General features: G+C 47.7%; 47 protein-coding genes and 1 tRNA gene (2 of these 48 cut by a window edge). 43 read left to right on the top strand and 5 right to left on the bottom strand.

The genetic code is table 11. The features are described 5' to 3' along the window. The 5 genes from JDF658_RS01260 to JDF658_RS01240 all read left to right on the top strand — a co-directional run. A protein-coding gene (locus tag JDF658_RS01260; RefSeq protein WP_078664916.1) for a hydrogenase iron-sulfur subunit crosses the window boundary here: on the top strand, positions 1-90 show its final stretch. The gene continues 348 nt to the left of window position 1, outside the view; only the last 90 of its 438 coding nucleotides appear in the window; its start codon lies beyond the left edge, outside the window; it ends in the stop codon at positions 88-90. Further along, complete coding sequence (locus tag JDF658_RS01255) at positions 77-742, top strand: methylenetetrahydrofolate reductase C-terminal domain-containing protein (protein ID WP_078664915.1); 666 nt, start codon at positions 77-79, stop codon at positions 740-742. Before JDF658_RS01260 ends, JDF658_RS01255 begins: the two co-directional genes overlap by 14 nt. Then, positions 739-1,632 (top strand): methylenetetrahydrofolate reductase, encoded by an 894-nt coding sequence (locus JDF658_RS01250; RefSeq protein WP_079906222.1) that lies wholly within the window; start codon positions 739-741, stop codon positions 1,630-1,632. The genes JDF658_RS01255 and JDF658_RS01250 overlap by 4 nt, the downstream gene beginning before the upstream one ends. Positions 1,633-1,762: 130 nt before the next feature. Then, positions 1,763-2,821, top strand: a complete 1,059-nt coding sequence (locus JDF658_RS01245; protein ID WP_079906221.1) for a hypothetical protein — start codon at positions 1,763-1,765, stop codon at positions 2,819-2,821. A 134-nt stretch (positions 2,822-2,955) separates the two neighbouring features. Next, entirely contained in the window at positions 2,956-4,611 is a 1,656-nt protein-coding gene (locus JDF658_RS01240) for an AMP-binding protein (RefSeq protein WP_079906220.1), read from the top strand. Between the two features lie 48 nt (positions 4,612-4,659). Here the strand turns inward: JDF658_RS01240 and JDF658_RS01235 are convergent, their stop codons facing one another. Together JDF658_RS01235 and JDF658_RS01230 are read right to left on the bottom strand one after the other, a co-directional pair. Beyond that, the gene (locus JDF658_RS01235) at positions 4,660-5,184 is read right to left on the bottom strand and encodes a hypothetical protein (protein WP_079906219.1); all 525 of its coding nucleotides are present in this window, start codon (positions 5,182-5,184) and stop codon (positions 4,660-4,662) included. Positions 5,185-5,203: 19 nt separating this feature from the next. Then, entirely contained in the window at positions 5,204-5,743 is a 540-nt protein-coding gene (locus JDF658_RS01230; protein ID WP_079906218.1) for a matrixin family metalloprotease, read from the bottom strand. A gap of 216 nt (positions 5,744-5,959) precedes the next feature. Here JDF658_RS01230 and JDF658_RS01225 point away from each other — a divergent pair, with 216 nt between their 5' ends. The 4 genes from JDF658_RS01225 to JDF658_RS01210 are packed head-to-tail and all read left to right on the top strand — an operon-like array spanning position 5,960 to position 10,473. Continuing rightward, positions 5,960-7,825 (top strand): methyl-accepting chemotaxis protein, encoded by a 1,866-nt coding sequence (locus JDF658_RS01225; protein ID WP_079906217.1) that lies wholly within the window; start codon positions 5,960-5,962, stop codon positions 7,823-7,825. A 56-nt stretch (positions 7,826-7,881) separates the two neighbouring features. Further along, positions 7,882-8,895, top strand: coding sequence for an ATP-binding cassette domain-containing protein (locus tag JDF658_RS01220; protein ID WP_078664910.1), 1,014 nt, complete (start codon positions 7,882-7,884; stop codon positions 8,893-8,895). After that, entirely contained in the window at positions 8,892-9,683 is a 792-nt protein-coding gene (locus tag JDF658_RS01215; protein WP_078664909.1) for an ABC-2 family transporter protein, read from the top strand. Before JDF658_RS01220 ends, JDF658_RS01215 begins: the two co-directional genes overlap by 4 nt. A gap of 1 nt (position 9,684) precedes the next feature. Then, a complete protein-coding gene (locus JDF658_RS01210; protein WP_079906216.1) occupies positions 9,685-10,473 on the top strand; it encodes an ABC transporter permease in 789 nt (262 codons plus the stop codon). Here JDF658_RS01210 and JDF658_RS01205 read toward each other — a convergent pair whose 3' ends face one another. Beyond that, positions 10,474-11,475 (bottom strand): 4Fe-4S binding protein, encoded by a 1,002-nt coding sequence (locus JDF658_RS01205; RefSeq protein ID WP_159071898.1) that lies wholly within the window; start codon positions 11,473-11,475, stop codon positions 10,474-10,476. A 166-nt stretch (positions 11,476-11,641) separates the two neighbouring features. Between JDF658_RS01205 and JDF658_RS01200 the strand changes: the two genes are divergently transcribed. The 18 genes from JDF658_RS01200 (at position 11,642) to JDF658_RS01115 (ending at position 33,210) form a co-directional block, all read left to right on the top strand. Beyond that, on the top strand, positions 11,642-13,261 hold the full coding sequence (locus JDF658_RS01200) for a sensor histidine kinase (protein ID WP_079906214.1): 1,620 nt from the start codon (positions 11,642-11,644) through the stop codon (positions 13,259-13,261). Then, complete coding sequence (locus JDF658_RS01195; protein ID WP_078664905.1) at positions 13,230-13,916, top strand: response regulator; 687 nt, start codon at positions 13,230-13,232, stop codon at positions 13,914-13,916. Before JDF658_RS01200 ends, JDF658_RS01195 begins: the two co-directional genes overlap by 32 nt. 126 nt (positions 13,917-14,042) lie before the next feature. Continuing rightward, positions 14,043-15,077 (top strand): TRAP transporter substrate-binding protein, encoded by a 1,035-nt coding sequence (locus JDF658_RS01190; RefSeq protein WP_078664904.1) that lies wholly within the window; start codon positions 14,043-14,045, stop codon positions 15,075-15,077. Between the two features lie 63 nt (positions 15,078-15,140). After that, positions 15,141-15,695, top strand: a complete 555-nt coding sequence (locus JDF658_RS01185) for a TRAP transporter small permease (protein ID WP_242946579.1) — start codon at positions 15,141-15,143, stop codon at positions 15,693-15,695. After that, complete coding sequence (locus JDF658_RS01180; protein WP_079906213.1) at positions 15,661-16,956, top strand: TRAP transporter large permease; 1,296 nt, start codon at positions 15,661-15,663, stop codon at positions 16,954-16,956. The genes JDF658_RS01185 and JDF658_RS01180 overlap by 35 nt, the downstream gene beginning before the upstream one ends. Positions 16,957-17,010: 54 nt before the next feature. Continuing rightward, positions 17,011-17,997, top strand: coding sequence for a DctP family TRAP transporter solute-binding subunit (locus JDF658_RS01175; protein ID WP_079906212.1), 987 nt, complete (start codon positions 17,011-17,013; stop codon positions 17,995-17,997). An 83-nt stretch (positions 17,998-18,080) separates the two neighbouring features. Then, positions 18,081-18,650, top strand: coding sequence for a hypothetical protein (locus JDF658_RS01170; protein ID WP_079906211.1), 570 nt, complete (start codon positions 18,081-18,083; stop codon positions 18,648-18,650). A 19-nt stretch (positions 18,651-18,669) separates the two neighbouring features. Beyond that, on the top strand, positions 18,670-21,756 hold the full coding sequence (locus JDF658_RS01165) for an efflux RND transporter permease subunit (protein ID WP_079906210.1): 3,087 nt from the start codon (positions 18,670-18,672) through the stop codon (positions 21,754-21,756). Continuing rightward, a complete protein-coding gene (locus tag JDF658_RS01160) occupies positions 21,725-23,668 on the top strand; it encodes a sigma 54-interacting transcriptional regulator (RefSeq protein WP_079906209.1) in 1,944 nt (647 codons plus the stop codon). Before JDF658_RS01165 ends, JDF658_RS01160 begins: the two co-directional genes overlap by 32 nt. 146 nt (positions 23,669-23,814) lie before the next feature. Next, positions 23,815-24,681 (top strand): CoA ester lyase, encoded by an 867-nt coding sequence (locus JDF658_RS01155; protein ID WP_079906208.1) that lies wholly within the window; start codon positions 23,815-23,817, stop codon positions 24,679-24,681. Between the two features lie 30 nt (positions 24,682-24,711). Further along, the gene (locus tag JDF658_RS01150) at positions 24,712-25,926 is read left to right on the top strand and encodes a succinate--CoA ligase subunit beta (RefSeq protein WP_078664897.1); all 1,215 of its coding nucleotides are present in this window, start codon (positions 24,712-24,714) and stop codon (positions 25,924-25,926) included. A 50-nt stretch (positions 25,927-25,976) separates the two neighbouring features. Then, positions 25,977-26,873, top strand: coding sequence for a CoA-binding protein (locus JDF658_RS01145; RefSeq protein ID WP_079906207.1), 897 nt, complete (start codon positions 25,977-25,979; stop codon positions 26,871-26,873). Positions 26,874-26,888: 15 nt separating this feature from the next. Then, on the top strand, positions 26,889-28,229 hold the full coding sequence (locus tag JDF658_RS01140) for an MmgE/PrpD family protein (RefSeq protein WP_078664895.1): 1,341 nt from the start codon (positions 26,889-26,891) through the stop codon (positions 28,227-28,229). 20 nt (positions 28,230-28,249) lie between these two features. Then, complete coding sequence (locus JDF658_RS01135; protein WP_079906206.1) at positions 28,250-28,861, top strand: succinate dehydrogenase cytochrome b558 subunit; 612 nt, start codon at positions 28,250-28,252, stop codon at positions 28,859-28,861. A gap of 18 nt (positions 28,862-28,879) precedes the next feature. Beyond that, entirely contained in the window at positions 28,880-30,664 is a 1,785-nt protein-coding gene (gene sdhA, locus JDF658_RS01130) for a succinate dehydrogenase flavoprotein subunit (protein ID WP_079906205.1), read from the top strand. Further along, positions 30,636-31,382 (top strand): succinate dehydrogenase iron-sulfur subunit, encoded by a 747-nt coding sequence (gene sdhB / locus JDF658_RS01125; RefSeq protein ID WP_078664892.1) that lies wholly within the window; start codon positions 30,636-30,638, stop codon positions 31,380-31,382. The genes sdhA and sdhB overlap by 29 nt, the downstream gene beginning before the upstream one ends. A 24-nt stretch (positions 31,383-31,406) precedes the next feature. Beyond that, a complete protein-coding gene (locus JDF658_RS01120; RefSeq protein WP_079906204.1) occupies positions 31,407-31,988 on the top strand; it encodes a DUF1847 domain-containing protein in 582 nt (193 codons plus the stop codon). 16 nt (positions 31,989-32,004) lie between these two features. After that, positions 32,005-33,210 (top strand): Coenzyme F420 hydrogenase/dehydrogenase, beta subunit C-terminal domain, encoded by a 1,206-nt coding sequence (locus JDF658_RS01115; protein ID WP_079906203.1) that lies wholly within the window; start codon positions 32,005-32,007, stop codon positions 33,208-33,210. Positions 33,211-33,299: 89 nt separating this feature from the next. Here the strand turns inward: JDF658_RS01115 and JDF658_RS01110 are convergent, their stop codons facing one another. Next, positions 33,300-33,677, bottom strand: a complete 378-nt coding sequence (locus JDF658_RS01110) for an ATP-binding protein (protein ID WP_078664889.1) — start codon at positions 33,675-33,677, stop codon at positions 33,300-33,302. A gap of 159 nt (positions 33,678-33,836) precedes the next feature. Beyond that, positions 33,837-33,934: transfer RNA gene (locus JDF658_RS14335), tRNA-Sec, on the bottom strand. A gap of 111 nt (positions 33,935-34,045) precedes the next feature. Here JDF658_RS14335 and JDF658_RS01105 point away from each other — a divergent pair. From JDF658_RS01105 to JDF658_RS01030, 16 genes are all read left to right on the top strand, one after another. Continuing rightward, positions 34,046-35,137, top strand: a complete 1,092-nt coding sequence (locus JDF658_RS01105) for a cache domain-containing protein (protein WP_078664888.1) — start codon at positions 34,046-34,048, stop codon at positions 35,135-35,137. A 152-nt stretch (positions 35,138-35,289) separates the two neighbouring features. Continuing rightward, a complete protein-coding gene (gene fdnG / locus JDF658_RS01100) occupies positions 35,290-38,298 on the top strand; it encodes a formate dehydrogenase-N subunit alpha (protein ID WP_078664887.1) in 3,009 nt (1,002 codons plus the stop codon). A gap of 1 nt (position 38,299) precedes the next feature. After that, the gene (locus JDF658_RS01095; RefSeq protein ID WP_079906202.1) at positions 38,300-39,109 is read left to right on the top strand and encodes a 4Fe-4S dicluster domain-containing protein; all 810 of its coding nucleotides are present in this window, start codon (positions 38,300-38,302) and stop codon (positions 39,107-39,109) included. Next, positions 39,099-39,761 carry a formate dehydrogenase subunit gamma gene (locus JDF658_RS01090; RefSeq protein WP_078664885.1) on the top strand — a complete coding sequence of 221 codons (663 nt, stop codon included), beginning with the start codon at positions 39,099-39,101 and terminating at the stop codon, positions 39,759-39,761. Before JDF658_RS01095 ends, JDF658_RS01090 begins: the two co-directional genes overlap by 11 nt. Positions 39,762-39,842: 81 nt before the next feature. Continuing rightward, on the top strand, positions 39,843-40,541 hold the full coding sequence (locus JDF658_RS01085; protein WP_079906201.1) for a formate dehydrogenase accessory protein FdhE: 699 nt from the start codon (positions 39,843-39,845) through the stop codon (positions 40,539-40,541). A gap of 5 nt (positions 40,542-40,546) precedes the next feature. Continuing rightward, the gene (tatA, locus tag JDF658_RS01080) at positions 40,547-40,768 is read left to right on the top strand and encodes a twin-arginine translocase TatA/TatE family subunit (RefSeq protein WP_078664883.1); all 222 of its coding nucleotides are present in this window, start codon (positions 40,547-40,549) and stop codon (positions 40,766-40,768) included. A gap of 101 nt (positions 40,769-40,869) precedes the next feature. Beyond that, positions 40,870-41,838 carry a polyprenyl synthetase family protein gene (locus JDF658_RS01075; RefSeq protein ID WP_079906200.1) on the top strand — a complete coding sequence of 323 codons (969 nt, stop codon included), beginning with the start codon at positions 40,870-40,872 and terminating at the stop codon, positions 41,836-41,838. Positions 41,839-41,940: 102 nt separating this feature from the next. Further along, positions 41,941-42,960, top strand: a complete 1,020-nt coding sequence (locus tag JDF658_RS01070; protein ID WP_079906199.1) for a NapC/NirT family cytochrome c — start codon at positions 41,941-41,943, stop codon at positions 42,958-42,960. A 20-nt stretch (positions 42,961-42,980) separates the two neighbouring features. Further along, positions 42,981-44,168, top strand: coding sequence for a NapC/NirT family cytochrome c (locus tag JDF658_RS01065; RefSeq protein WP_079906198.1), 1,188 nt, complete (start codon positions 42,981-42,983; stop codon positions 44,166-44,168). Positions 44,169-44,372: 204 nt separating this feature from the next. Beyond that, a complete protein-coding gene (locus tag JDF658_RS01060; RefSeq protein ID WP_159446519.1) occupies positions 44,373-45,830 on the top strand; it encodes a cytochrome c3 family protein in 1,458 nt (485 codons plus the stop codon). Positions 45,831-45,841: 11 nt separating this feature from the next. Beyond that, entirely contained in the window at positions 45,842-46,477 is a 636-nt protein-coding gene (locus JDF658_RS01055) for a tetratricopeptide repeat protein (RefSeq protein WP_159446518.1), read from the top strand. A 30-nt stretch (positions 46,478-46,507) separates the two neighbouring features. Beyond that, positions 46,508-47,494: a 6-bladed beta-propeller gene (locus tag JDF658_RS01050; protein ID WP_079906195.1), complete on the top strand. Its 987-nt coding sequence runs from the start codon at positions 46,508-46,510 to the stop codon at positions 47,492-47,494. An 84-nt stretch (positions 47,495-47,578) separates the two neighbouring features. Then, positions 47,579-48,592 (top strand): cytochrome c3 family protein, encoded by a 1,014-nt coding sequence (locus JDF658_RS01045; protein ID WP_079906194.1) that lies wholly within the window; start codon positions 47,579-47,581, stop codon positions 48,590-48,592. A 142-nt stretch (positions 48,593-48,734) separates the two neighbouring features. Continuing rightward, positions 48,735-51,224 carry a hypothetical protein gene (locus tag JDF658_RS01040; protein WP_079906193.1) on the top strand — a complete coding sequence of 830 codons (2,490 nt, stop codon included), beginning with the start codon at positions 48,735-48,737 and terminating at the stop codon, positions 51,222-51,224. Between the two features lie 138 nt (positions 51,225-51,362). Further along, positions 51,363-56,663: a cytochrome c3 family protein gene (locus tag JDF658_RS01035; protein ID WP_079906192.1), complete on the top strand. Its 5,301-nt coding sequence runs from the start codon at positions 51,363-51,365 to the stop codon at positions 56,661-56,663. A gap of 299 nt (positions 56,664-56,962) precedes the next feature. Continuing rightward, positions 56,963-57,671, top strand: the 5' portion of a protein-coding gene (locus tag JDF658_RS01030) for a cytochrome c biogenesis protein ResB (protein ID WP_079906191.1). The gene runs 26 nt beyond the window's last position; 709 of the gene's 735 nt are visible here — the first part of the coding sequence; its start codon is at positions 56,963-56,965; its stop codon lies off the right edge, out of view.

The raw sequence follows: 57,671 nt of genomic DNA, 5'->3' as shown, positions 1-57,671 counted from the left end.
GAGATTGTGGAGGAAATGACAGAGCGGATTCTCGCTTTAGGACCCAATCCGCTCAATAGAAGGGAGGTAGCTGGGGATGATTGTCGCTGAACCCAAACCCTATCGCCAGCTTTATCAGCTACTGGCAGGAGTGGAAAAGGTATTGATAGTGGGCTGTGCCGAGTGTGTTACTGTCTGTCTGGCCGGAGGGGCCCGGGAAGCAGGGATTCTGGCCACCTCCCTGCAAATTCTGGCAGCGGGGGAGGGACGTTCGCTGAAGATAAAAGAACATACCTGCATTCGCCAGTGTGAGTGGGAGTACCTGGAGGAACTGGAAAACCTGGCTCAGGATGTGGAGGTAATCATCTCCCTGGCCTGTGGGGTAGGAGTACAGTTTCTGGCAGAAAAATTTCCCCACCACTGGGTTATACCCGGGGTGGATACTAAATTTGCCGGGGGTGCGGTGGCCCATGGCCACTGGGAGGAACGCTGCGGCCTTTGCGGGCAATGTCTGCTCCACCGCACCGGTGGCATATGTCCCATCGCCCGCTGTGCCAAACGCATTCTCAATGGTCCCTGTGGTGGCAGTCAGAATGGCCGCTGTGAAGTTAAAGACAATCCCTGTGCCTGGCAGCTCATTATCGACCGTATGACGGCCCTGGGCCGGCTGGAGCAGTTACTGGAAATAGAGGAGGAAAAGGACTGGCGCCTGGCCCGGGATGGAGGTCCACGGCGGCTGATCCGGGAGGAGGTGAGCCTATGAGCCGTCTCCAACAGTTGCTGGAAGCTGGCAGGTTCGTGGTTACCGCAGAAGTCGGGCCCCCGAAAGGAGCGGATGCCAGCACTATCCGCCATCATGCTGAACTGCTGGCTCCTTATGTGGATGCCCTCAATGTTACTGACAACCAGACTGCCATTTGCCGTCTCTCATCCATTGCCGGGGCTTTTCACGTTCAGGCTGCCGGAGTAGAAGGAGTTGTACAGATGACTGTGAGGGACCGGAACCGCATTGCCCTGCAGTCCGATTTGCTGGGGGCCTGGTCCCTGGGGCTGAAAAACGTTCTTTGCCTGTCCGGTGACCATCAGACTTTTGGCAATCATCCCACTGCGGCCAATGTCTATGATATTGATTCCATCCAGTTCATTCGCGGTTTGCAACGCCTGCGGGAGGGCAAATTCTTCAATGGTGAACCGTTACATGGCGAACCGCCGCAGTTTTTTGTCGGTGCTGTTGCCAATCCCTTTGCCGATCCCTTTGAGTACCGGGTACTGAGACTGGAAAAGAAAATCCGGGCCGGTGCCCGTTTTATCCAGACCCAGAGTATTTTTGACCTGGAGCGCTTTGACCGCTTTATGCAGCTGGTACGGCAACGGGGTTTACATGAACAGGCTTTTATCCTGGCGGGAGTAACGCCGGTTAAATCGGTGCGCATGGCGGAATACATGCAAAAAAATGTTTCCGGCATGATTGTGCCGGATGCGCTCATCCAGCGCTTGAAACAGGCCGAAAATCCCAAACAGGAAGCGGTGCAGGTTGTGGTGGAACAAATTCAGGCACTGCGCCAGATTCCGGGAGTAAGAGGAGTGCATATTATGGCGGTGGCCTGGGAAGAAGTGGTGCCTGAAATCATCATACAGTCGGGATTACGCTAATTTTACTTATAGTAGTAGAAGTTTGTTCGCTAAATATGAACAAACTTCTATTTTTTTAATGTGATTTGCAGGAATCTGTAATTTTGTGGCGAAAAGGAATAGTAACATATTGCACAAAGGGGGACAGAGAATGAAAAAAATGGTTAAAGCCGCTGCCGGCTTGACCTTGTTAGCACTTGCACTATCCTTGCTATTCTTGCTAATGCCAGGGGATGCCGCCGTCAATCTCAATAGTTCAGCTTTGCTTTCACCGATCCCCATGCAGGCTGTGCCGGAGGCCATGACCCTGCAGGTAGATGGGACTTATGCCTATTTTATTGACGGTGGTGGCGACCTGGCCCGGATTAAACTCAGTGACTCTTCGGTGGAAAAACTGGTTACCAAAACCAATGTGGGAGAAATCGTTGAGCTGGCGCTAGATGGCAACTATCTGGTTTTCACAACCATTTACAATGGACTGAGTAAAATCTTCTGCCTGGATTTAACCACTAAAACCATTACAGATTTAGTCCCCTCCCGGCTCACTACGAAAAAAGCCTTTCCTGATGTAGCTGGTGGCAAGGCGGTTTGGTCAGAATGGACAGAGACGGTGGGGACTGATGGCCGAATCAGTTACTCCCGGGCGATTATTTACATGAAAACCTTGCCCAATGGGGCAGAAACAACCATAGATTCCAGTGCGGCCTATTTGGCCCGTGCCCGTATAACTACTACGCATGTGGCTTATGAGACTTTAAATGGTGGTACCAATTTCATCAAATTGCATAATATCAGTAATTCTACCAAGACGGATGTATCCGGAGCCAAGCGCTTGCATGATATCAGTCCCAATTATGTTTTATACAGTAGCAGTGGCTATGATTTGCAGCTCTATGCCATCAGCGGCGGCGCCAAATATCCAGTCATTAAAAACAGCTATCCTGGTGGTGCTGCTCCTACCGCTTTTGCTATCGGCAAGGCGGAACTGGTGACCAACCAGCTGGTAGTCTGGTCTGCTAGTAGCGGTAAAATCTATGGTTCGGATATCAGAACAGTTACCGCTCCTACCGGTCCCACCCAGCTGGTGGATTGCGGTCATCCCTGGCCAGCTTTTGCCTTGAGCAAAGTAGGGACAAACCCGCATAATATTGTCTACTGCCAGAATAGCGGTACTGCCGGAGTCTACAAATCCAGTGTAAATGTACAATAACTTCCTGAATGGCTGTTCACAGACAACAAATCACCATTCAGGGTAGAAAATCTACTTTTTACCAGCCGATGTTGTCGGCTGGTCTATTTTTGTTTATGCTGAAAATACAAAGAAGACAAGGGGGTAGAGAAGGGATGGAAGATTTGCGCAAACCCAATATGGAGGACTATGATAAGGTCTATGCTGAGTTCAAGCATCAGGTGCCGGAGTATTTCAACTTCGCCCGGGATGTAGTGGACAAGTGGGCCCAGGATCCGGATAAACTGGCCATGTGGTGGGTGGATGACTACGGCAATGAAGCCAAGTATACCTTCAAGTACTTTTCCGAACGGTCCCAGCAGCTGGCCAATGCTCTCAGCAAGCTGGGCATCAAGCAAGGGGACATGGTGTTCCTGCTCTTACCTCGGCTGCCGGAATGGTGGGAAAGCATTCTGGCAATTATGCGCATTGGGGCTGTTTATATTCCCGGGACGAGCCAGTTGACTCCCAAAGACCTGAAATACCGTTTTGAAGCTTCCGAAGGGGTAGCCATCATAACTGATGCTGAAAATGCCCCCAAAGTGGATGCTATCCGCAATGAATGCCCGACCTTGAAGCATTGCATTATGGTGGGCGGCAAAGCCGAGGGCTGGCTGGATTATGGTGAATTGATTGCCAATGAGCCCACTGTATTTGAAACTGCCAACACTCGTTCGGATGATCCGGCTATTATCTTCTTTACCTCCGGTACTACCGGGTATCCCAAAATGACTGTGCATACCCATGCCAGCTATCCCATTGGCCATATTGTCACCGGGAAATACTGGCTGGATCTGAAGCCTGGAGATTTGCACTGGAACCTCTCCGATACCGGCTGGGCTAAAGCTGCCTGGAGCTCTATCTTCGGGCCCTGGAACTGCGGTGCTGCCATTTTCATCCATCATTCCACCGGGAAATTCGATCCCAAGAAAACTTTGGAACTTCTGGCCACTTACCCCATTACCACTCTCTGTGGACCGCCGACCGCCTACCGGGTCATGGTGCTGGAAGACCTGAAGTCTTATAAATTCCCCCACCTGCGCCATTGTGTCGGCGCCGGTGAACCCCTTAACCCGGAAGTCATCGAGGTCTGGAAAGAAGCAACCGGTTGCATAATTCGCGATGGCTATGGCCAGACGGAATCGGTGATCATGGTAGCCACCTGGCCCTGCATTGAACCCCGGTTCGGTTCCATGGGCAAACCGGCTCCCGGTTTCTATATTTCCGTTATCGATGAAGATGGCAATGAACTGCCCCCCGGTCAGGAAGGGGATATTGCTGTCAGGATTAAACCGGAACGGCCGGTGGGATTGTTTAAGGAATACTGGAAAGACCCGGAACGCACCAGAGCCACCGAGCGGGGCGACTGGTATATTACCGGTGACCGTGCCTATAAAGATGAGGATGGCTATTTCTGGTTTGTGGGCCGGGCGGATGATGTCATTCTCTCCGCTGGTTACCGGATTGGACCCTTTGAGGTGGAGTCCGCTCTGGTTGAACATCCGGCAGTGGCCGAAGCAGCGGTAGTGGCCAGCCCCGATGAACTGCGGGGAGAAATCGTCAAGGCCTTTGTCATTCTGGCTCCTGGTTATCAGCCGTCAGATGCCCTGGTCAAGGAGCTGCAGGAACATGTCAAAAATGTAACTGCACCATATAAATATCCGCGGGAAATCGAGTTCGTCGCTTCACTGCCCAAGACCATCAGCGGCAAAATTCGCCGGGTAGAGCTGCGGGAACTGGAAAGAAGGAGAAAGCTAGGGGAAGGTAAGTAAAAGGGATAAATATAGAAGAGAGCAGGGGATGGCTGATGCCATCCCCTTTTATTTATGCTGAGCAATAATCTTTTCCAGTCCGTCCAGGGTCAGACTGCGTTGCAGGAACATATTTAAGGCTTTATCTCCTTCCAGCTTATAAACTGTAGGTCCACTGCCAACGGAATAATATTTTGCTGGCTCATCCGAGTATTTTTTTAGGAAGAGCAAATATCTTTCTCCGGGGGTGAAAATTTTATAGTTATCAAATTGAATAGTTTTGCCTATATCTTTATCATAGCCCCCTTCCTGGGCAAAAACAAAATTGCCGTTGATAACTCCCTTAAGATTTTTTTCTACCTGGATCTCAAAGTCGGTATAAGGAAACATATTTTCCTGGTAAGTTCCTAGATTTTTTACTACCCGGCCGATGACGATATTATCAGCCTGTGCAGCTGCTTTTTCTGGAGACATGATTTCCGCATAACTGGCATGGACAACTACCGGTTGTGAGGTGATATATTTGTAAAAACCAAAGAGACCAAAGACAGTCACAATTATGCCATATGAAAAAAATTTTAGTATTTTTTTCAAATAAATCGCCCCCTTTAATTTATGGATAAATAGCATTAATTCCTGCTATATCATCACTTCTTGGCAGATAAGTTCCTCTGTAGTTCCTTTCCTCATCAGAGGGATACATCAATGCCCAGAGATCGCCAGAGTCACCCAAACCCCAGACATGCCCGAATTCATGTCCAAGTACACTTTGTTTTTGCGTTGAATTATATTTGTTTGTTACATAAGTATTTATTATTACTCTGGCTCCAATTATTGTATTGCCTAACCCTCCAAAATCAGTTTGAAGAGTTGTATAACCTGATAGATTCGATTTCGAATTATACGTAGAAGTTAAAGCGACTGTTCCGGAATTATTATAAGTGAGACTTAATTTACTGGAAGCGTTCATCCAACTTTTAGCAGCATTATTAGCAGCAGTTTGCAAATCGCTTGGGAAACCAGAGACCCAGTAATATTTTGGCGTTTTGGGATCGGCCCATTTTTTTCCTGTTAAATTATATGCCAATGCATTTTCTAACATTGTAAAGATATATATACTTAAAAATAATACAATCCAAACCTTCTTTTTCATTTTTTCACTCCTTTAAAAAATATTTCCGGGCGCCCAAATAAATTATAATACAAAAAAAAAGAAATCAACCAAATATTTCCGACAATGTGTTTATCTTGTGATCATCGCTCATTGACTACTCGATTGTATAAAACATGTCAAAAAAACAAAAATTGTGCAGGATTTAATCATAAAATGTAGAAATAATTCTAAAAACAAAAAGAAAGGGGAAGCGGAGTGAGTTATGCCAGAAAACTTTATGCAGCACTAGTTGGATTAACTTTTTTTGCAGTGCTATTGTTAGCTTTTTATACTGCATCAGCTGCCAAAGACCAGTTGCTGGCAGCTGCCAGACAAAAACTTCGAAGCGACCTGGAAATGAGTAAAATTATCCTGAATTACAAATATCCCGGGCCCTGGCAGGTTCGCGATGGTCAGCTTTACAAAGGCGAGTACCGGATCAATGATGATTATTCTGCTGTGGATTTAATCGGCCAGAAAACAGGCGATACCGTTACCATCTTTCAGGGCGATGTTCGGGTAGCTACTAATGTTCGCAAGCCTGATGGCAGCCGGGCGGTGGGTACAAAAGTTTCTGAAAAAGTTCGCCAGGAAGTGCTGGTAGAACAGAAAACCTTTCTTGGTGAGGCAGAAGTAGTCGGCCGCATGTACCAGACTATCTACGAGCCGATCAAAAACCCGGAAGGGAAAGTTATCGGCATACTTTATGTGGGTGTGCCCAATGCCTATTATGACCAGCTGGCTGCAGCTTTCCGCTGGCGGACCATCGGTTTAGGAGCTCTATCTCTAGTAGGTGCGCTGGTATTAGGTTTTGTCTTACAGCGCCATCTGTTAAAGCCCATTAAAGAACTGCAATCAGGAATGCAGCTGGTAGCCAGTGGACAGCTTTATACCAGATTGAATTTGGGCGGCCGAAAGGATGAATTTGGTCAGCTGGAGCGCAGCTTTAATCAAATGGTAGAACATTTGTATACTCTGGTAGAAGGCATGAAAATGAAAGCCGTTGATCTGACCCACTTTGCCCGGCAAATGGCAGCAGGGGCTGAGAACGGGGCGGAAGCCAATGGTCAGCTGGCAGCTGCCATAACGGTTGTTGACCAGAAAGCCCATGTCCAGGTAGGAGAAAGCCAGCAGGCCCTGAGTGCAGTGGAGAATCTGGTTGAAAGCGTGAACCAGATTGCGGCTTTGCTGGAAGAACAAAGTGAACAGGCAGAAGAAGTAAGAAAAATGGTAGCTGTTACCGCTGCCGGGATTCGTAAAATCAGTGAAGAAAACCAGGAGCTGGCTAAACAGGCCACCCAGACGCAGCAGGTGGCCAGTGACAGCAGACAAGTAGTGGCTGAAACTGTTGCCGGGATGGCCAAAGTGCGCCAGTCCGTCAGTTATGCTGCGGAACAGGTTAAACGCCTGGGGGCTGCTTCCAATCAGATTGATGGGATAATCCAGGTGATTGTGGACATTGCCGAACAGACTAATTTGCTAGCCTTAAATGCTGCTATTGAGGCAGCCCGGGCCGGCGAACATGGCAAAGGTTTTGCCGTGGTGGCTGATGAGGTGAGAAAGCTGGCCGAAAAGTCGGCAGGAGCGGCCCGGGAAATCAGCCAGCTGGTCCACGATATTCAGGCGGGCATCCAGCGTGCGGTTGACGGTATGGTACAAGGGGAGTCAGAAGTGGAAACTGGCATCAGCCTGGCTGAGCGCACCGGACAGGCGCTGGAAACCATAGTTCAGCAAATGAACAGTACGTTTAATCAGGTGGAACGGATTGCTGGCGAATCGGAAAACATTAATCAGGCTGGTAAAGGTGCTGTTGCTGCTGTCAAAGAGCTGACCAGGGCCATTAAGGAATCGGCTGCTCAGGCAGAAGAAATTAGTGCTGCGGCCAGGACTATTGAAACAGTAATGGTTAAAATTACGGAAATGGCTGGTGAAAACAGCGCCAGTGCCCAGGAGATGTCAGCCCTTAGTGAACAACTGCAGGGTTTGACTGCGGAAATTTCTACCGCCAGTGAGCAGCTGGTGGAAATGACCAGGGAAATGGAGGAAGCAGTAAGTCAATTTCATTTAGAGCCGCAGGCTTAACGCCTGGGGCTCTAATTTTATGTTATAATGAGGGAGGCGAAGGAGGAGAAAAGGAGATGGACTATATCATCGAAACTGTGAACTTAACCAAAGAATTTCGTTTGTTTAAACGCCGGGAGGGTTTATGGGGAGCAGTACTGGATTTGTTCCAGCGGGACTACCGTATCCTCAGGGCTGTGGATAACCTGAACCTGCAAGTGAAGCGGGGGGAGATTATCGGTTTTATCGGCGCTAATGGAGCCGGTAAATCTACCACCATCAAAATGCTGACCGGGGTCCTGGTACCCAGCTCGGGGCGGCTTCTGGTCAATGGGTTTACGCCCTACCAGGAGAGGGAAAGGTATGTACGGCAGATCGGGGTGGTGTTTGGCCAGCGCAGCCAGCTCTGGTGGGATCTGGCGGTGATTGAGTCGCTGCGCTTGCTGGGTCAGCTCTACCGGGTTCCTGATTCTTTGCTGGAGAAGCGGATTGCCGATTTTGCTGATCGCCTGTCTCTATCATCTTTTCTGCATACTCCGGTACGCAAATTGAGCCTGGGTCAGCGCATGCGCAGTGAGCTGGCAGCCGCCCTTATTCACCGTCCGCCCTTGATATTCCTGGATGAACCTACTATCGGTCTGGATGTGGTAGCCAAAAATGAAATCCGGCGCTTTCTCCAGGAAGTAAACCGGGAAGACGGTACGACCATTTTTCTTACTACCCATGACCTGGGGGATATCGAAGCTCTCTGTCAGCGGGTAGTGATTATTGACCAGGGCAGAAAAATTTATGATGGTAATCTGGACAACCTGCGCCAGCAATTTGGCCGGGAGCGCCAGTTGCGGATTGAACTGGAACAACCGGTGGCGCCAATTGTCTGGCAGGAGATCTGCGGCCACCTGCCGGTGAGATGGCAGGCTCAGGATGAGGGGCGGATCTGGAATGGCTCTTTTGTGGAACAAGAGGTGACAACAGCTGCTATCCTGCAGCCTATCCTGAACCGGTTACCGGTACTGGATATCAAAATTGAGGAGACACCTATTGAGGAAATTGTCGCCGATATTTATCGCCAGGGAGGCCTGGCCTTATGAGAATATATCTGACTCTGATCCGCATGGAATTCATGAAACAGCTGGCTTACCGGGTTTCCAACCTAACCGGTGTGCTCAACTACCTGGTGCAGATTGGTGGCTATTTTTTCCTCTGGGATGCTATCTATGCTGCCAGGCGGCCCCTGGCTGGTTTTACTCATTCGGAAATGCTAAGTTACGTAATCGTAGCCTGGGTAGTGCGCTCTTTTTATTTCAATAATCTGGAAAGGGAAATCGCCCTGGAAGTGCGAGAAGGGCGGATTGTGCTGGAATTGTTGCGGCCTTATGATTACGGGGCGGTCAAGCTGGCCCGGGCTCTGGGAGAAGCCCTTTTTCGTCTTCTGGTCTTTACTCTTCCTAGCGGCTTAGTGATGTATCTCTTTTATCCCTTTAAATTACCGTCCAGTCTGACAGCCTGGGGGATGTTTTTGTTAGCGGCTTTAGGCAGTTTTCTGGTCAATGCCCAGCTCAATTTGCTTACCGGTTACCTGACTTTTTATACCTATAATAATACGGGCATTCAGCGGATGAAGCGAGTGCTGGTGGATTTGCTCTCCGGACTGTTAGTTCCGATCAGCTTTTATCCTGCCTGGGCCCAGCAAATCATCGATTTTTTGCCCTTTCGTTCTATCAGTTATTTGCCCACCTTGATCTGGCTGGGGAAAATCAGTCCGGCTGCAGGCTGGCAGGTCCTGGCGGAACAGGTCCTCTGGTTTCTGGTGCTGGCTTTCATTTCCCGGCTGCTCTGGCAGCGGGCTCTGAAAGGGCTAATGATACAGGGGGGATAACATGCATTACTGGCGGCTTTTTAGCGGATACAGCAAACAGTACCTGAAGAAACTGCTGGCATACCGGGGAGATTTTTTTGCCCAGTTTTTCGCTGATCTTATGAGTCAGATTATGAGTCTGGTGCTGATTCTGGTCATTTTTCGCCAGATTCCCAGGCTCAATGGTTGGAATGAAGGGGAAATGCTGTTTCTCTATGGTTTTTTTCTCTTACCCTATGCTCTGTTCAATGTTTTTTTCAGCAATTTCTTTGAAGTTCCCCGTCGCTATATTCTTCAGGGGGAACTGGACCGGGTCCTGGTTCGTCCAGCCCCTTCCCTGTTTCAGGTAATGCTGGAACAGATTGAACTGGAATCAGCCCTCAGCCTGGTCAGCGGCTTTCTCGTTTTGCTTTATGGTGCCAAAACCGCTGGGCTGGACTGGAGCTGGTGGCATTTTCCCGTGCTGATTTTGACGGTTACCGGAGGAACGTTGATCTATGGTGGCATCTTCATAGCACTGGCCAGTCTGGCCTTCTGGTTTGAAGGCAATATCGCCCTGATGCCCACTATGTATAATATCTCGGTTTATGGCCGTTATCCTGTCACTGTATATCGGGGAATTGTCCGTTTCATCCTCACCTTTATATTGCCCTTTGCCTTTACCGGCTATTTTCCGGCAGCCTTGCTGCTGGGCAAAAAAGAAGGCCTGACCGGCGGTATTTTAACTCCGCTGGTCGGCCTGGTAGTTTTCCTAATCGGGGTGCTGATCTGGAATCGGGGCATCAGGCGCTATACCGGTGCTGGAAACTGATCAGGGGTGGCCGGTATAAAAGGCCCGCATTTGCCGGTAAAAATCGATGGAGAGGCCATTATCCCAGTGGCCGGTCAACCGGGCTACAACGTAAACCAGCAGGAACAGTCCTAGAACCAGTACTGCGACAGTCATTGCCTCCTTGCCGGTAAAGCGGGACCAGAAACCGGGCTTTAAGGTGCCTGGAACCGGGCAGGCGCTGACACACTGCAGACAGAGATGGCAATCGGGGCTGTGTACCCGCCGGGATTCAGCCACTGGCAGCCAGTTGGGGCAGGCCCGGTTACAGGCCTGACAGTTAATGCAGCTATTGCTATCCCGCTGGATCCGGCTCAGGCCCAGGCTGCCCATAAGTCCCATGAGGGCGCCATAGGGGCAGAGGTAGCGACACCAGAGATTGGTGCCGAACAGGCTGCCCAGCAGAAAGATACCTACCACCGTCAAAAAAACGGTACCCGGGCTGAGGAAAAACTGCAACATGGCTACATCAGCCAGAGCCATATAGGGTGTTTGCAGATAGGCGGCCAGTTCTTCACCACTCATGCCCAGGAGAATGTAATACAGGAAAAAGATCATCAAGATATACTTGATACTGCGCAACAACCAGTCCAGGATTTTCAATACCAGGTGACGGCGGGGCCAGGGCTGTTTATGGCCGGGCAGGCCCAGTTTCCGACCCAGCCAGCTCACGCTTTCGAATAAGCTGCCGATCGGGCAAATCCAGCTGCAAAAGGCTTTATGTAACAGCCAGGAAATAGCCAGGAAAAAGAGGAGCAAAGTCAGGCCGGCAGGGTGAACCGGGTCCCAGTTACCAGTAGTTAGCCAGTATTTTAGCCCCACCAGGGCGGCGATGGGCAGATAGCCTTCTACTCCGGGGGGACGGCTGGCAGCAGGCCCAGTCCCTTCCAGGTAGAGATAAAACTGATAGAATTGATAGCCGATCCAGAGGCTGGCAAGAACAAAAAAGGCCTGACTCAGGCGACGCCAGAATTGCTGTGACAATTTCTTCCTCTCCCTTCTGCGGATTGTACTTTTTATAACAAATACCATTTTAACTAATCTGTTTGGAAATAGCAATGACTTTTATCACATTTTCGCTTGTTCGGGCAGGGAAGCTGTTAAAAATGTCGAAGTATAGCAGCAGCGGGGATGAGGGAGGTTTTCCGGAATGACTATACGCTTGCGGACCAAAATGACCCTGCTGGCTTTTCTGATCGTCATGTTTTCGGTAACCATTGTGGCGGTGGTAGTGAGCTGGCAATCAGTTCAGGATTTTCGTTCTGAACTGGGGCGGCGGGCCCTGGCCATTGGCCGCACCGTGGCCCAATCTCCTTTGATTCAGCAAAATGTCGGGCGTCCGGGGGCAGAAAAAATTATTCAGCCTTATGTGGAACGGATTCGGCTGGCTACCAATGTAGATTATATTGTGGTACTGGATATGAACAAAAAGCGCTTATCCCATCCGGTGGCCAATCGGATCGGCACGATTTTTGCCGGTGGAGATGAGGGACCGGCCTTTGCCGATAATGAATATACTTCTCTGGCAGTGGGAGTCAACGGGGAAGCTGTGCGTGCCTTTGTCCCGATTAAGGATGAACGGGGCATTGCCCAGGTGGGAGTAGTAGTGGTGGGGATTTTGACCCCTTCCCTGGGGGAAGTGCTGCTGGAGTGGAAAAGCAGTATATATCTGACGATGATCCTCGCCCTGTTCGCTGGTGCTATTGGTGCTTTTTATCTGGCTGCTCATGTCAAGCAGGCCATTTTTGGCCTGGAACCGGAGGAAATCGCCGCTTTGATGGAAGAAAGGGAGGCGATCCTGGCGGCTATTAATGAAGGAATTATCGCTATCGACCGGGAAAATCGCATTACCTTGATTAATCCTGCGGCCCGACAAATTCTGGGCATAGCAGAGGAAGAATTGCTGGGACGTCCAATAAATGAGGTTATCCCCAATACCGCACTGCCGGAAGTGATCAGCACCGGCAGCAGTCAATTCAATCAGGAACTGGTATTTAACCGCAAGATCATTGTTTCCAATCGCTTGCCCATCCGCTGGCGGGAGAAAATCATCGGGGCGGTAGCGGTGTTTCGGGATAAGTCGGAAGTAAGGCGGCTGGCGGAAGAATTAACCGGGGTGAAAAAGTTTGTCGAGGCCCTGCGGGTGCAGAACCACGAAAACCTGAATAAGCTCCATACCATCGCCGGGTTAATCCAGCTTCATCGTTATCAGGAGGCGCTGGATTATATCTTCCGCATTACGGAACAGCAACAGGAAATCACAGCTTTTCTTACGCGACAGGTCAAAGATCCGGCTATTGCCGGGCTGTTGCTGGGCAAAATGGGTCGGGCCAAGGAACTCAATATCCGGTTTGAACTGGACCGAAAATCAGAGTTAAAGACCCTGCCAGCCAATTTGACTGCCAGTGACATCGTGCTGATTATGGGGAACCTGCTGGAAAACGCTATGGAAGCAGTATTACCCTGCCAGCAGGAAAAGCGCTGGGTGAAATGCGGGATCAAACAGGATCAAAAGGAATTGATACTCTGGGTGGCCGATGGGGGCCCGGGTCTGGTTGATGTGGATTTTGACCGCTATTTTCAGCTGGGGTATTCTACCAAACGGCCAGAGGGGAGAGGGCTGGGCCTGTATTTAATCAAACAGCAGGCGGAAAACGCCGGAGGTAAAATTATTTTGCGCTCACGGCCCCAGCAGGGAACCCTTTTTCTGGTTAAATTCAGTTATGAGGGGGTAATGGATGGTGCAACCTCTGCGCGTATTGCTGATTGAAGATGACCCCATGGTGGTAGAGGTGAACCAGAGCTTTATCAATATGATTCCCGGCTTTCAGGTGATAGGGGCATTGCGGCAGGGGAGCAGGGCAGTGGAGGAAATCCGGTACCTGCACCCCGACCTGGTGATTCTGGATATCTATCTGCCGGATACGAATGGTATCCAGGTAATTCAGCAAATCCGCAGTACAGCCTTACCGGTGGACGTCATAGCCATTACCGCGGCCCAGGATAGTGAGACAGTTCAGCAGATGTTGCGCTTCGGGGTAGTGGATTATTTAATTAAGCCTTTTAAATTTGAGCGGCTGAAACAGGCTCTGGAAACCTATCTGGAGCGACGCAAACAGCTGATCAGCAAGGAGCAGGTGGACCAGAAGGATATCGATCAGCTGGCAGTGCCGGTGATTGTTCAGGAAAAGCTCAAGCATACTGAGCTGCCGAAAGGCTTGAACTTATTTACCCTGGAACAAGTGCTTACCTGTCTCAGACAAAAAGCCATCCCTCTGACGGCTGAAGAGGTAGCGGAACTGGTTGGGGTGGCCCGGGTGACTGCAAGACGCTACCTGGAATATTTGGAGAAAGAGGAATTGATCCAAAAAGAGATTCAATATGGTTCAGTGGGCAGACCGGTTCACCGCTATTTTTTGCGGTGAACTCCTTTTTTTGACCAAAATGAACAAAATAATCAATATGAACAAAAGGTTCTCATTTAAAGACATATTAGATAGAATACAAGTAAAATTAAAAATTATCAAAAAATTTACAAGGAGGTAACAGGGATGAAAAATTTCTGGCGTAAGGCTGCTGCGCTTGCCCTCTCAGGTCTACTGGCTTTCGGTCTGGCCGGCTGTGGCTCCGGGGGTGAAAAGAGCAGCCAGGGGGAACAGAAAAAGGATGAGCCCATTGTTATCAAATTTTCCCATGTGGTAAAGGAAACCACTCCCAAAGGGCAGGCTGCTCTCAAATTCAAGGAGCTGGTGGAACAGAAAACAGGCGGCAAAGTCAAGGTAGAAGTATATCCTTCTTCCCAGCTCTATGGTGACAAGGAAGAGCTGGAAGCCCTGGTGGCCAACAATGTGCAAATGATCGCTCCTTCTGCAACCAAACTGGTGGGTTTAAATCCGGCATACCAGATTGTTGATATGCCTTTTATCTTCAAGAACGATCAGGCTGCCTTAAACTTCTACAATGGACCGGTAGGACAAAAATTGCTGACCAGTCTGGAAGACAAAGGCATTCTCGGTTTGGCCTGGTGGCCCAATGGTGCCAAGCATTTTACCAACTCCAAGCGGCCTCTGAAGCGGCCGGAAGACTTCAAGGGGCTGAAGTTCCGGACCCAATCCGGCGGGGTGCTGGATGCCCAGTTTAAAGCCCTGGGGGCTGGTTCCCAGACCATTCCCTTCGGTGAAGTTTATCCGGCTCTGCAGAATGGTACTGTGGATGGTCAGGAAAATACCTTCAATAATATTGATACCCAGAAATACATTGAAGTTCAGAAGTATCTGACTGTCTCTGGCCATGGTCGCATAGATTATGTGGTGCTGGTTAATAAGTCCTTCTGGGACAGCATTCCCGAAGATCTGCGTTCTAAGGTTAAAGAAGCCATGGATGAAGCAACAAAACTGGCTACTGAGCTCTCCGATAAACAGAATAAGGAAAGTTTCGAAAAAATCAAACAGAGCGGTAAAGTGGAAATTTATGAACTGACTGAAGCCGACCGGGCAGAATTTGTGAAAGCAATGGAACCCGTCTACAGGGAGTATGAAAGCAAAATCGGCAAGGAAATCATGGATGCCGCCCGGAATGCTCAATAATTTGTCTTGCAGGGGCACATCCGCAGGGTGTGCCCTTTTTTCCGGAGAAGGGAGGCTAGGCTGATGGAGAAGTTTATGAAGAGATTCATTGCCATGTATGAAGCAATAGAGGATTATCTGTCCGGTGGATTAATCTTCCTGGGTCTGACCCTGGTTATGGTCAATGTCGTTTTGCGTTATGTAACCGGTAAACCGGAATCCATTTTAGATGAATATTCGGTTTATCTGATTGTCTGGGGGGCAATGATCGGTTTTGCTGTGGCCCTGCGGGATGATCATCATATTAAGGTGGATATGCTGTACCGTCTCTTGCCATTAGGGGTGAAGCGAATTGTCACCATTTTCGCTCATCTGGTGGGTCTGGCTTTTGCCGGAGCTATCACCGTGTTCGGCACCCAACTGGTAATGACTTATAAACTGCTGGGCCAGGGCTCTGCGGATAGTCAGACTCCTCTCTGGATTGTTTCCCTGGTCCTGCCGCTCAGCGGTATCATGCTGGCTATCCGTTATCTGGACAAAATTCACGATGTTTTCAAAAATGGCGGCCGGGATTGGGCAGCGGCTGAGGAAGGAGGCAGGGGCCATGACAGTAATGACAACTACCACTCTGCTATTTAGTCTGTTTATTATCCTCTTTCTTTTGAATGTGCCCATTGCCGTCAGTCTTGGTACAGCGGCCAGTATTATCCTTTATCTGGGTGGCAAGTTTTCGTTGTATATGATTGTACAGCGGATGTTCTCCGCTTTGCTGGCACCGCCCCTGATTGCCATTCCCGCTTTCGTGATGGCAGGGGTGCTAATGTCCCGCGGCGGTATTGCCAAATATTTAATTGCTGCATTGAGGGCCTGGATCGGCCATCTGCCTGGCGGTCTCTCGGTGGTAACAATTCTGGCCTGTGCTATATTCGCCGCTATTTCCGGCTCTTCCCCGGCGACGGCAGCGGCGATTGGTGCCCTGATGCTACCGGCGATGATTGAAGGCGGTTACCCCAAACGCTATGCCATGGGTCTGATTGCCGCTTCCGGTACCCTGGGTATTCTCATTCCTCCCAGTGTGACATTGATCATCTACGGGATCACCGTGGAAGAGTCCATCGGCAAGCTGTTCATGGGCGGTCTGTTACCGGGTCTGTTCATGGCCCTGGTCCTGATTATCAGTGCTATAATTTATGCTAAAAAGAATGGTTTTGGCCGTGGCGAAAAGGCTACGATGGAGGAAAGATGGCGGGCTACTTTTAAAGCATTGCCCGGGGCGTTTTTGCCGGTATTTATTCTGGGCAGCATCTACTCCGGTATTGTTACGCCTACTGAGGCGGCGGTATTATCAGTCTTTTATACCATTATCGTTTCGGTGTTTATCTATCGTGAACTAAGCTGGAAAGACATCCGCCCGGCATTACGGGACGCAACCAATACTATTTCCATGATTTATCTGGTAATTGCTGCGGCGATGGTCTTCAGCTTATATATTACCGATGCCCAGGTTCCTAATCTGGTGGGTGACTGGATCAAAACTGCCAATCTGAATAAATTCACTTTCTTCCTGGTTACGAACTTGATGTTCTTTATCATGGGCACCTTCCTGGAAGCGGTATCCATTACTCTCATTACTTTGCCTATCCTGCTGCCTATGATTGAACATCTTGGAATTGACCTAATTCAGTTCGCCATTGTTATGACTGTAAACATGGAGCTGGCTATGATTACTCCCCCGGTGGGTCTTAACCTCTTCGTGGTCAGCAATATGGCCAGAGAACGGCTGGAGGAAGTGGTCAAAGGGGTTGTGCCCTTTATTGTGTTGATGATTGCCGTTATGATTCTGCTCATGGTCTGGCCGGATATTTCCCTCTATATTCCGCGGGTGTTAATGGCAGATTAAAAAAGGATTTTGGCAAGCTGGCCTCGAAATAATTAAAAAAAGGAGAGAGGCCGGATGCGCAAGTTACTTATACTTATATTGGTACTTGCTTTTCTGGCCGGAGGATGTCAAACTCCGGCCAGAGATTTTGAGCAGGTAAGCAGTCAGGAAAAAGTTATTCTTAAATTTTCTCATGTTGTAGGAGACAATACCCCGAAAGGCCGGGCGGCCCGGCGCTGGGCCCAGCTGGTGCAGGAGCGCAGCAGGGGCAGAGTGGAAATCCAGGTTTTCCCCAATTCCACTTTGTATAAGGATGGGGAGGAGCTGGCGGCTGTGCAGAAGGGTTATGTCCAGATTATTGCTCCTGCCACCAGTAAACTGACGGAATTCAGTCCGGTCTGGCAATTGCTGGACTTGCCTTTTTATTATGAAGATATCGATGCTGTTCACCGTTTGCTGGATGGGCCGGTAGGTGAAAAACTGAAACAATCTCTCTTTGCCCGAAATCTGCTGGTGCTAGCTTACTGGGATAATGGTTTCAAGGTAATGGCAGCCAATCGGCCGCTGGTAAAAGTCAGCGATTTCCGGGATTTGAATTTCCGGATCATGAACAGCCCCATGCTGGCAAAACAATTCCGGCGTCTGGGGGCCAATCCCGTTGCTATGGCTTTCAGTGACGTTTACTCGGCGCTGGAGAAGGGACAGGTGGAAGGCAGTGAAAATCCCCCTTCCAATCTTTATTCCAAAAAATTTTACCAGTTGCAGAAATATATAACCTTGAGTAATCACGGTTATGTGGGTTATGCCGTAGTTGTTAACAAGAGCCAGTGGGAAGCTCTGGATCAAAAAATCAGACAGCTGCTCCTGGATACTTTGCAGGAAGTCACTATCTGGGAACGACAGGAAGCGTTTAAACAAAATCTGGATGATCTGGAAAGAATACGTCGGGCGCAGGGTACTAAAATCATTGAGCTTACTCCTGAACAAAGAAAAGAATGGCAGCGGATTCTAATGCCTTTGCGAGAAGAATTGGCCCAGGAAATCGGTGAAGATTGGTTTTAGTCGAAAGACCCGGTATTTTTGTACCGGGTCTTGCTTTTCTACCGTCCTTCCCTGTGCTAAAATAGGGGCGGGAGGAGAAGCTGATGAATCATTTTGATCTGAGTTCAGCATTGCAGGAAATTGTTCACGATGTTCAGGAGGGGCCCGGCCTTTACCGGGAGGAACGGGAGAAATTTTTTAACTCTATGCTTCCCGTATTACAGGAAAAAGTGCAAATCGCCTTTGCCCGGTTGCTTTTGACCAATGAACTGGTTCAGGAATGGCAAGAACAATATAATATGCTGTTACTGGATCAGCTGAAACAGGCCGCCGGACTGGGAGTGGACTTATTCCTGGCAGCGCGCCTGTTAAACCGGGGAGAGCTGGTTTTCAAAGACCTGGCAGTGGCCAGTTTGCTGGAACTGGAAAGACATTTGTACGAAGCTGTTCACTGGGCAGCAGAGGTTCAGGCTCAATATGAAACCGTCTATTTAATTCAGCATGCCAGTATCGGGATTATTTACGAATTGAAGGAACATATTCCTGAACTGGCAACGGCCCCCTGGCAAGAGGTAGAGGACCTTCGTCTGGCTTTTGCCGCTATTGCCCGGGAAACTTTTTTGTTATCCATGCTGCATAGTGTGTTAGGGGAGCAACCACAACCACTGGCCTAACATCCGGGAGGGGAGAGAGATGAATATTACCCGCTGGGCACTGGAAAAAACCAGGGCCCTGTCTGTCCTGTTTGCCCTGCTGGCAGTGCTGGGGATTATCGGTTACCGCGGGCTGGGAGTGGACCTGTTTCCGGTAGCCAATCTGCCCTATGTTACTATCCTGACTATCTATCCGGGAGCGGGAGCTGCTGAAATCGAGCAAACCATTGTTGATCCTATTGAGGAAGCGGTTGCTCCCCTGGCGGGGCTGAAGCGCATCAATTCCACCGCCGGGGAAGGCATTGCCATGACGGTACTGGAGTTTACCATGAGTACCAATGCTGATACTGCCGCTCAGGATGCACAGAAAGCCATTGACGGGATAATCAACAAACTGCCTAAAGATGCGCAAAAACCGGTAGTGAAAAAATTTGATTTTAACAATCAGCCCTTTATGACTCTGGCGCTGACCGGCCCTTTTCCTGCCAATGAGTTGTATCGTCTTGCCGACGAAAAACTCAAGGATGCGCTGCAGAACATCCAGGGCGTGGCTCAAGTGGATATTGTCGGTGGGCAAAAACAGGAAGTGCAGATCAATGTGGATTTGCTCAAACTGGAACAATATGGCCTGACCTTAAACCAGCTGGCCCGCAAACTGGCAGCAGAAAATCTGAATGTACCTTCGGGACAGATTGCCCAGGGGGAGAGGGAGTATGGTGTCCGCCTGGTGGGGCAATTTACCGATCTTGATGATATCCGCCATTTACCCCTTTTGCCGGGTTTGACTCTGGATAAAGTGGCTGAGGTGAAAATGGCCAACAAGGAAAACCGGGATTATAGCCGCCTGAACGGACAGGAGGCTGTGGCCCTGATTATCCAGAAGCAAAGCAGCGCCAATCTGGTGGCTACTGCTGAACAGGTAACCAGCCGCCTGCAGGATTTGGAGCGCATCTTGCCACCAGGGGTTAAACTCTCAGTTGTCAAAGATGATTCCACCTTTACCAATGCCTCTTTAAAAGATACCCAGCGGAACCTGGTAGAAGGAGTATTGATGACCGGGTTGGTGCTGTTCTTTTTCCTGCGCGAATGGCGTTCACTGCTAATCGCTCTGCTGGCCATTCCTGTTTCAATCATTTCCACCTTTATGGCTATGAAATGGGCCGGATTCAGTCTAAACCTGCTCTCTCTGATGGGTCTATCCCTTTCAGTGGGGATTCTGGTCGATGATTCAATTGTAGTTCTGGAAAACATTCATCGCCATTTGAAACAGGGAAAATCCGGGTTTCAGGCAGCTCTGGATGGCAGGATGGAAATTGGCCTGGCGGCAGTAGCTATCACTTTATCAGATGTGGTTGTCTTTGGTCCCATGGCTTTTATGAAAGGCATGGTAGGGCAGTTTTTCCGGGAGTTTGGTTTAACAGTAGTTTTTGCTACTCTCTTTTCCTTGCTGGTATCCTTTACTCTGACGCCTGCGCTGGCCAGCAGGCTCTTTGCCAGTGGCGGTAAAGAAGCCCAGGGCAGTTTCTGGCGCTATCTGGAGCGGCTGGGAGCCTGGGTTGTGGTTGCTTATCGCCGGGCCTTGCTCTGGACCCTTGACCACCGGGGCCTTACCATCCTGGTGGTGTTATTGCTGGTAGGTGGGGCAGTAACCCTGATTCCTCTTGGCTTTATTGGAACAGAGTTTATTGCCCGGACAGATCAGAATCGTTTTACCATCACTCTGGAATTGCCGGAAGGGGCCTCCCTGCGAGCCACTGATGCTGCTGTCAAAAAACTGGAGGCCAGGGTCAGGCAACTACCGGAAGTGAAAAGCTATCTGGCTACCATTGGTCGAAATACCGGCCAAAAATACGGTATCAGCTCTGCTGTAAACTTAGGCAGTGTAGACGTGCTGCTAGTGGACAAAAAAGAACGCCAGCGCACCGTCTGGGAAATTATGGACGAAGTTCGCACCTGGGCTCCGGATTTTCCTGGGATAAAACTGGTAGTCAGTGATCCGGGAATAGTAGGGGGCCGGGGAGGATTGCCCATTCAAATCGAAGTGACAGGCCCGGACTTTCAGACCCTGGAGAAACTGGCCAGCCAGGTGGAAAGGATTGTGCGCCAGACTCCGGGAACCGTGGATGTGATGAGCAGCTGGAAAAAGGAAGGTAAGCCAGAATGGCAGCTGATTTTACAGCGGGAACGGGCGGCTCTGCTGGGGGTAACAGCCTATGAAGCCGGGACGACCCTGCGCACAGCAGTAGATGGCCAGATAGCCGGGGTTTTGCGCCAACAGGGCAAGGAAACCGATGTCCGTTTACAGGCCCGCCGGGAGCAGGTGCAGGATAGGGAACAGCTGGCTGCTATTAAAGTTCAGACTTTGACAGGAGATCTGGTCACCCTGGCACAGGTAGCTGATTTGCAGGAAAGGACGGCACCCCCGGTAATTTACCATAAGGACCGTCAGCGCTTGATTACCGTTTCGGCCAACTATCAGGGGAGAAAACTGGGGGATGTAACTGGAGATATCCAGCGGCAGCTGGACCAGTTAGTTCTGCCGCCAGGTTACCACATCAGTTTTTATGGAGAACAGAAGGATATGGAAGAATCCTTCCAGGATCTGATTCAGGCGTTATTGTTGTCCATAATGTTTGTATACATGATTCTGGTGGTGCTTTATGAATCCTATCTTACTCCTTTCATTCGTATGTTATCATTGCCGGCGGGGCTAATTGGCGCTCTGGCGGCACTGGCTATAACCGGCAATTCCTTGAATATCCTCTCACTTATTGGCCTAATCATGCTGGATGGGCTGGCGGCAAAAAACGGTACTCTTTTAATCGACTACACCAATACGCTGCGGGCCCGGGGGCTTTCTTTACGGGAAGCTCTGCTGGAAGCGGGTACAACCCGCTTGCGTCCCATTTTTATGACCTCTATGACCATGATTTTCGGTATGCTGCCTACGGCCCTGGCTGTAGCCGAAGGAGCGGAGATGCGTTCATCGATGGGGATTGTGCTGGTGGGCGGCTTGCTAACCTCTACTATCCTTACCCCTCTACTTATCCCGGCAGCATACACTCTAATTGAGGAAAAACTGTTGTGTAAAACAAATGGTTCGAGGGGGGGATTTGATGAAGCCTAAGATTGCAGTGACTTCGTCTTATCCGGAGCTTACCACCCTTTTCAGACGAGTCTCGGAAGAGATGGCTACGCCTGCTATTGTTGTGGAAGCGGTTTTGGAAGAAGCTGTGCAAAAACTCCAGGAAGTCCTTAACCAGCATAAGATAGAAGTCATTATCAGCCGGGGGGGTACGGCCGAAACACTGAAAAAGAATTTTAGTATCCCGGTGATCAATGCAGATGCTACCGATTTTGATATTTTACAGGCTTTTTGGAAAGCAAGAAAGGTGAGTCACCATATTGGTTTTTTCACATATGACCACGCGCGGCTTGAATCGGACTTTCTGGCTGGTATGGAAGAAATAATAGGCTGCCCGATCCGGCAATTTATCTACAGTAATATAAAGGAACTACAGGAACAAATTATTGCTGCCAAGAAATCAGGAGTAGAGGTAGTAGTAGGCGGAGGTAACACAGGGGTACAGTTAGCACAAAAGGCTGGCATGCATGGTGTCTTGGTTTATACAAGTCGACGGGCCGTAGTCCGTGCTTTCCAAAGGGCTTTGGAAATAATCGAGTTGCGCCAAAAGGACCTCGAACAGACACAGTGGCTTAAGACGATTATTGATCATGCTTTTGATGGAATAGTAGCATTGAATCAGGAAAGAGAGATAACGGTCTTTAATCCAGCAGCGGAAAAAATCCTGGGATTGCCCAGGGAAAAAGTGTTAAGCCGGTCGGCAGATACTCTTGTATCAACACTTTTGCCAGCCCCTCTTTTAATGGACGGTACAGAAGAAACGGAGAAGGTGCTGCGTCTTGGTGATGCCCAGATTGTCTTTAACCGGGTGCCAATTATGGTAGAAGGGCAGAATATTGGCATGGTTATTACTTTTCAGGATGTTACCAGGGTGCAGAGGCTGGAACAACGCATCAGGAAAGAACTCTACAATAAAGGTTTGATCTCCAGGTTTAATTTTGACGATATTGTTTACTGCAGTAGTATCATGGAAAAAACAATTGAACGGGCCAAACAGTTCGGTCGGACTGACTCTACTGTATTGATTATTGGTGAGAGCGGTACTGGTAAAGAACTATTTGCCCATAGTATGCATGCTATCAGTGACAGACGGAAGGGGCCTTTTGTTGCTATAAATTGTGCAGCCTTGCCGGAAAACCTTTTGGAAAGTGAACTTTTTGGTTATGAAGAAGGGGCTTTTACCGGGGCAAGAAAAGGCGGTAAGCCGGGGTTGTTTGAGTTGGCTCATGGTGGAACTATATTTCTTGATGAAATAGGAAAGATATCGTTGAACTTGCAGGCTAGGCTTCTAAGAGTATTGCAGGAAAAGGAAGTTAGGCGGGTTGGCGGAGATCGGATTATCCCCGTCGATGTGCGGGTTATCTCAGCGGCAAACGAAGATTTAAACCGGGCGGTTCAAAATGGAGAATTCCGATCGGATTTATATTTCCGTCTGAACGTCCTTAATTTGAAAATTCCGCCGCTGAGGGAAAGAAAAGAGGACATCCCGGTATTGATTAACCACTTTTTAAATAAATTTAATAGGAAATTTGATAAAAAAGTAACATCAATCCCTTCATATTTAAAGGAATTGATGTTAAGTTATTCTTGGCCGGGAAATGTGAGGGAATTGGAGAACATCATCGAGCGTTATGTTATTCTGGAACAAAATAACCAGGCCTCTAAGGAATTGGAGTGTTATTTTAAGGAAACCTTTCAACAGCCTGACAGGTCAGAGGTTAACTGCTGGCAAGGTGACACAATTACAGTTCGGGAGGGAACATTGGAAGAAATGGAGTTAGAAATCATTAGAAAGCTTGATGCCAAAATGAATGGAAACAGGACTCTTTTGGCTCAAAAACTTGGTATAAGTCGTACCACTCTTTGGAAGAAGTTAAAAGAGTTTAAAATTTAAACAAATGTCAAGTTTATTGTTCAGTAAATAAACGGCGAATATCAAAATAGGCGAAAAAACCATGCCAAAATGCTGGCATGGTTTTTGCTTTTTAATAAAAATGAAAAAATTAATAAAATTCTGATTATGAAAGGAGGCGATATTTAATGAAACCGTTGCGTACTTTTATGTTTGCTCCTGGCAGTGATTCCAAAAAATCAGACAAGGTACTGACATTAGGAGCTGATGCCGTTATCCTCGATCTGGAGGATGCAGTAGCAATCAGTGAAAAGGAGCAAGCACGCAAGGTGGTCCAGGAAACTTTGTTAAAACCCAGGGGTTGTAAGGCTTATGTTAGGGTTAATTCCATTTCCACTAATTTTTTCTTTGATGATTTAGAAGCAGTTTTCTGCTCGCGGTTGGACGGTATTATGCTACCCAAGGCCGAATCCGCTGAAGACATTCGTATGGTTGATTGGCTGATAACTGAAGGTGAGAAAAAAAGAGGGCTCCCTCCGGGACAAATAGACCTCATCCCTCTAATTGAAAGTGCAGCTGGTGTCTATCGGGCGGCGGAAATTGCATCTGCTTCACCAAGGATTTCGCGGCTTGCTTTTGGGGCGATTGATTTTAGTCTCGATATTGGAACAACCTGGAGCAAAGATGGCAATGCTTTCTTTTATGCCCGCTCACAGTTAGTAATTGCTTCCAGGGTTGCTGGTATTGAAGCACCTATCGATACAGTCTATCCAGAAATTAAGGACATAGATGGACTGGTGGAAGAGTGCCGGTTGGTTAGAAGTATGGGATTCCAGAGTAAATTAGTCATTCACCCAGGACAGATAGAACCAGTAAATAAAGTTTTCTCACCCACCCCTGATGAAATAGCCCAGGCAAGAAAAATTGTTGTTGCTTTTGAAGAAGCCGAAAAACAAGGATTGGCTGCGATTCAGGTGGACGGTAAATTTATTGACTACCCTGTGGCCATGCGTGCAAAAAAATTATTGGCTATAGCTGAAGCATTAGGAATGTAAATATTTCTTAAATTTTAAGGAGGGTTTAGTATGGGAAGAATTACGGAAAATCACAGTAAACAACTAATACGGCAGTTTGGTATTCCGGCTCCGCAAAACGATGTAGCGGCAAGCCCTGAGGAAGCCCGGGAAATTGCTAAACGTTTTGGCAAACCGGTAGTTTTAAAAGCTTTAGTACCTATCGGCAAAAGAGGAAAAGCAGGTGCAATAAAATTTGCTGATACTCCTGATGAAGCATCCCATTTAGCGGCTGAACTGTTGCGGATGAAAGTGGCCAGTTTCCCCGTTGAAAGAGTTTTGGTGGAAGAAAAGATTTCTATTGCCGAGGAATGGTTTGTTTCAATTACTATTGACAAGAGCAAAAAAGCGCCTGTGATTATTGCCAGTACTTGTGGTGGTATCGATGTAGAAGAACTAAGCCGCAAGTGGCCGGAAAAAATTATTACCTATCATGTAGACCCGATTCTTGGCTTTTGTGATTATGAAGCCAAGGAAATATGGAGTGAATTAGGTGTTAAGGGCAAGCTTTTGACTAAAGCAACCGGAGTTTTATCTAAACTTTACCGTTTATTTGATAGTACTGATGCCTATCTTTTAGAAATTAACCCACTGGTGGTAACAACCGATGAGGACATTGTTGCTGCTGCTTCAGTTATGAGTGTTGATGATTCAGCTATGTACCGTCATCCTGAACTTAAAGACATAGTGCAGATTGGCAGTGAAAGAGCCTGGCGACCGCTCACAGAATTGGAGAAGCAAATGATTGCGGTTAATGAAGCAGATCCTTATCGCGGCACTGCCCGTTATACCGAAATGGATGGTGGAGATATAGGTTTTATGTGCGGTGGTGGTGGCGGCAGTTTGTTAAGTTTTGACGCTTTGGTTTCTTTTGGCGGCAAACCGGCTAACTATTCTGAAGTTGGTGGAAACCCGACAGAGGAAAAAGTGTACGGACTGACCAGGGGTATTTTATCGAAACCTGGTGTTAAAGGGCTTTTTGTTGCTCATAACATTACCAACAACACTCAGGTTGACATAATGGCCAAAGGGATTATCAGGGCTCTTAAAGACTTAAACATTGATCCATCAAAGTTCCCGGTTGTTGTCCGGGAGGCAGGGGTTAACGATGCTGTAGCCAAGGAACTGTTTGTCAATGCCGGTATTGAATATTACGGTGATGATGTTACTATTACAGAAGCTGCTGCCAAAATGGTACAGCGCATGAAAGAAACCTACGGTGAATAGAGAATATACGACCCGATGAAACAAAATCAGTATTTGGGAGGGACAATCTAATGGCAATTTTAATTGACCGCAATTCGAAAATAGTTATTCAAGGTATTACCGGGCGGGAAGCTACCATGGTCACTAAGCATACCTTAGCTTACGGAACGAAAATTGTTGCTGGCATTACCCCTGGGAAGGGGGGGCAGGATGTTGAAGGTGTACCTGTTTACGATACATTAAAAGCTGCCTGTCGTGAGCATGAACTGGACACCTCTCTCGTTTATGTGCCACCGGCCTTTGTCTTTGACGCTGTGATGGAAGCAATAGCTAATGGAATTAAGTTAATCTTGATTGCTACAGAAAACGTGCCACAAAAGGATGCCATTAAATTTTTAAATATAGCTCAGCAACGGGGTGTTAGGATTGTAGGGCCCAATTCCGTGGGTATGATCAGTCCCGGGGAAAGGGTAAAACTGGGAGCCATTGGCGGGGACAATGTAGAAAGGTGTTTTGTTCCGGGCCCGGTAGGGGTAATATCTCGGAGCGGAGGTATGACAGCCGAGACGTCCTGGATGGTCAAAAGAGCCGGCTATGGGGTTAGCACTGCCATAAGCATCGGTGGAGACGCCTTGATCGGTAGCTCTATTAAAGATCTGCTTGCCCTGTTTGAGAAAGACCCTGAAACAAAAGCGGTGGTAACTTATTCCGAACCGGGTACCAGCTTTGAGGAAGAGGCGGCTGAATTTATTAAGTCAGGAGGCTTTACCAAACCATTAATTTCTTATATTTCTGGCAGGTTTACCGAGTCCATGCCTGAAGGGACGGTCTTTGGCCATGCTGGAGCGATGATTTCCGGCGGAACAGGGAAACCCTCAACAAAAATGGCTAAACTCAAAGAGGCCGGTGCATATGTGCTTGAAAAATTTGATGATATGATTCCGACCTTAAAAAAGTTGCTGGGTTAAGGGAGGCTTGCTGTAATGATTTCGCAAAAGCTGGCTGATTATATCTGTAACCTCAAATATACCGATTTGCCTGACGAAGTTATTGAAATTACCAGGTTATCTTTTCTGGACTGGCTGGGGTCTGCCCTGGCCGGTGCCGGAAAAGAAGCGGGACAAATGGTTTATGCTGTAGCTGAGGATATTGGGGGAAACCCCCAGGCGACATTAATTCCGTCCTTGCGGAAATCTTCTTGTCTTAACGCTGCTCTGGTCAACGGGGCGGTTTCGCATATTGTAGAGCTGGATGATGTTCACAAGGCATCAATTTTACACGCTGCTGCTGCAATAATTCCGGCAGCCCTGGCAGCGGCTGAGAAAATCGGGGCATCTGGTGAAGAACTGATAACTGCTATTGTGGCTGGCTATGAAGTCGGTATCAGAATTGGCGAGGCGGTTACTCCCTCCCATTACTATTATTGGCATAATACCGGTACTTGTGGAACTTTTGGCGCTGCGGCAGCAGCGGGAAAAATTTTAGGTTTGAATCGCGACCAGATGGTTCATGCCCTTGGCAATGCAGGCACTCAGGCTGCGGGGCTGTGGGAGTTCCTGGCGGACGGTGCCATGAGTAAACATCTTCACCCGGGAAAAGCAGCCATGAACGGTCTTCTGGCAGCTTTGCTGGCAGCCCGGGGGTTTACTGGTGCGAGCAAAATTTTAGAAGGTGAGAAAGGTTTCTGTAAAGCAACAGCCAGGGAATACGATTTAAATAAAATTACTGACGGCCTGGGCCAGAGTTATAAAATTCTGGAGAATTCTTTCAAGATTCATGCCTCTTGCCGGCATACCCATCCGGGATTAGATTTGGTTATCGCATTAGCCAAGCAGTTTGATTTAACTCCCGGCCAGGTTGAAAAAATAGTTGTTAAAACTTACGGGATTGCTTTGGATATTACTGGAAATTATCAGCCCAATTCTCTTTATGCAGCCAAGTTTAGCCTTCCCTTTTGTGTTGCCCTTGGATTAAAAAAGCGGAAGGCCGGACTCGCCGAGTTTAACGAGGCAGCTCTGGAAGACAAAGAGATCCGCGAGCTGATGTCCAGGGTTGAGCTGGTTCAAGATCCGGAAATAGAAGCTTTATACCCGGAACAGTGGCCTGCTATAGTAGAAATTTACTGTTCAGATAATCGAGTCTATACTGAGCGGACCAACTTCCCGAAAGGTGATCCGGAAAATCCGGTAACTGCTGAGGAATTATCTGTGAAATTCCGGGAACTGGCGGGTATCAGACTAAAACCAGAAGAAGCAGAAAGGCTTTTACAAAAGGCATTAAAAATGGAGAACATACAAAATATCGCTTTATTTTTTACTAATTGAAAGGAGGGAGTTTATTAGATATGAGCACAAACAGCTTTTTTCTTCGCCGGATTCATTCTCTCTCAGGTTTAATACCTATCGGATTATTTCTGCTGGAACATCTTTTTACCAATTCATTTGCACTTAAAGGGGCCAAAGCTTTTAACGAAAAAATTGAATTCTTTCAAACCTTGCCTTATCTCACTTTTATTGAAATATTGTTTATCGGCTTACCCATTGCCTTTCACGCATTTTATGGTTTGTATATAGTTTATGTTGCCAAGAATAATATCTTATCTTATAGCTATTTCCGTAACTGGATGTTTTACTTGCAACGTGTAACGGCTATCGTAACTTTAGTTTTTTTGGTTTGGCATGTATATGTCTTGCGTTTGGCAAAAGCTCTTTACGATACCGAGGTCAGTTTTGAGGCTATAAGCGCTTCTCTCAGTAATCCAGGAATTTTTGCTTTTTATATTGTCGGTTTAGTTGCAGCTGTTTTTCATTTTGCCAACGGGTTATGGACATTCCTCATCACCTGGGGTATTACAGTTGGTCCAAGGGCGCAGCAAGTGACCACTTATGTTACGGGGCTGCTTTTCCTGGTACTCAACATAATTGGTATCAACGTATTGGTAGCCTTTACGAGATAGGATTGGAGGTAAACAGATATGAGTAAAGGAAAAATCGTGGTTGTTGGCGGTGGATTAGCCGGTTTGATGGCCGCTATTAAAATAGCTGAGGCAGGTATGCATGTTGATTTGTTCTCTCTAGTTCCCGCCAAGCGCTCCCATTCTGCCTGTGCCCAGGGAGGAATTAACGCTGCTGTTAATACCAAGGGTGAAGGGGATTCTACCTGGGAACATTTTGATGATACTATTTACGGTGGCGACTTTTTAGCCAACCAAACTCCGGTGAAAGGGATGTGTGATGCTGCACCCGGTATAATATACCTGATGGACCGGATGGGAGTGCCTTTCAACCGTACCCCGGAAGGGCACCTTGATGTTCGCCGGCTCGGGGGGGCAAAGTACTCCAGAACAGTTTTTGCTGGTGCAACCACCGGTCAACAGCTCCTTTATGCCCTGGATGAACAGACGCGGCGTTATGAAGACGCTGGTTTAATCAAACGGTATGAAGGCTGGGAAATGTTATCGGCAATTATTGATGATGAGGGAATCTGCCGTGGTCTTGTAGTACAGGAAATGAAATCTATGGAAATCCATGCAGTCAAGGCAGACGCGGTGATTCTTGCCACCGGTGGCCCGGGAATGATTTTCGGCCGTACCACCAATTCTACCATTAATACCGGTTCGGCGGCGAGCGCTGTTTACCAGCAGGGAGCAATTTATGCCAACGGGGAATTTATTCAGATTCACCCGACGGGTATCCCTGGAGAAGATAAGCGCCGCCTGATGTCTGAATCTATTAGGGGCGAAGGCGGCCGGATCTGGGTTTACAAAGATGGCAAGCCCTGGTATTTTCTTGAAGAATGGTATCCCGCCTATAAGAATTTGGTGCCAAGAGATATTGCCGCAAGGGCTATCCATAAAGTTTGTTACGAGTTAAAGCTTGGCATTAACGGGGAGAATATGGTTTACCTGGATATTTCCCACCTTCCAGCCAAAGAAATTGACCGCAAACTTGGTGGTGTCGTGGAAATTTATGAAAAGTTTATGGGAGAAGATCCTAGAAAGGTACCGATGAAGATTTTCCCCTCTGTTCATTATTCGATGGGCGGACTTTGGGTGGACTATAACCAGATGACCAATATTCCAGGCCTCTTTGCTTGCGGGGAATGTGAATATCAATATCATGGCGCCAACCGGTTAGGGGCTAACTCTTTGATTTCTGCCATATACGGTGGAATGATTGCAGGGCCGAAAGCTGTTGAATATGTAAAAAATATTGGCAAATCTGCCGAAACTGTCAGCAGCAAGGTTATAGAACGCGAGTTAAAACGTCAAATTGATTTCCAGGAAAGAATTTATAAGATGAACGGAACAGAAAACCCCTTCGCCTTGCACCGGGAAATGGGTGAAATAATGAATGAAAATGTTACCATTGTCCGATATAATGATAAACTAAAGAAGACTGATGAAAAACTGGTAGAGCTTCAGGAACGCTGGCAGAAAATTAATATTAACGATACCAGTCGCTGGGCTAACCAGGCCGTCCAATTTACCAGACAGCTGTGGAACATGCTACAACTGGCCCGGGTAATTACTATTGGTGCTCTTAACCGGAATGAAAGTCGGGGTGCCCATTATAAACCGGAGTTTCCGGACCGGGATGACGCTAATTGGCTGAAAACAACTATGGCCAGGTATACTCCGGAAGGCCCTGTCTTTAGTTATGAGGAAGTTGACCTTAAATACATTAAACCAAGACCACGACGTTATGATGTGGAAAAGGAGGCTACTATGAATGTCGAAGACAATTCATCTAAAAATTAAACGACAAGATAGCCCCCAGGATCGTCCACGCTGGGAAGAATTTAAAGTGCCTTACCGGACAGGAGCCAACGTGGTTTCCGTATTAATGGAAATTCAAAGAAATCCGGTTAATGCCCAGGGACAGAAAACAACGGCTGTAGTTTGGGAATGTAATTGCCTGGAAGAAGTCTGCGGAGCATGTACCATGATTATCAATGGTAAACCCCGTCAGGCCTGTTCGGCGTTGATTGACCAGCTAACACAGCCTATTGTGCTTGAACCATTAACCAAGTTCCCCGTTATCAGGGATTTGATGGTAGATCGCAGCATTATGTTTGAAAACCTGAAAAAGGTCAAGGCCTGGATTGATATTGACGGGACATATGATTTGGGACCTGGACCCAAGGTGTCCCAGGAAGTACAGGAGAAGATATATCCATTGTCCCGTTGCATGACTTGTGGGTGTTGCATGGAAGCGTGTCCCAATGTCAACCCCAAATCGAAGTTTATCGGTCCTGCACCCATTGCTCAGGTTCGCCTTTTTAATGCTCATCCCACCGGAGCAATGAGTAAAGGCCAACGCCTTGAATCCCTGATGGGTGAAGGCGGTATAGCTGAATGCGGTAATGCCCAGAACTGTGTCCGGGTTTGCCCAAAAGAAATACCTTTGACAGCTTCTATTGCCGATGTAAACCGTCAGGTTACACTTCACAGTATTTTGCGCTGGTTGGATAAGTAAAATGGAGAAAAGGAGCAATGCAAAGTGAAATGCGCCGATTGTTCAAAAAATGATTGTTATTTCCAGGGGAAGGTTTGTACCAAGGAAAGAATCCCGGTTCCGGAGTATGAGGACGAATTAGTAAGAAAGATGTGGACTGCTGCAGCAAAAATTGAAGCCGAACATTACATGAAGAAGACTCGTTTAGAAGAAGTTATTTTGTTTTGCCAGGAAGTAGGTATCAAGCATATAGGATTGGCCTTTTGTGTCGGCCTTTCCAATGAGGCCAAGATAATTTCCCGAATTTTGGAGAATTATTTTAAAGTAGATTCAGTTATATGTAAAGTATGCGGTATGGATAAAAAAGAATTTGGCATGCCTAATGTTGTTGAAGGACGCTATGAAGCTACCTGTAATCCGGTAGCTCAAGCTAAAATATTAGGTGAGGCCGGAACGGAGTTGAATTTAATAATCGGACTTTGTATTGGCCACGATGCTATTTTTACAAAATATTCAACCGCCCCTGTCTCCACTTTGGTTGTAAAAGATCGAGTTACTTGCCATAACCCCCTGGCGCCTGTTTATTCTAAATATTATCAAAGAAAATTGTTGCCGCCCGAAAAATAAGGAGGAAAAATTTATAATGAAATCTTTTGAAGAACTTAAAAGGGATGTAATTGACCGGGGACTTTGCACCACCTGCGGCACTTGTGTAGGTTTGTGTCCCTGGCGGGTATTGGGAATTACAGAAGAAGATGGGGAGTTATTGCCTGAGTTAAAAGGTGAGTGTAAGGCTTGTGGGATATGCACTCAGGCCTGCCCGGGGGCCGATATTCCCATCCCGGTACTGGAACAGAAATTTTTTGGCCGGGTAAGGCCGGAAAGAAAAGATGATTTAGGCGTTTATGCGGGCTGTTACTATGGTTATGCCTCTGACCCGACAATTAGGGAAAAAGGTACCGGGGGAGGCCTGGTTAGTGCCCTGCTGGCATTTTCGCTGGAAAGAGGAGTAATCGACTGTGCCCTTGTAGCGGGCTTTCAACAGGATAACCCATTGCGGACAGAAGCAAGGTTGGTAACTACAAAAGAAGAAGTATTGGCTGCCGCGGGTTCTAAATATGCGGTGGTACCTATTAACAGTTTGCTGAATGAGGCAGTAGCCCGCGGTTATACTCGAATTGCAATTGTAGGCTGTCCCTGTCATATCCATGGAATTCGCAAGATGCAGTTTTCCGGTAAACCGGACAGTATAGCAAAAGCTGTTAAACTTGTGATTGGCCTTTTTTGCGCTTCTCAATTTTATTTTGAAGGGACCAGGCATTTGCTGGTTGAACAGGGTGGTATTAAGGATTTAAAATATGTTAAATGTCTTAATTACCGGGGCGGTAACTGGCCCGGCCATTTAACGGTTCGTTTGGCTGATGGTAAGGAAATAGTTATTGATCGGCATCATTACATGTACCACATATTAATGCCTGCATACAAGCGGGATCGGTGTGAAATGTGCACGGACTGGGCTGCAGAACTTGCGGACGTTGCTGTTGGTGACTACTGGGATCCGACTATGAAACCGGGAACCGAGGCTGGTAAGTCGACCATTTTGGTACGTTCCTCTGCTGGAGAGGAATTAGTCGGTTTAGCACGAACACAGGGGGCTATCAGTCTTGAGTTATTAGAGCCCAAAAAAGTAACTGCAGGTATTGGTTTTGAACTTAAAAAACATGCTGCTGCTTTTCGGCTCAAACAACGGCGCCGTTTCGGCTGGCCAGTTCCCAATTACCACCGGGAAACAGACTATACTCCTTTTTTACGTGAAACCCATCTAGCCCCTTCAACCAGGAGCGAATAAAAGCTTCTGAAACTGAACCCTGGAGAACGGAAAATGAAATAAAATTCCCCCTATGGTAGATTTGAATTACTATCATAGGGGGAAAACTTTTAGCCATGTATCAGGGCCGGTAAACAGCGGACACAGACCCACTGGCTGTCCTGCTTATGCCGGTAAGGGATAAGGACGCGCTCCATTTCACTGGCACCGCAGCGGGCACACTTGACGATTGCCAGCTGGTCCAGAATTTGTTTGCGGTGTTCTTCCACAGCATGGTGGTCAAATTCCACTGTTTCCCTTTCTTCGATGGTCAGAGCTCCGGTGGGACAAACAGCCAGGCAATAGCCAGCGCCATCACAGAGTTCCTCCCGCAAGACTTTGGCTTTGCCATTTACGATAGTTATGGCACCTTCGGCACAGGGGCTGACGCATTTACCACAGCCAGTGCACAGGTCTTCATTGATTTTTACTATTTTTCTTTTAACCATTTTTTACTCCTCCTCAATTTCCTGTTGTGCTTATTTTAGCAAAGACCAGTTATCATCATACAGTAAAACAGTCACAGAAAACTGTTAGTTTCATCACATTTTCGTAAAAATATAAAAGCCTATAAATCCTGCTGGGATTTATAGGCTTCAAATCTGTTCTGGCGGGAATGCGTGGGAATCGAACCCACCTTTCGAGGGGCTACCCCGAAACACGCGGCTTTGAAGGCCGGGGAGGCCACCAGACCTCATTCATTCCCTTACCGTATTAGATTATATTAAATAAAATGCTTATTGTCAAATTTATTGATTGAAAAATACGGGCTTTTCCTGTATAACTGTAAGTAGATGTTTGTAGGGAGTGATAAAAGATGAAGTCCCTGAAACAACAATTATTACTATTAGTTCTGGGACCTATCCTCCTGCTGTCGCTCTTATTAACTGTTGTGATCAGCATTCATATGAAGGAAAGGGCCATTCTGGCCACGGAAACTAAAGCTAAAAGCGACCTGGCCACAGGGGAAGCTATTATCGATTTAATGTACCCGGGTTCCTGGCAGGTGAAAAATGGCGAGTTATATAAAGGCGAGCATAAAATCAATAACGACCTGGAACTGGTAGATTATATTGCCAGTCTAACGGGGGATACTGTGACCATTTTCCTGGGTGATACCAGAGTGGCCACTACTGTACGGGGGCCGGATGGCCAGCGGGCTTTAAAAACGAAAGTTTCGGATGCGGTGGCCCGCACAGTGTTGAAGAATGGACAGGTGTACCTGGGTGAAGCCAATGTGGTTGGCGAGTACTATCAGACCGCTTATAAACCCCTGCGGGATAGTCAGGGTAACATCATTGGCATGTTTTATGTAGGTATTTCCAAGCGACTGTCAGATCAGCTGTTAAAAGAATCAATTTTTACTGTGATTTCCATCAGCGCTGGTATAACCTTGCTGGTAGCACTGGCGGGCTGGTTTTTTACCCAGCGGGTTATTATCGGCCCCTTACAGCAAATTACAGCGGGAACTATGGAAGTAGCTTCCGGGCATCAGGCAGTCAAGGTGGAAGTGGATAGCTCCAATGAGATCGGGCAACTGGCTCAGGCTTTTAACCAGATGGTAGAGGAATTGCAGAAGTTGACCCAGCAGATCAGTCAGCAGCAGGGGCAGCCTCAGCTGGCTTCAAAGGGGGCAGCCGAAGTTGATACCCCTGCCAGTCTTGCCAGCGTTGAAGAAAGTTTACCCAAGGGTCTGAACGAATCTACCTTAAAGCAGATACTGGCCTATTTGACCCAGCAAACAGAGGCCCTGTCGGCGGAAGAAATAGCTGAAGGGGTGAATCTGACCAGGGTAACAGTTAAACGCTATCTGGATTATCTGGAAAAAAACGGTAGAATTCAGGTGGAAGTAAAATACGGAGCTATTGGTAGACCGGTAAAGTTATATCAGATTTTCGAAAAAGGATAAGCCTGTGGTTTTTCTGGCCACAGGATCTATTTTTGTAAATTACATTAGTTTCATAATTTACTTTACTTACAAAAAATTGACCTATCGCGGAAGCTGATGGATAATAGAAAAGCAAAAATTCAAAAAATTAAGATGAGAAAGGGGATGAAGGCATGGCCGTAACAAGACGGGATTTTCTCAAAATCTCTGGTCTTAGTGGTGCTCTGGCGGCAGCGGGTGTACTTGGCATTGATACTGCACCTGCCAGGGCCCAGGCCAAACAGTTCCGAATCAAGGATGCCAAACGAGTACCTACCCTGTGCCCGTTTTGCAGTGCGGGCTGTGGGATGATCGCTCACGTGGACACTGCTAATGGGGAGTTATTGTTGATTGACGGGGACCCGGACCATCCGGTTAACCGGGGCGGTGCCTGTAGTAAGGGAGCATCCATTTTCCAGATCCGTAATCTAGCAGTAGGTAAGCCCAATCCCCGGCGCTTGACTAAACCCCTCTACCGGGCTCCGGGCAGCGATAAGTTTGAAGAAAAAGATTGGGATTGGATGTTGACAGAAATTACAAAGCGGATTAAAGAAACCCGGGATAAGACCTTTGAAGTTGAAAAAGATGGCATCAAAGTCATGCGGACTGAAGCTATCGCCTCTTTAGGTGGTGCAGCTTTAGATAATGAAGAATGCTATCTGGTTCAAAAATTGATGCGGGGGCTGGGCGTAGTCTATCTCGAACACCAGGCCCGTATTTGACACAGCTCTACGGTCGCCGGTCTGGCGCCTTCATTTGGTCGTGGAGCAATGACCAACCACTGGATTGATTTAAAAAATACCGATTGTGCATTGATTATTGGTTCCAATGCCTTTGAAAATCATCCTATCTCCAGCAAGTGGCTGATGGAAGCCAAGGAGAAGCGCGGAGCCAAAATCATTTCCGTTGACCCGCGTTTTACCCGTACCTCTTCCAAAGCCGATATTTATGCACCGATGCGTTCTGGTACTGACATTGCCTTTATCGGGGGTATGATCAATTATATCCTGCAAAATAACCTGTACTTCAAAGACTATGTAGTCAATTACACCAACGCTTCTTTCATTGTAGCCGACACCTATGATTTCAATGATGGTATGTTCAGCGGCTATGATGAAAAAAACAGAAAATATGACAAAAAACTCTGGGGCTATAAACTTGATGCGGAAGGCAAGCCTTTGCGTGACCCCTCTTTACAGGATCCGCGCTGTGTCTTCCAGTTGCTGAAAAAGCATTATTCCCGTTATGATATTGATACCGTATGCCAGGTAACCGGTACACCGAAAGAGCTCTATGAAGAGATTTGTAAAACCTATGCGGCTACCGGTGTACCTGATAAAGCAGGCACGATTCTATATGCAATGGGTGGTACCCAGCATACTGTTGGTTCACAAAATGTGCGGGCCTATGCTATTCTGCAGCTCTTACTGGGTAATATAGGTATTCCTGGTGGCGGTGTAAATGCTCTGCGGGGTGAGTCCAACGTGCAGGGCTCTACTGATTTCGGTTTATTAAACAACATAATCACAGGCTATATACCTACGCCGACAGCGGATCCTGAACATGCTACCCTTTCAGCATATATTGAAAAAGAAACTCCTAAAGGTGGATTTTTGACGAACCTGCCTAAGTTTTTTGTAAGTTACCTAAAAGCAATGTGGGGTGATGCTGCCCGCCCGGATAATGAGTTTGCCTATCAGTATTTGCCCAAGCGTGATCCTAAGACCAACTATACACATATTGGACTTTTTGAGGCCATGTATAAAGGAAAACTTAAAGGGCTTATCTGCTGGGGCCAGAACCCGGTTGTAGGTGGCCCAAATTCCAATAAAGAGAGAAAGGCTCTGGAGAAACTGGATTGGCTGGTCGCAGCCGACCTCTGGCTGACTGAAACTATGACCTTCTGGACAAAAGAAGCAGGGGCTAACCCGGCCGAGATCAAGACTGAGGTCTTTGTTTTACCGGCAGCTGCTTCCTTTGAAAAGGAGGGCAGCATTGCATCTTCCGGCCGCTGGTCTCAGTGGCGCTGGCAGGCGGTCGAACCTCTGGGTGAGTCGCGAGCTGATCTGGATATTATACATCAATTGGCGCGTCGGCTGAAGGAAACATACAAGGATAGTACCAACCCTGCTGATGAACCGATTAAGTATCTCTACTGGAACTTTGGTGATGGTGATGAGTGCGATGTAGATAAGGTTGCTCGCGAAATAAATGGTCAGGAAACTGCTACAGGCAAGCAGGTCAAAAACTTCCTCTCCTTAATGGATGATGGCTCCACCCTCTGTGGTAACTGGATTTATTCAGGAATTTACCCCGAAGAAGGAAAAAACCTGGCTCAGCTCCGGGAACAGGATGATCCCAGTGGTCTGGGTATTTATCCCAGATGGTCTTATGCCTGGCCGCTGAACCGCCGTATCCTGTACAACCGGGCTTCAGCAGACACCACCGGGAAGCCCTGGCATCCGGATAAGGCTGTCATCTGGTGGGATGCTGTGCAGAAGAAATGGGTCGGCCATGACGTGCCTGACTTCAAGGCGGTAATTGGCCCCGATGATCCGGCCTTCCTCAATCCCTTTATCATGCAGGATGACGGCAAGGCCTGGCTCTTCGCCAAGGATAAGATGAATGAAGGACCTTTCCCGGAACACTATGAGCCCTGGGAGAGCCCGGTTCAGAATCCATTCTCCAAGGTACAACTGAACCCGGTTGTCAAGGTCTGGGAGCCGGATAAACAATCCGATCCGGCCAAATATCCCTATGTGGCTACCACCTATCGCTTCTCAGAGCACTGGCAGGCCGGTCAGATGACCAGAAACCTGGAATGGCAGGCGGAACTGGTACCGGAGATGGTGGTGGAAATCGGGGAAGCTCTGGCCTCTGAACTGAAGATCAAGGATGGGGATATGGTAATCGTGGAAAACAGCCGCGGCCAGGTCAAGGCAAGGGCTATGGTCACAAAACGTTTCCGCCCCCTGACGGTGATGGGCAAGACCATTCATCAGGTAGGGATGCCCTGGCACTTTGGCTATCAGGGGCTGATTACCGGTGATATTGCCAACAAGCTGACCCCGCATGTAGGGGATGGCAATACCATGATTCCCGAATACAAGGCCTTCTTGGTCAATATAAGGAGGGCGGAGTAGAATGGCAGAGAAACTTAGCATGTTTGTCGACCTGACCCTTTGTGTCGGCTGTCGGGGCTGTCAGACTGCCTGCAAAAGCTGGAATCAGTTGCCGGGGGAGAAGACGGCCTATTACTCAGGTTTGCAATCCATGCCGGATACCACGCCTCATACCTATAATTTGATTAAATTCAAGGAAGTTGAAGAAAATGGCCAGGTGCAATGGTTTTTCTTCAAAAGGCAATGTATGCACTGTACAGAAGCGGCCTGTATCAAGGCCTGCCCGGAAAATGCCCTCAGCCACACCGAAACCGGAGCGGTGGTCAGGGATTACGACAAATGCATTGGCTGCGGCTATTGTGCTAAATATTGTCCCTTCGGTATTCCCAAAGTGGATGAGGGAGTGCAGAAAATGGGCAAGTGCACTCTTTGCTTTGACCGGGTAGCGGAAGGATTGACCCCGGCTTGCAGTAAAACCTGTTCGCCCGGAGCTGTCCAGTTCGGGGAAAGAAGCCAGCTGGTCAGCAAGGCAAAAGCCCGGCTGGAAGAAGTAAAGCAATTATATCCCGAAGCCAACTTGTATGGATTAGATGAGCAATTCCTGGGCGGGACCAATGTTTTCTATCTCCTGCCTAAAGCACCGGAATTTTATGATTTGCCCAAACAGCCATCGGTTCCGGCCATTCTCACCACCTGGAAGGATGTGATCCAGCCCATCGGCAAGGCTTTACCTCTGGCTGCCCTGGGAGCTGTGGCGGTCAGCGCCTTCCTCACCCGGATTCGGGAGAATAGCCATTCTGTAGATAAAGGAGGGAAAAGCCATGGCGCCTAAAAGCGGGGAAAAGGTTTTACGCTTCGGGGCGGTGGCCCGGTTTGCCCACTGGTCCCATACAGTGACATTCCTGCTCCTTGCCTTTACTGGCATGTTGATTTACATGGATGTCCTGGACTTCCTGGCACCTCTATTCGGAGGCATGCAAGGGGCCCGGCTTCTGCACCGGATTGCAGCAGTAGGGTTTATTGTCCTGCCGATTCTCTCGCTGTTTGCCAATCCGGCAGGTTTCAAAGAATGGATGAGCCATGTTTTTCGCTGGGGTGCCAATGATTTCGCCTTCTTTGGTGCCTTTGTCAAAGAGTTTTTTGGAGCTCATGTCGAAGTACCGCCCCAGGGCCGCTTCAATGCCGGTGAAAAGGTTAACTCCTTGCTGCAGCTGGTAGGTTGCACTTTGCTGGCTATCAGCGGGTTGATCCTCTGGTTCCCCCAGGGCTTCAGCCAGGGAACCCAGCAACTGGCCCTGATCGTTCATGATCTAGCTTTTGTCCTGACCTTTACAGCTATGATCGGTCATGCCTATTTGGCTCTTTTTCATCCCAAGACCAACGAGGCTATCAACGGTATGTTGAGCGGTTATGTGGATGCGGAATTTGCCAAAAGCCATTACCCCCTGTGGTATCAGGAGATCAAGGGGAAAATGCGGGGCTAACCCTGCCGGGGAGGGTATTACCCTCCCTTGTTTTTTCCTTCTGTTTATGCGATAATTATAAAGAAAGGTTAGGGATGTCTAATGCAGGAATTAGTGCAGGTAGTTAAACGAATTCTGGCTTTTGCAGAAAATCAGCTCCCGGTCAGTCTACAGGTAGAACTGGCAGAAAATATGGAGGGACAGCCTTTTTTGCTGGCCGATTGCCGCTGGCAAGCAGATGATGATGACTGGCGCCAGTATTTACTGGGATGGCAGGCATTTTTACAGGAACTGAAGCCGGAGAAAAAGGGGGACTGGCAGCGGTTATTTCAGGAATTCCTAACCATGGATATAAATGGCCTCTGGGCCTATCAACCCGGGCAAACGGAGGCTGCCTGGGTGCGAACCTTGATTTTCTATCCAATCCTTAAACAACAAAAAGAAATGCTAAAAAAGGAATTGGAAACTAAAAATAATATCGCCCACTGTCCTCTCTGTGGCAGTATCCCTTTGCTGGCAGTACTGAGCGGACCAGGTGGGGCCAGACAGCTGGTTTGTGGCAGTTGCACTACCCGCTGGGATTATCCTGCTCTTGCCTGTCCGGCCTGTGGTAATCGCGACCATGAGACCTTGTATTACCGCAAGGCCGAGGAACTGCCGGGCTGGCAACTGGATAGCTGTAGGAAGTGCGGATATTCTTTAAAGGTTCTGGATTTGCGCACTGGCAAGCAGGATGTCCATCCCTGGTTGCTGGATGCTGAATCAATAGCCCTCAACTTTGTCAACCAGAAGGAGGAATAAGTCTCATGTTTGGTTTTATTGGCGGTCTGGGTATGCCGGAGTTAATTGTCATTCTGGTGCTGGCACTGATTATTTTTGGCCCGGGTAAATTACCGGATGTAGGTAGGGCTCTGGGGAAAAGTATCAATGAGTTTAAGCGGGCCTCCCGGGAAGTGCAAAAGGAAATAACCGAAGCGGTAAAAGATGAGCCCAAATCGGAAGGAGACAGCAATAAGACTGTCGGCTAAGGCTGACAGTCTTTTTTCTAAGCAGGAATTTTTTGATGGAGATTGAATATATATATCTATGTGTCCAAGCAGTTGACGAGAAGAAAGGATGCAACTATTTAATGAATACCTGGAATATTTTTGGTGAAATCAGTAGTGATTTGCAACTGGTAGAGAAGGAGCTGCAGGAAGCAGTAAAAGGGCCAATTCCTGTCCTGGAGGAGGCTTCTTCCCACTTGCTGGCAGCGGGAGGGAAACGTTTGCGTCCTGCTTTTGCCCTGATTTCGGGCAAGTTTAGCAATTATGATCTCAAGAAAATGATACCGCTGGCAGTGGCTTTAGAGCTTATACATATGGCCTCTCTGGTCCATGATGATGTGATTGATGCCTCGAGCACAAGACGCGGTCTACCTACTGTGCGGGCCAAATGGGGCAACAGGATGTCCATGCATGCCGGCGATCATATTTTTGCCCGTTCCTTGCAGTTGATTCATAGTATCGGTAACAGGGAAATAAGTGGCATTTTGGCTACCACCAGTGTTAAGATGTGCGAAGGCGAAATCCAGCAAATCCTCACTGCTTTTGATATCAGGCAAACTATCAAGGACTATTTCTACCGGATTGAAAGGAAGACTGCCCTGTTGATTGCGGCATCTTGCCGCTGTGGGGCCCTGGCAGCAGGAGCGGAACGAGCGATTGTGCGGGCCCTGGGTCGTTTTGGCCACTATATTGGTATGGCCTTTCAAATTACCGATGATATTCTTGATCTAACTGCTGACCAGAAAAAACTGGGAAAACCCATAGGTGGAGATATTCGTCAGGGGATTATGACTTTGCCGATGATTTTTGCCCTTAGATACTACGGAGAAAATTCCCGGCTGGCTGAAATTCTGGCTGCGCGCGAAAAAGGGGAAAAGGAAATCAAGGAAGCCATCCAGCTGATCTCAGCAGCTGGTGCCATTGAGAAAACCAGGGAAATCAGTCGACGCTTTGTGGAGAAAGGTTTGCGCGAATTGGCCATACTCCCGGTCAATCCAACCCGTGATTTGCTGGAGAAGCTGGCTCATTTCATAAATCGGCGGAATTACTAAAAATTTTCCTTACAAAAAAGAGGAATTGTAGAGAAGGACGGCGAATATATTCGTCGTCCATTGCTGCAAGAATGTGAATGTCATAACAAGGAGGGAGTTTTCATGGGTCTGAGGCCAAAATGGCTGCAGTTCGATCTCAGCAAGACAGAAGATAAGCTGAAACTGTTCATTCTGGTCAGCGGTCTGCTTATCTTCATTGGTGTGGCTACAGTTACGGCAATTCAGCTGACTATGTACCCTGAGTTTTGCCAGACCTGTCACATCATGAAGCCTGAGTATCGAACCTGGCAGGCGACCTCCCACAGCAATATCCGCTGTACGGAGTGTCACATAGAGCCCGGTGTATTTAACCTGATCAAGCACAAGATCGGGGCGATGAAGGAATTATATTTATACGCTACCAATACTTATCCTACTCCGATTAAAATGTCACACAAAATTGAGAATTTCGTTTGTGAGAAATGTCACTCTATCACTACTCGTAAATTCACTGTTTCCGGGGATATAAAGATCCCTCATACCAGACATATTGAGAGCAAAATTACAGAGGTCTACTGTGTGGATTGTCACGCAGGGGTGGCTCACGGCAAGATTTCCGAAAGGGGTATGATTACTGAAGGGTCACCAACGGCTGTGAAAAAAGGCGATCTGGCGGCATGGACATTAGACGACGGAAAACAGCAGACTATTCGCGAATTCACTAAAGCAGACATGGACGACTGTATTGCATGCCATGTGAAGAACAAGCAATCCATCAAGTGTGAAACCTGTCATGCTACCATCAAGACTCCGGATAATCATACACCGGTAGCAGCATGGTTGCCGCAGCATGGTAAAGATGCTGAAAAAGATATTAATGTTTGTAAGTCCTGCCATAACTATGGGATGACTGTAAAACAGGTGGTACACACCAATAAGGCCGTTGCCTATGCCTGGGGCAATGAATACTGTGTGAATTGTCACAGCCAGGCCCCTGCCAGCCATAAAGAGGCTACGTGGAGGAAAATACACAAGACTCAAGTGGCAGCTAAAGGCATTAACAATTGTTTTGCCTGCCACAGTCAAACCAGCAAAGAAGGACCACAGGCACCGGCTCGCATTACCTGTGACCGTTGCCACTAATATTAGGAGGATAGGCGATAATGGGTAAGTGGAGGTTAAAGCTGGACCTCAGTACGACAGAAAACCGGTTAAAGGCTTTCATACTGGTCTGCGGACTACTGATTTTTATCGGGGTTGCGACAGTAGGGGCTATCCAGATTACGATGGAGCCGGATTTTTGTCAATCCTGTCATGAGATGAGACCTGAGTATTATACCTGGCAAGTAACATCTCATCGTCAATTTCGTTGCACCGAATGCCATATAGAGCCGGGGTTGGCCAGTCTGCTCATCCATAAAATCAGTGCAGTTAAAGAGGTCTACCTCCACTTTACCGGTACCTATCCACGGCCGATTAAAATGGAAAATCCCATTCCCAATAATACCTGTAAGAAATGCCATTCGCCTGGTAATCGTCAGTTCACTGTTTCCGGGGACTTGATAATCCCCCATGATCGCCATGATGCCAAAGGGGTTTACTGTGTTGATTGCCACAGCGGTGTAGCTCATGGGGAAATTGCCAAACGGAAAGTGACTAACAGGATTCAGTTTCTGGCCTGGAATGAGACAGTAGCAAGAGAACAGACTGATGGTAAGCTGGCCAAACCCAAAATGAATACCTGTCTGGAATGTCATACCAAACGGAATGTTACCACTCGTTGTGAGGCCTGTCATAAGACTATTGCCATACCTACCAACCATGAACAGGAGGACTGGTGGTATCAGCATGGCCGACTGGCTATGAAGGACATTGATTACTGTAATAAGTGCCATTCATTCTCATTGCAAACTCAGGAAGGCACAAAAGTCTCAACCAGGGATTATGTCCGGGGCAATGTTTTCTGTTATACCTGTCACAGGAAATGGCCGCAAAGCCATACTGCTGACTGGAAGATAGTCCACAAACATTCGGCTCGCAAGGATAAAGATGGTTGTTTCATCTGTCATGATCAAAATAAACCAGCAGTCAATTCTACAGCGACCACTACTTATTGTGCTAAATGTCATGGACCAACGGTTTTACCAGGGCAAACTACTTTCACAGGTGGGAGCAATCAAAACGGGGGGGTACAAAGCGGTAAACCGCAAGGGCCCAGTTCACACCCGTCTAACTGGCGTCAAATTCATCCTAAATATGTGAAGGAAAAAGGTACTGGTACCGGTCGCTGTTTTGAGTGTCACGATACATCCAACTGCTTCCGGTGTCACACCAATGGTGGCAAAACCTAAAAAGGGACAGCAATACGCTGTCCCTTTATCTAATAAAATTTTTTAAGCAGGGCTGACTAAGGAAGGATTTTTGCAATATTTGTCGAAATGATAAATTAAACACAAGCGAAGGGCACCGCTGGCAACAGAGATCAGCCCACAAATGAGGAAAAATGTAATAAATATCACAATCCGATGGTTGGTTGGGGAAAGGGGCCGATTTCCATGGGGCGCTGGCTGAGTTACATAGTGTCGATTATTACAGCGGTGGCTCTAGTTTTTACCATGTTAATTACCGATACCGGCCGACAGCTTCTCCAGAATGGAATAGAAAAGCTGGCTGGATTGGTTCAGATAGATGGTTTGCTAAATACTGATGAAGCAAAAGAACCAGGAAAAAGTGGTGAAGGTGACCGCAAAGTATGTGGCACCTGCCATTCCGATAAAAGTGCTGATTTTCGCAAGAAATATCAACATGCCCCTTTTGTGCGCTGGCAGTGCACAGACTGTCATGTCCCTCATACCGTAGGTAGTGGTAAAAAAGAATTTGTAGTTGAGATTGATAAGCTGTGCGCTACCTGTCATTTCGATCGGAAAAACGAAATGGCAATGCCGGTTAAGCACCCTCCCTTTGCTAAAGGGCGCTGTATAGATTGCCATGATCCTCATGCATCTGACTACCCCAGGCAACTGAGAATACCAGAGCAACAATTATGTCAATCCTGCCATACTGTTGCGATGAGGTATGCGGGTTTGCCCAGTAAACACCCGCCTTTTGCGAAAGGGTATTGTACCGACTGCCATACCCCTCATGCCTCGACAGGCAAAGGTCTAACCAAGTTACCAGGAGATAAACTCTGTTTTTCCTGCCATTATGACCGCCTGGCTGAAAGAAGTATGCCAGTTAAACATAAGCCTTATGCTGAGGGAAACTGCATAGGCTGTCATGGTCCTCATGCTACCAGTGGCGAGAAGATGTTGAGATATCCGAAAGAAAAGCTGTGTTTCAGCTGTCATGTAGATAAGGCAGAACAAACAAAGGTTGGTTATCAGCATCCTCCCTTTGCCAAAGGACAATGTACCGGTTGTCATACACCGCATGGGTCTTACAATAAGAGTTTGGTTTTAGAACCAGGAAGTCAGTTGTGTTATCTCTGTCATGGCAAGTATCGATCCTACTTTAGTATGCCCTCTCATCACCCGGTTGATACGGGTAGGATTGAGTGTTTTAGCTGCCACAATCCTCACTCCGGGCCTGGTAAAAGGATGACCATAGCTCCGGGAAATGAGCTGTGTTATAACTGCCATGGCTGGCTGCGCGAAGGTTTTGAAAGTCTGGCCCATGCCAAGAAAGCTGTTGGTCGTGCTGGTAAGGGGCTTTGTATCAATTGCCATCAGCCGCATGGTTCGCAATACAGGCCCTTGCTTTTTGCAGACCAGTTGGATATGTGTAAAACCTGTCATGGTAAAATAGCCCGTGCCGCTATTAACCATCCGGTCGGGCCCAAATATACGGATCCTATACGCGGTATCAGCATGCGTTGTACCAGTTGTCATGGACCCCATGGTACCCCCAATCAATATTTCACTCTTGAGCCGCGAACACAGTTATGTTTGAAGTGTCATGGTGAGAAACGCAATCAGGATATCATTATTCACCGTATTTTACCGAAAAAGAAATAGGAGCGATGGACATGGAAAAAGAACTATCTCTGGGGAAAGCGCTCTTGATCCTTGCGTTATCCTTGGTCCTTATCGTTAGTGTAGGCTTATTTGTGGGTTATAAATTCTTCTGGAACCAGTACGAGCAGGTTACTGTTGATGATATCCAGCTCAAGGCTGCTATGGAAGTGGTGAAAAAGGATCCCAAGGATCCCAGAGGCCATCTGGCTTTAGGGTATCAGTATTTGAGACGAGGAGAAAAGGATAAGGCTTTGCGGGAATATCAAGAGGCCCAAAAGCTGGCAAAGCCAGATGATCTGGCTGTACTCTTTAATCTGGGGCTGGCTTATAAGGAAATAGGGAAAAAAGACGAAGCTATTAGCTATCTAGAAAAGGTAGTTAAGAAAAACAAGTGGCACTTTCTGGCCCAGTATAATCTGGCTTTACTGTACGCAGATAAAAAAGAATATGAGAAGTCATTAAAGGCATTTGAGATTGCTTTGCGCCTGGAAAGCGGAGCGGCGGATGTTCTGGTTTCCCGGGCCCGCGTATACAAGGATATGGGTGAAATTGCCAAGGCCAGGGCTGATGTGGAAAAAGCACTGAAATTCGTCCCTGATTATCAGGAGGCCTTACAATTGAAACAGGAATTAGCTAAACAGCAGTAACAGGAGGTGGGCCCTGTTTCAGGGGTAACCATGAAAAAAGTTAAATTAAGCACTTTAATTAATATCATTTTAGCTGTGTCTTTGCTAGCGGTGGTAGGCTTTGGCTGGTTTTATTTAAAAAAACAGAGCCCGATTGATAAGGTAGCCAGTGTTTTAGATGTAACATCGACTGTACCTAATCCTAAATATCTTTACACTATTTACGGACCTGACAGCAAGCGTTTAAATCACCCCTATAACCTGGTGGTCGTGAATGATCGCATCTATATTACCGATACCGATAATGGACGAGTGATAATTACCGATTATAATGGTAAATTTATCAAGGAATTTGGAAAGAGTGGCAGTCAGGGCAAGCTGGAGGACCCAATCGGTATTACTGCGGTAGATAATGAAATTTATGTAGTTGACCCTGCATTGAAGAAGATAGTAGTTTATGATCTGAATGGTAATTTTAAACGATATTTTAAATCTGATTATGCCACATCTCCTGTAAACATTGCTTACCATGATGGAAAATTCTATGTTCTTGATACTGGTGCGAAAACTACTGTTCATATCGTGTCACCGGAAGGCAAAGTCCTGAAACAAATTGGCAAACGGGGCGGAAACCCGGGAGAGTTTTATTATCCTCTGAGTATCAAAGTTGATGACCAGGGCCAGATCTGGATTGCCGACTCCAACAATAACCGCATTCAGGTGATTGATGAAAACGGCAAGTCCATCAAAGTTTTGCTGGGGAAAGAAGAAAATGGGACAGGGGGCTATGCGATACCCAGAGGGCTGGCATTTGATAAAAAGGGCTATATGTATACCTGTGAAACCTTAAGTAACATGGTAGCGATAACTGATGAAAAAGGGATTGTAGTAAAACGATTTAGCTATGCAGAGGACAAGACGGTTGCCGGAGAACCGGATTCATTAGAGCTACCAAATTCAGTTTTTATAGATGATAATCTGAGACTTTATGTGGTGGAGTATGGCAACAGCAGAGTTGTAGTTTATGACCTCAAGTAGTTTTAAAAGTTTCCGGCAGACGGTGGCTGCTGGAAAGCTAATTATATCTTATCTAAAGTAATATTTAATAGGAGGTGAACGCTTATGAAGAAGCGCATGTTATTTGTGCTGGCAGCTCTTTGCGCTCTCTTCACGGTGCCGTCGGTAGCATTTGCTATCAACTACTCAGGGCCGGTAACTCACGGTAACTTTGCCGGGAACTCCAAAGGCTGTGCTGACTGTCACGTAACCCACGGTGCTTCCGCAGCCAAACTGTTAAAGGGCGGTACCAACCAGACTGAATTTTGTTTCGTTTGCCATGGTAATGCCGGTATCAGCGGTTTTGATGTCAAAAATGGTAAGATCCAAACCGAGGACGGCACTACCTGGAATCCTTCCTGGGCCGGAGGTTTTGATCAGGCCTACGATTTTGGTGGTTCTGGAACCTATAAAGCTGTTACTTCTGTGCATAACGTAGAAAAAGACTCTGGTTCCACCAATATGCCTGCCGGTGTGGGCAACGGATTCCAGATTCCCGGCGGTTCCGGAACTTTGGCTGACAATTTCCGTTGCGGCTCCTGCCACAACCCCCATGCTGGCGGTACCTATGATAACACAACTTATACCAGCAAAAACCCGCGGTTACTGAAGAAGGCACCGTTGGGTGTGGATGTTCCCTACATGGGCCTATGGACTATCAGCAACACAACTAATAATACCGGTACTAACAGGGTAACCCAGTATGGTACAGGTATCAACGCCTGGTGTGGTGCCTGCCATGGAGTCTTTAATACTGAAGGTGTAGCTGGTTCTGGTCACACTGCTGATGTCAATGGCAAATATCGTCATGCCATGGGTGTACTGGTATCACAAACTACCCACCCTGAATGGAATCCTGGTCTGGATAGTGATGATGGAATTGCTCTTGACTCTGCTGGCAAGCTGAACTGCTTGAGCTGCCACCGGGCTCATGGTTCTTCTGCCACTACTTCTAACGGGTTTATGCGTTATGCAAGCTATAACGGTCAAGCCCAAAGCCTTAGCTCTGTTCTGCTGCGTCTGCCTGAGCGGGATGTCTGCTACAGCTGCCATGGTGCTGCTCAGTACAACAAGCCTTAATAAATCGAGCTGCTAGCAGCAAAATCGACACCTCCACTTGCGGAGGTGTCGATTTTTGTCGGTAAAAAACTGACAGGTTTTGCAGGAATTTTAGATAAAATGATAGAAATGTCTATCTGAGTTTTGGCAAAGGAGGTGTACTATGAGCAGAAAGGCTTTAATGTTTGTGCTTTTTTTGTTCTTTTGCATCGTTAGTCCTGTTTATGCAGCCGAAGATTGCAGTCTGTGTCATGGGCAAACGATCAGCAACTTTACTTTACCGCCGTTGAGTCGCACGTCTGAGTGTGCGAGCTGTCACAACAGCGGGGCCCATGCTACCTGGAATACTGTGCTGGTGCCTAATGCAGGCTATTTTAGTACCATGGATGCGGTTTATAGTTCCGCACAACAGCTGCACCAGCTGCATGCGGGGGATAACCTGCAAGCTACTACTTCTTCCTGTAATAAATGTCATGGTAACGTATCCTGTACCATGTGCCACCAGAATGTTGGCCACGCCAACCATAGCTCTACCCGGTATGCTGCGCTGACCCAGCCTGCAGCCATCAAAACCTCGTATACTAATGTGTCTCTGAGTTGCTGGACTAGTAACTGTCACCAGAATTTGCCCACGGTAGTCAGGAAGAGGGGAGATAATAGTGACCTGTGTTTAAATTGTCACACAATTACCGTTAGTACAGGACATGGTGATGTAACTGGCAAGCATACATTGAATTTTGCTGCCACTTTTCCGCAACAGGATTGCAGTCAGTGCCATCTTAACAATTTAATGGATGAACACGCCCGTCGCCGTGGGACAGATGGAAATTTACTTACTTGCAGCTCCTGTCATAATTCTCAGCGACAGGAAGTAAAGGATGCAATAAAACAAAATAATATCCGCTGTGATGCGTGTCATACGTTGCATGGCACCGATGTAAGCAGTTATCATCTGACCAATTTTGACGGAGTATCAACAAACTGTGGCAATTGCCACCAAGCTAATTTGACAGGTGAACATATCGGTAAAAAGGATAGGCAGGGAAATAGCATAACCTGCAGCACCTGTCATGATAATACCAGTGCTACAGTTCAAACGGCGATTGCCCTGAACAATACCCAGTGTACAGGGTGTCATACACCGCATGTCAACCCGACAGTTATGTTTGAGCAGGCGCCGATGAACAAGGCGGCGGTATGTTATAAGTGTCATAAAGCGGGACACAACACCAGCTATCTTGATCCCGGGGGTGCTGGCTGGTTCCAGTCGGCCGCCAGTGTAAATTCACAACCAGCAGTTTTACACTCTGTTCACCGGGGCGATAATTTGCCTGCAACCACCAGTAGCTGTCAAAAATGCCATTTCACTGTTGCCTGTCAGGCCTGTCACATAGATCTGACCCACGGCAGTCACAGTTCCACTCAATACCAGGGGCAACAGCTAAGAGTTGCTAATGGGACATCTATTCTTGTCCTGCAGGAAAACTGTACCAACAGTAATTGCCACGGCGTACTGGGTAGTGTAAAAAGACTTCGAGCTGATGGCAGCCAGCTATGCTTAAACTGCCATAACTTTGATATGAATGGACAGGGAGATATTAATGCTCTCCATCAAGTATTTGTTGCCGGGAGTAATTGTACCCAGTGCCATCAGGCGACTCTGACAGGTGAGCATGCGGCACGAACTGATCGCAATGGTCAGGCCTATGATTGTAACCTCTGTCATGGAGCCAGCGTTCCTGCCCCAGTTGCTGAAGTAGTAAGCAGTGGGAATGTTAACTGTTCAGCCTGTCATAGCGGACACGCTGAACAGTACCAGAACTATCACCTCACAGACTGGTCGGGCTATAGCAGCTCGAATTGTTCTGAATGTCACAGTAATGATTTACTAACCCAGCATACCGGCAAAACCTGCGATAGCTGTCATAAATCCAACCAGGCGACAGTACGCCAGGCAGTTCTTGCTGGTAATGCCAGATGTGATGCCTGTCATACAGTTCATGGTAACCTCTCCGGAACCCACGTTATTACCTATCAACAAGGATCTGACTGTGTAGTTTGCCATAAAACAGATATATCTGAAGAACATCTTAAAAATCTGACCAGCCTGGGCAAGACCAATTTATCCTGTGAGAGCTGTCATCAAAGTAGCAATCCCGCCGTGCAGGCAGCTATTGCTACAAGAAATAATGATTGTTCTGCCTGTCACTCAACAATCCATCAGCCAGCAGGCCAGGCATTTTCAGAGGGCCAGGTTAACAAAAGTGTAACCTGCAAGATCTGTCATTATGTTGGCCATGGCAATGTAAGTGTTATGCTTCCGGAAGGCAATTTTGCCACTACTAACTCCTTAAACCTTACAGCGGCAGAAATCCACCGCTGGCATAACGGTGATAACCTGGCGGCAACAACTTCCCTATGTATGCGCTGTCATGCAAAGGCATCCTGTAAAAGCTGTCATAGTACAGTCAATCATGAGCAGCATGGACAGGTTGCGGCCAGGGCCGAATTTAGAGCTAGTGGTGCTAGCTATAGCTTAGTACCTCTTAGTTGTAACAATTCTGCCTGTCATGATACAGGTTACAGTATTAGACGTGTCAGACCGGATAACCAGAAACTTTGCCGTAACTGTCACAGCTTTGATTATCAATAAGATTTTTGTTCCGCCAGTAATGGCGGAATTTTCTTTTTAATTGCAGGAATTTATTAACACATGTCGAATAAAAGATATTGAGAAGGAGGTGAAGAAGGTTTGTATGTGAATAACATCACTAGCAGAGGAGGTGAACGGATGGTGGTCTCAGCATTGAGACGAAAGCTGCCAGGAATAGTACTTTGTTTAATGTTGCTGGTTGCGATGGTTTTTCTATCCGGTCGGGCTGAAGCGCAGTCCAGCAGTGATTGTGCCCTTTGCCATCAGTCGACGGTACAAAATTTTCAACTTTCTCCGCTAACCAAAGGCAGTAACTGTGCTGTCTGCCATATGTCGGGGGCACATGCCAGCTGGCCGACGGTGCTGGTCGATGGTGTGGGTTACTTTACCGGGACACTGGCTCTACAATCCAGTGCCAGCTATCTGCATAATGTCCATGCTGGTAACAATCTTCAGGCTACAACTAGTTCCTGCATGCGCTGTCACAGCAATGTGTCCTGTGATGCCTGCCATAATAATGTGACTCACATCAGCCATAGTTTGACCAAATACTTGCCTCAGAATAATTATGCTGCTGATGGGAAGACTTACAGCCTTAAGACATTATCCTGTTGGACATCCAATTGTCATGGCAATCTTCCCAATGTGGTTCGCAAACGTTCTGATGGCAGCGATCTTTGCTATAACTGTCACAGCACGGGTTTAACTGGCCATGGCGATATTGATGCCAAGCATCAGACAGTCTTGCCCGATCAGCTAAACGGTTCGACTGGACCCATATCCCTTAACTGTGGTCAGTGTCACCTGGATAAACTCAACCAGGAGCACACTGGTAAAGTCAATGACTGTGCCAACTGTCATGGTGATTCAGTACGGACCGATGTAAAAACAGTAGTAGATGCAGCTAAAGCTACTACTGACCCGGTTGCAGATTTGGCTGCCAAACAATGCTTTAACTGTCATGTCAATCCACCGCTGAAGCATCAACCTGCTCATACAGCCGACAATGTTACCAACACACCTGCGTTGCATAGTGATTGCAATACCTGTCACAGCCAGACGGATCTGGCGGGCACAGTGAAAACACTGGCAACATCCAACCAGGACTACAGTTGTTTTGTCTGCCACAACGGGAGCCGTTCACCGTTGCACAAGGCCGTATTCAGCGGCAATAACCAGGAATATGACTTACCGGCAATGCATAGTGCTTGTGCAACCTGTCATGGCAATCCCGCTGTGAATGACAAGATCAATAGCCTGGCAGCAACCAATCCTGCTTCGGCCTATTCCTGTAATGAGTGCCATAGTGGCAGTATGCAACCCAAGCACAGTGCTGCTTTAACTTCCGGTGGAGCGTCTCTTGATACTGTTGGTTTCCATCCCAGCTGCACTACCTGTCATGGTAACGCTCAGGTAACAGCTATTATTCCGCAGCTAAAAGCTACGGCAGGAAGCTACCTGTGCACTGACTGCCATAATGGCAATGTAGCTTCTATTCCTAAACATCAGGCAGAACCTGAAGCTGGAGCAGCAACTCTGGATACCACCCAGTATCACCCTGATTGTGCCACCTGTCACGCCAACCCGGCAGCCCAGGCTAAAGTCAGTGGGTTGAAACAGGCTGGTAGCTATCAGTGCTGGAGCTGTCACGATGGGGTAGTGGCACCGACGGCTACCCATAAAGCTACCCTGGATCAGACGGGGGTAGCTTATGAAACCCCGAAAATGCACCCCAGCTGCAATACCTGCCACTTGAGTACTGATAGCAATGTTAAAACCCAGATTAAGGTTCTGGTTGGTCAGACCAGTTACAATTGTAGTGCCTGCCATACTGGTAGCATGGCACCGCGCCATCAGGCCTTGCTGGAGGCAGGGGGAACTCTTTACAATACAACCAGTTTCCATCCTGATTGCACTACCTGTCATGGCAACCAGCAGGTAGTCAACAACATTTCAGCTTTGAAGACTAAGAATCCCTATTATTGTCTGGATTGCCACAATGGCACTGTGGCACCTCAGCCTTACCATCAGGCCAGGTTTGACAGCAATGGTCAGGCTCTTTCTACACTAACATTCCACAGTCAGTGTGCTACCTGTCATGACAATACAAATGCGAATAACACTATTAGCCAGTTAAAGGGTACCAGTGGTTACCTGTGTACAGAGTGTCATAATGGTACTGTGGCGGCAAATCCCAGTCACCAGGCGCGTTTTGATGCTAACAGCAGTCCCGAATCGACGGTTACTATTCACAAGGATTGCGCAACCTGTCATACCAATACGACAGTTGCCCCCATCATAGCTCAGCTGAAAGGGACTTCTGGCTATCAATGTTCGGAGTGCCATGGTGATATCAGCAGTAAGCACATAACCACTATCTCTACCTATCCTGTTGATTGTACCTGGTGTCACTCCACCAGCCTGGTGGATACTCACCTGAAACCGACTATTACATTAAACGGTACCTATACCTGTAATACCTGTCATGGCACAACCAGTCCGGTGAACAGCCAGGTGCAACTGAAATTGAAACAGTGTACAGATTGCCATAATGGTACCAGCGTTCAGGCACCGCATCCGAGCGAACAGTACGTGCCAAGGCATGTTAACAAGTTCCCGGCCTTCTTGCCGGAATATGCTCCGGATTGTGGCAGCTGTCATAACAAGCAGTTCATCAGCTTGCACAATGATGTACAGCCTCCTGTCGGACCGGTTTCCTGTGACGTTTGTCATACCAGAACAACTTATAAGCCTGTGGTAACTTCCTTAAATACTGATTGTTCTGGTTGTCACCAGGCGACTATGGTTGATCGACATACTGTACCTCATAATGTGGATACCACTAAATATCCTGTTGCAGGAGATTGCCTGAAATGCCATGGTACTGCAGGCAATAACTTACTGGCAGTGCATAAGGCCAAATCAACCAGCACTGTTACCTGCAATACCTGTCACGGCTCCAGCAGACCGGAAGTGCAACAGGCTATAGCTAACAACAATGTCAGCTGTGATGCTTGCCATAGCGGTGGTACCGGGCACAAGCATCCGGTTAACAGCTTCGAAGCTCAAGAAGAGGTAAGCTGTAAAGCCTGTCACACAACTGACCAGGCTACAGGTTCTACTGAGCTGGCAAAACTGCACCTGGATCGGGGCCTGTCCTGTGCTACCTGTCACAACCCGACTTTTGAAGGTAGTGTGATAATCAAAGATGGTGCCATCAATGTACCCTACTGCAGTAGCTGCCATGATGGTACTAAGGCACCAGCACGGCATACCAGCCCGGCGCCCGGTCATACTGCCAGTGGTTATGGCGCCTTGACCAGCCTGGATGGCTACAGCTGCACCAACTGTCATAGCACCTTGAAGGTAACTGAGCTGCATAAGTCCAAAGGCTGTAATACCTGTCATGACAATCCGCAAAGCCCGATCTTTGCCACAGCGCAGCAGGTGATTACCAGCAACTGGAGCAGGAATACCGGAACTAAGACCGGTTACGCCTGTGATAGCTGCCATGGCACCGTGCATGGGTCCTGGACGACACTGCATACCTCCAGTTATGTGGCCAATCCGCCCATGAACTGCGCTGATTGCCACAAGAATTACCTGCCTGAGGAACACTTGAAGGCACTGCAAACATCCAGTGGTATTGCTTATGAAGTGCAGCGCAGTAGCGATAATGTTAACTTCGTCAAGGTGGGAACTACTACTGGTACTACCTTTAGTGTGGGCAGCCTGAGTCCCAACACGACCTATTACTTCCGGGTACGGGCCTATGATGCTGCGGGTAATTATTCAGGATTCAGCTCTGTGGTAAGTGCTACCACTAAACCGGCACCGGTTACCAGTATAACCAAGAATCCGGGAGCTGCTGAATATGCTAGCGGCAATAATGGCGACAGTGTATCCGATACAGGTATCAGGTCACTGAGTCCCACTGCCTTGACCCGGATTACCGATAATAAAGATACCTTCTATTCCACCTCTGATGTGGTGGTAAAAGAAGGGGGCAACAGTGACCAGTGGCTATATGTACGGTTACCGGAAGATGCTAAGAACTACACTGCTATAAAGCTACAGGTACGGGCTTCCTGGAAGAGCACTGATAGTGCTGGTAGCATCGTGATCTATCCTTATAAGAGTGACGGTAAGAGCATCAACACTACCTCAGCCGTAACTTACAAGATCACCAATCCTGCCGCCAAAGGGACCTATGCTGATTATGTCATTGATGTGACTTCAGCAGCCAGCACAATGCAGAATTTTGGCTGGATGAAGTTCCGCATCAAGACTGGCAGTGATGGGACCTACAAAGAAGCGGCCATCAGTGAAGTACGGTTCTTGCTGAGCAGCGGTACCAGCACGGAAAGCTCTGTCACTACACCCAGTACTACAGTTACTCCTGTAACGGGCAGCACCGATACTCAGCCGCCTGGCATACCTGCTGGAGTGACTGCGACTGCTGTTAACTCGGCTCAAATCGATTTGAGCTGGAATCCTTCTACTGATAGCAGTGCTACTGGCACCGGATCCTGTGCGGTCTGTCACCAGAGCACCCGGACCGAGGTTCAGACTGCTATTACTCAGGGAAAAGTTAACTGTGATGCCTGCCATACCATCCATGCGGATGTTAACACCGTGCATACCAGTACCTTTGTTGACTCTCCGCAGTGGGACTGCAGCAAGTGTCACAGCAATGTACTGAGCGTGGAGCATCAGAACCGCGGCTTCACCTGTGCTACCTGTCATAACAGTACCCGTACCGATGTGCGGACAGCTATTAGCAGTCAGAACACCAGGTGTACGGCCTGTCATACAGTTCATACTGATTTGACAGCGCCTCATCTGACCGGTATTTTCCCGACTGCGACCAGCAACGACTGTGTCAAGTGTCATACCAGTCAAGCAGCTGAATTCGCTACCACTCAGGCTTCCTATCATGCGGTTCTGGGCACCAGTAAAGCCAGTGGTTGGGGTGGCTACATTGGCGGCTACACTGCTACCAGTCAGTTGACCTGTAAATCCTGTCACGGGCCTACGACTCCTGGAGGCACTACAGCTTATGCCAATATCCTGCCCCGGACCTGGACCTATACCTCTGGTTCCAATGATAAGAACATGCTCTGCTATATGTGCCATGATTATGGTACTTATGGCGGCGGCTCCAGTACCTACAAGACTGGATTCAGTTCAGGTGGTGGCTCTAAAAACTTGCATAATATCGGTGACCACAAGAAGGCTGGCTACTTGCAATGTACCTGGTGTCACAGTGCTGTGCCCCATGGGGTCAATCGTCCGCATCTGATGGTTCTGACAACCGATCCTAAGCCGTACAGCAGTGGCGCAGTATTGTATAAGTTTGTTGATGCAGCGCCGGGTAATTATAGCAAGAGCAATTGTGGTTCTAATAGCTCCTTGTGTGGAGACCATAAGGGTTACTAATTGGCTTTCTGGTACCGGGCCAGCCAGGCCCGGTACCAGCCCTTATTTCAATTCCGTCATTGAGGTGTAATATGATAAGTAAACTGGGGCGATTCTTGCGGTCAGTCTCTTTAGCAGCAGTTGTTATGTTTTTAATGTTAGGATACAGCATAATGGCCATGGTTCTTAATCAATCACAACTATTTCGGCATCCGGTATTTTTATTTTTAGGTCTGGTTTTCCTGATTAATTTATTAGCCTGTACTTTGTTTCAAAGTCGAAAATTACGGTGGTCAGCACCGTTAGCAATATGGGGGTCTGTGATTTTTCACTGGGGATTAATTTTTGTAACTTGCGGGGCGCTACTCAGTTTTGCTTATAAAGTAGAAGGTTATCTGGTACTGGGGGAGGGCCAGGAAAAGGCTTTAACACCTACTGCTTTTTCTGTCCTGGAAACCGGTCGCTGGCAGCGTCAGTGGCCAGGATGGAACCTACAGTTATTGGAACAGAAGCGGCACTGGCGAGCCGATGGAACTCTGGCTTACACCAGTTCCCTGGTAATGGTCAAGACTGAACGGGGAGAAGAAGCAGTATGGATTGAAAAAGGGCAACCACTAATCGTTGGAGATTGGCGTTTCTTTCATTACGCTACGGGTTACGCCCCGGGTCTGGTAGTAAAAAAAGATGGTGAATTGGTGGGTGCTTTCTTATTGCCGGCAGAAAAAACAGATGAAAATGAGCAGGGATACAGAATTAAGCTATTAGAGATATTACCTGATTTAAAATTGAGCGGGATCTTTTATCCAGATGAGAAAAACAAAAACTCGGAAAAACTGATAAATCCCATGCTGATCGTGAAAGCCGGAGAAGAAGTAGAGCTTCGCCCCGGGCAGGTAAGGAATTTAGGTCCCTATCAACTGGAGTTAGGGGAGATCAGAGCCTGGGTGGGTTTAGAAACAGTTTATGATCCTGGAGCCAAAATTGTCTTTGCTGGTTCCTGGTTAGCGACGGCAGGATTGGGCCTCTGGT

Source organism: Carboxydocella sp. JDF658, assembly GCF_002049395.1.
Taxonomy (GTDB): domain Bacteria; phylum Bacillota.
This window is presented reverse-complemented; position numbering and strand designations above follow the sequence as displayed.

Bases quoted from the DNA above. Each gene is read 5' to 3' on its own strand.
- JDF658_RS01050 (WP_079906195.1), top strand. From the start codon at position 46,508: ATGAAAAAAGTTAAATTAAGCACTTTAATTAATATCATTTTAGCTGTG.
- JDF658_RS01055 (WP_159446518.1), top strand. From the start codon at position 45,842: ATGGAAAAAGAACTATCTCTGGGGAAAGCGCTCTTGATCCTTGCGTTA.
- JDF658_RS01035 (WP_079906192.1), top strand. From the start codon at position 51,363: ATGGTGGTCTCAGCATTGAGACGAAAGCTGCCAGGAATAGTACTTTGT.
- JDF658_RS01070 (WP_079906199.1), top strand. From the start codon at position 41,941: ATGGGTCTGAGGCCAAAATGGCTGCAGTTCGATCTCAGCAAGACAGAA.
- JDF658_RS01245 (WP_079906221.1), top strand. From the start codon at position 1,763: ATGAAAAAAATGGTTAAAGCCGCTGCCGGCTTGACCTTGTTAGCACTT.
- JDF658_RS01110 (WP_078664889.1), bottom strand. From the start codon at position 33,677: ATGGTTAAAAGAAAAATAGTAAAAATCAATGAAGACCTGTGCACTGGC.
- JDF658_RS01095 (WP_079906202.1), top strand. From the start codon at position 38,300: ATGGCAGAGAAACTTAGCATGTTTGTCGACCTGACCCTTTGTGTCGGC.
- JDF658_RS01170 (WP_079906211.1), top strand. From the start codon at position 18,081: ATGAATCATTTTGATCTGAGTTCAGCATTGCAGGAAATTGTTCACGAT.
- JDF658_RS01160 (WP_079906209.1), top strand. From the start codon at position 21,725: ATGGTTCGAGGGGGGGATTTGATGAAGCCTAAGATTGCAGTGACTTCG.
- JDF658_RS01075 (WP_079906200.1), top strand. From the start codon at position 40,870: ATGAATACCTGGAATATTTTTGGTGAAATCAGTAGTGATTTGCAACTG.
- JDF658_RS01090 (WP_078664885.1), top strand. From the start codon at position 39,099: ATGGCGCCTAAAAGCGGGGAAAAGGTTTTACGCTTCGGGGCGGTGGCC.
- JDF658_RS01175 (WP_079906212.1), top strand. From the start codon at position 17,011: ATGCGCAAGTTACTTATACTTATATTGGTACTTGCTTTTCTGGCCGGA.
- JDF658_RS01210 (WP_079906216.1), top strand. From the start codon at position 9,685: ATGCATTACTGGCGGCTTTTTAGCGGATACAGCAAACAGTACCTGAAG.
- JDF658_RS01180 (WP_079906213.1), top strand. From the start codon at position 15,661: ATGACAGTAATGACAACTACCACTCTGCTATTTAGTCTGTTTATTATC.
- JDF658_RS01215 (WP_078664909.1), top strand. From the start codon at position 8,892: ATGAGAATATATCTGACTCTGATCCGCATGGAATTCATGAAACAGCTG.
- JDF658_RS01105 (WP_078664888.1), top strand. From the start codon at position 34,046: ATGAAGTCCCTGAAACAACAATTATTACTATTAGTTCTGGGACCTATC.
- sdhA (WP_079906205.1), top strand. From the start codon at position 28,880: ATGAGTAAAGGAAAAATCGTGGTTGTTGGCGGTGGATTAGCCGGTTTG.
- JDF658_RS01115 (WP_079906203.1), top strand. From the start codon at position 32,005: ATGAAATCTTTTGAAGAACTTAAAAGGGATGTAATTGACCGGGGACTT.
- JDF658_RS01060 (WP_159446519.1), top strand. From the start codon at position 44,373: ATGGGGCGCTGGCTGAGTTACATAGTGTCGATTATTACAGCGGTGGCT.
- JDF658_RS01135 (WP_079906206.1), top strand. From the start codon at position 28,250: ATGAGCACAAACAGCTTTTTTCTTCGCCGGATTCATTCTCTCTCAGGT.
- JDF658_RS01195 (WP_078664905.1), top strand. From the start codon at position 13,230: ATGGTGCAACCTCTGCGCGTATTGCTGATTGAAGATGACCCCATGGTG.
- JDF658_RS01085 (WP_079906201.1), top strand. From the start codon at position 39,843: ATGCAGGAATTAGTGCAGGTAGTTAAACGAATTCTGGCTTTTGCAGAA.
- JDF658_RS01200 (WP_079906214.1), top strand. From the start codon at position 11,642: ATGACTATACGCTTGCGGACCAAAATGACCCTGCTGGCTTTTCTGATC.
- JDF658_RS01150 (WP_078664897.1), top strand. From the start codon at position 24,712: ATGGGAAGAATTACGGAAAATCACAGTAAACAACTAATACGGCAGTTT.
- JDF658_RS01185 (WP_242946579.1), top strand. From the start codon at position 15,141: ATGGAGAAGTTTATGAAGAGATTCATTGCCATGTATGAAGCAATAGAG.
- JDF658_RS01155 (WP_079906208.1), top strand. From the start codon at position 23,815: ATGAAACCGTTGCGTACTTTTATGTTTGCTCCTGGCAGTGATTCCAAA.
- JDF658_RS01250 (WP_079906222.1), top strand. From the start codon at position 739: ATGAGCCGTCTCCAACAGTTGCTGGAAGCTGGCAGGTTCGTGGTTACC.
- sdhB (WP_078664892.1), top strand. From the start codon at position 30,636: ATGTCGAAGACAATTCATCTAAAAATTAAACGACAAGATAGCCCCCAG.
- JDF658_RS01240 (WP_079906220.1), top strand. From the start codon at position 2,956: ATGGAAGATTTGCGCAAACCCAATATGGAGGACTATGATAAGGTCTAT.
- JDF658_RS01165 (WP_079906210.1), top strand. From the start codon at position 18,670: ATGAATATTACCCGCTGGGCACTGGAAAAAACCAGGGCCCTGTCTGTC.
- tatA (WP_078664883.1), top strand. From the start codon at position 40,547: ATGTTTGGTTTTATTGGCGGTCTGGGTATGCCGGAGTTAATTGTCATT.
- JDF658_RS01140 (WP_078664895.1), top strand. From the start codon at position 26,889: ATGATTTCGCAAAAGCTGGCTGATTATATCTGTAACCTCAAATATACC.
- JDF658_RS01065 (WP_079906198.1), top strand. From the start codon at position 42,981: ATGGGTAAGTGGAGGTTAAAGCTGGACCTCAGTACGACAGAAAACCGG.
- JDF658_RS01190 (WP_078664904.1), top strand. From the start codon at position 14,043: ATGAAAAATTTCTGGCGTAAGGCTGCTGCGCTTGCCCTCTCAGGTCTA.
- JDF658_RS01145 (WP_079906207.1), top strand. From the start codon at position 25,977: ATGGCAATTTTAATTGACCGCAATTCGAAAATAGTTATTCAAGGTATT.
- JDF658_RS01045 (WP_079906194.1), top strand. From the start codon at position 47,579: ATGAAGAAGCGCATGTTATTTGTGCTGGCAGCTCTTTGCGCTCTCTTC.
- JDF658_RS01230 (WP_079906218.1), bottom strand. From the start codon at position 5,743: ATGAAAAAGAAGGTTTGGATTGTATTATTTTTAAGTATATATATCTTT.
- JDF658_RS01040 (WP_079906193.1), top strand. From the start codon at position 48,735: ATGAGCAGAAAGGCTTTAATGTTTGTGCTTTTTTTGTTCTTTTGCATC.
- JDF658_RS01255 (WP_078664915.1), top strand. From the start codon at position 77: ATGATTGTCGCTGAACCCAAACCCTATCGCCAGCTTTATCAGCTACTG.
- JDF658_RS01220 (WP_078664910.1), top strand. From the start codon at position 7,882: ATGGACTATATCATCGAAACTGTGAACTTAACCAAAGAATTTCGTTTG.